We start from the raw sequence: 40,589 nt of genomic DNA, 5'->3' as shown, positions 1-40,589 counted from the left end.
AAATTAGCAGACAGGTTACATAATATGCTAACATTGTCGAGCATGGATACGGTGAAACAAATGAAGATCGCCAGTGAAACGGATTATTTCTATGCGCCTTTAGCCAACCGCTTAGGATTATACGACATTAAAACAGAGCTGGAAAATCTGAGTCTAAAATACAGGTCTCCAAAAGAGTATCTACAAATAGAAGATCTTATCAACCAGTATATCCAGAAACGTCAGCCACAAATCAAACACTTAACGGATGACATCAAAAAAATCCTCCGGAAGGGAAAAGTCACAGCTTCGGTAAATACCCGGATAAGAACACCCTATTCCGTCTGGAGAAAAATGGAAAGCAAGAAAGCTGCATTCAGGGAACTGGAGCATATTTACCTAGTAGAGATCATCTTTCCAAGTAATCCCGATAGCCGGTTATCTGAAAAAAACCAGATATTACAGATCTATTCTTTACTAACGGATGTTTACAAAGAGCGTCCGGCCAGTATGATGAATTATATTGACTCTCCCAAGGACAATGGGTATCAGTGCCTACATTGTAAAGTCATGGGTGAAGACGGGAACTGGGTAGAGATCCATATCGCTTCGGAAAACATGCAGTTGAACAACCGTATCGGATGCGTTACCGGACGGGCGAATGGCGTGGATATATGGGTCAAAAAATTCCGGGAAATACTGAAAGACATTGCCTATCATGGAAAAAATAGCGGATTTCTGGAAGATATTGTATCCACCTTTTATCAGGATAATATCATTGTTTTTTCACCCAGGGGGGATGAAATCATTCTTCCCAAAAATTCCACTGCATTGGATTTTGCCTATGAGATTCATACAAACATTGGCAATCATGCAAAATATGCCCGTATCAACGCAAAACTCTCTTCCGTAAAAACTGTCCTTAAACGAGGTGACAGGGTGGAAATAGGAACAGACAAGTCCACTTATCCGCACAAAGACTGGCTGGATGTGGTAAGTACTTATAAAGCAAAGAAAAGTATATTATCGGCTTTAAGGAAAGCAGCTGTGGAATACACTCCCCTGCCCTATATTCTCTGTGAACATTGTTGCCCGTTACCGGGAGAAGAGGTTATCGGCTTTAAAAAAGAAACCGACCAGATAGAAGTGCACAAGCGTAACTGTCCCCTTGCAATATCTCTTTCTGCTAAGGCCGGCGACTCTATTGTCGACGTGGTACTACCCATCAACAAAAGTACTTATTATCCCGCCGTCATACTTATCACTGCAATTGACCGGAATGAACTTTTATTCGACCTTTCGCAAGTAATTTCAAAGGAACTGGGATTATATATTTCATCCATGCATTCTTCGGCAAAGGATGAAATTGTTTCCTCCACTATTCACCTGTCTGTTGCATCCTATGATGAACTTTACTCCGCCATGAACAGGCTTGAGCAGATTGAAGGGGTTGAAAGTGTAAAAAGGAAAATCCTGTTTGGCTGATCTTTAACAACTCTCCAGTGAAACTTCCGAATAATTATGACTGAATTGATGTATTCGTATGAATAATCAGACTGTTTTGAGTTGTATCCATTCCATAACTTATCACCTGCTTTTATTATGAAACAATTGCTACCTGTTAAAGTTGGTATGATCATACCAACTTTAACAGGTAGCCCTGTCCTAACAAATTTCATTTTCCGGAATCACATTACTGAATCGCCGGATCGATGAACAGCTCGTATGTCCCGGAATAGGCGAAACTGATCGTGCGGCCGTCCCTTGTCGCTCCGTTATAGGTGATGGTTATCGTGCCGTCGCCCGTTGCCACCGTGACATCCAAACCCATGCTCAGTTTATCGAACCATCCGGGTGCCGAGACAGTAGAGTCGAAGATCCTGCCGTTTACCAGGTCCGTGCCGCTACCCACGAGAAATGTTCCCGCTACGGGCGACAGCTTTTTGTCGGCAAAGTAAACTGAGAAAGCGAAAGTCGCCTGGCTCAGATCAGCCATCGTTACGATGGCGTGGTGTTGGACAAAATGCCCCCCACCCAACGGGGCCTTACCGCAGCTGACTTTTATCGTCTCGAAGTTATAGACAGTTGCTCCGTTAATAGTTAATGTCCCCTGTATGGGATTTAAAACTGTTACCACACAATAATCCTCTATGGTTGAATCGTCGGCAGATGCAGCATAAATCCGGGCTGTCCCTTTGGTTACAGCAGTGACTTTACCTGTAGCATCGACTGTAGCAACATTTGTATTGTTGCTGCGCCATTCAATATTATTATTGGTGGCATCGGCAGGCAGGATGGTGACAACAAGGGTTTCGCTCTCCCCTTTGGTAAGGGTCATTTCATTCTTGTTCAGCGATACATCTGTTACACGTTTAGGTATTTCACCTGTTTGTGTTTTACCTGACTGACTGACGGTAATTTTAACCGTTTGCCCATTACAGGTAATGGTAATTGTTGCAGTACGTTTCGTTCCCGTATCATTCGGATCAAGAATAATACTGATTGTATGATTTCCGACATCGCCGTAGTCGGGAGTAATGGATATCCAGTCCGGGGTTCCGGAACCGGTTTGCGTAACAGACGAAGTCCATGTACCGGTAGTTGTAAAAGTTACACTATTATTACCTGATGTTTGGTCGGCATACACCGTTTGTGTCAACTGGTTCTCATCAGATACGACAATGTCTTTACTATCATCCTTATCATCATCTTTATCACTACAACCTGCCAATATGCATGCTGCTATTAACATAAAAAAGAGTTTTTTCATTTCTTATATATTTTTTAGGTTTTGGGAATGAACAGATCTCTCCAACGAATCTCTTACTACCTGTACTAAGGCACATACGAGCTTGAAACCAGATGTAAAACCCGCTTTTAATTTTTTGTAATGATATGGAAAGGTGCTTAAAACGACAAGGGTGAAAATTTACCATTTTCACCCCTAAAAACGACCACAGGAGTCGGATTTTATTGTGTAATTGTATTAGTTTTCAATATTGACGATGCCCTTTTTTATTGCTGTAACTACAATCTGTACGACCGTCTTCACGCCTAATTTTTCTTTTATCCGGTCTTTATAGGATTCGACCGTGTTCACCTCGATTCCCAGTCGGGAGGCTAATTCTTTTGTAGAATAACCCTGTACCAGATATTTGATCACCTCAATCTCCCGGGGAGTCAAATCATATATCCTGCCTTTTCCGGCATTTTCCTCAGAGCCGAAAACTTCCAAGATGTGGAAAAGAGGTATGGTGTCTCCAAGATAGACCCCTTTACCGTTATTGACCGACATAATAGTATTCACCAGTTCCTCCGGGGTAAGGTCTTTGGGTAGGTATGCCGCCGGGCAGGTTTGTAACGCATTCATTAAATACCTGGTTCCTTTATAATGGGTCAAAAAAATGATCCTGACATCCGGATATTGTTCTTTTATTACCCGGGCTAATTCTATCCCATCCATATCCTTCTCGAGACTTATATCAAGTAGTATGATGTCCGGCATATCCTTCGCAAGATGTTCGAGCGCTTCACGGGAATTCCCGGCCTGCGCTGTTACCTTAATATTCCCATGTTCGCGTAATATCAGCTTAAGGCCTTCCAGATGAATGAGCGAGTCATCCACCAGAAGTAATTTTATGATGTCCTTATTCTTCATATTTTTTAAGCGTAAAAGTAAATATCGTCTGTTTATTCTCAATACTCTCTACATATATTTCGCCTCCCTGCAGATGTACAAATTCCCGGGTGACAATCAGGCCTAGACCTGTCCCCTGCTCATTACCAGTCCCTTTTGTACGAATTTTAGCATTGAGCAGAAAAAGCCGTTCCAGGTCTTCTTGCCTGATACCAATGCCATGGTCAGAAACAGAGATTTCGACCATCTCATTTTTCTCTTTTGCAGATATGATGATATCTGATCCCGGATAGGAAAAATGAATAGCATTAGAAATCAGGTTACGGAGTATGGTCGAAGATAAGTTCGTATCCGCCCATACATCAATATCTCCGGGAATCCGGTTAATAATATGGATACCTTTTTTGTTCGCTGTCACAGATGAAAAATCTATATTCGAATCAGTCAAAGCGGATAAATTTGTTTTTTGCAGGTTAGGATGCAACAGATCCATCTGAGAAACAACCCAAAGTAAAAGATTCTCAAGTAATGTGCCCGCCTGGTCCGCCGATTCATATATTGTACGGATAATACGCTGTTTATCTTCTTCGTTCAGGCTGTCATATTGCTCATACAAAGAACGGGTGGTCAAATTTAAAGCTTTTAGCGGATTACGCAGGTCATGTGAAATGATCCCAAAAAACTTGTTCTTGGAGTCGTTCATTGCCCTGAGCTCATCTTCGGAAGCAACAAGTTTCCTGTTTGTTTCCTGCAATTCCCGAGTACGTTGTTCGACGATGGTCTCAAGCCTCATATTATCTTTCCGCAGGCGGTATTCCCGTATCCTGACAATCAATATGATGGCTCCCGACATCAGTAGCAGGTATATAAAAACAGCCCACCACCGGAAATACCATGGAGCAATAATACGTATCCTGAGTTCCGACCCGGCATCGTGCCATTGCCCGAAACGGTCAGATGCTTCAACGATGAATGAGTAGCGACCGAAAGGAATATTCGTGTATTTAGCGGTCAGGTCAGGAAGATCGGTATATATCCAATTCCGGTCGAACCCTTCCAGTTGATACCGGTATTTGATCAAATTTCCATACTCATAATCAGTCGTAGTAAAAGAAACCGCAAAAGAATTATCCCGGTGCTTCAATTCAATATCTTTTCTTTCATTCAGGTCGAAATAGCGGAGTAAGCCGTTAACAGTGAAATGAGATAGTACAACAGGCTTGGATACTACGGGCTCAGTCAAACGGGTCGGATCAAATATATTGAATCCGTATTTTCCGCCAAAAGCCAATGACCCATTATCCAGTTTGGTACCTGCCTTACCAAACTCATTCCCCTGCATTCCAGGAAAATCCTGTATCATGCATATTGATCCGGAGGACGGGGACATGTATAATAATCCCTTATTGGTACTGCACCAGATATTCCCGGAATTATCCTCCTGAATGTTCATGACCTGTAATCCGGTAAATCCGTCGACCCTAGCCATATTATCTTCTGCCTGATCATACCTGTCTAGTCCTTTACGGGTACCTATCCAGATGTTACGGCGACTATCCTCGAAAATACAATTGATATAGTTATCCGACAGGCTTTTTTCGTCCCATTCATGACGAATATAATGTTTCAACCTGTCAGTCCGGGGATCAAGTACGCTGATCCCATTCTGCGTTGTTCCTATCCATATTTTACCGGAAGCATCCTGCATGATACAACTTGTCAGTCTTGAAGTCAGGGTTCTGTCGTCCGGTTGGCTCAGGTCAATAAAGCGTTCTGTTTCTTGTTCCAGCAAACAAATACCATTGGTGGTAGACACCCAAAGGTTCGATTTTCCATCCTCGCAGACAGAATAGATATTATTTCCCGTAAGACTGAACCTGTCCTTCGGATCATGTGTAAAAACGGCAATTTCGTCTGTTTGAGGATTAATCGCCGCAAGGCCACCATTGGTAGATATCCACAATTTACCGTCCCTTGCCGGGTATATATTGCTGATTCTCGTCCCGGGAATCCCCTCTGTTTCAGGATAACCGAAAGAATACTTTTTCACTTTTTCCCGGTTTTCGAACTTTATTATACCCTGTGCACAACCAACATATACAGTCTCTCCGAAAGGAACAATAGTTCCGACCATAGTAAGATCCGTCCCATCCAAAGAAAGGGTTTTCTTTCCCGGATCATAAAATAACAGGCCTTTATCCGTTCCTATCCATACTATTCCCGTGGTATCCTCATAAAGTGACAATATGCTGCAACTGTCTGTTTCAGCTACAGTATGCACCTTGTGATATCCAATGCCAACATTTCTGAGTTTGTTTTTCGTTCCTACCCAGAGAGAATGCCCTCCAGGACTTCCGGAAAGAATGGTCCAACCGCCATCAAACCCGGCCAGTATTTCAAAGCGATCTGTAAGCAGGTCGTGGCGGACGATTATATCACCCAACGACAGCAATACAACGTCATCCTGCATGATGTAGTCGGTAACGGTGAATTGCAGCGGTAGATCAACGAAACGGACGTCACAGAATCCAAAGTACCCCTCGAATATATCACGGTTAGGATATACAGCGGGAAGCTTTCCGGCATATCTGACGTACGTCCCGCTTTTTATGTCGTAATATCCGTAATAGTATGTGCCACCTATGACGATGCGCTCCCTGACCGGATCGTATGTAAGCCTGGCAATCTCCTTCCCCGGGAGGTGCCCGGGCATATAGTGCTTCGGATCGAATTTTCCCCGTTCCCGGTTGAAAAGATTTAAGCCGAATGCCTCCCATGTAGCGCACCAGAAGTTACCATCATTGTCTTCCAGAAAACCCGAATACCAGTTCGCACCGAAAGGGTTTCCCTCGAATATACGGGGATAGGAATTATCAGCCGCTTTGCTCCACAGGGCATACCTTTTAAATCGGTTTCGCTTTTTATCATAAACATTGAATCCGACGTGCGCCCATAACCCTATATAAATATTCCCGTTCTTATCTTCATAAAGCGATGAAACTCTATTTTCATTCGTTTTGTTGAACGACAAACCGCCTTGCTGGAAACTGTTAAAACTACTAAATATGGTTTGTTCTGTTGCTCCTTTATCAGGAGATGTGATATACTTATGCCTGAAATACTGTTGCAAGGTCTCTTTTTCCCTTTTGAAAGTTTCCTCGTTAAGGTCATTGGTCAGCAGTCTGTAGGTAAGATTTCCGAATTCTTCGGCCGCCAGGGACATAGTATCTACGCCGTTGCCTGCCGTTCCTACCCAGATCAGGCCATCGCGATCCTGTAACAATGCCGTAACATTATTGGAAGCCAATCCCGTCCGTAACCCCTCTATATGCCGGTAATGGCGCATGATATTCAGGTCGTCGGAATAATAAGCAATTCCATTATCCGTACCTATCCAGATACCACCGTCATGATCCATGTACAAGCAATGGATTTCATCAGAAGGCAGGGAAAAAGAGTTGACCGGATGGTGGCGGAATACGGTTTCCTCCCATGTATGCAGGTTGAGAACCTTTATACCGGTTTTTCCTCCTATCCAGAGATTCCCGTTCTGATCACAGGTTCCTGCACGAACAGCAATACCGGTATTTTTTATGTATTCTATCATTCCCGATTTTGGATCATACGCAAGCAATTGCCCGTTATTATTAGCAAAATAGACTGTTCCGTTATTTTCGACAGCAAAACTCGTTTCAGCAGTGGTTACTTCGGGAGCAAACTCCACCTCCTTAATCAAAAGATGACCATTACTATCATGTCGTATAATCTTCGTTGCAGTATTCCGCCCGCTGGCCCAAAGATTTTCTCCCGAATCTCCTGTGATATAATCATAAAAATAATCCCCTTCAAATTCCCGCGCTATTACATTGAAATATGTCCAGGTATCGGTCCGGATATCCAGCCTGCTCAAATAACCCTCTTTCGATTTTACCCACAGGTAACCGTCATTATCGGCATAAAGCGCCATGATATGATTATCGCCGGGAAGGTTATTACCGGTCGATTGCTGCTGGTAGCGGATAAAACTATTGGCGTTCCGGTCATAACGATTCAGCCCGTTACGTGTCCCGACCCATATATTACCGTATGTGTCTTCCGCTAGACAGGAGACAAAATTATCGCTTATAGTATGCTCTGATTCTTTCTGATTCCGGTAAACAGCGAATTCCCGGTTATCGAAACGTGTCAGTCCGTCTGCCGTGGCAAACCACATGATGTGGTATTTATCCTGAATCACATCCAGAACAAAATCTGAACTCAAACCGTTTTTTGTCGAAATGGTTTTAAAAAAAGTATAATAATCTGTTTTACTGACGGAGGATGTTTCACTGTAACCATCTGCAGACAGTCCGGATGTTCCAATCAATATAATGAATAATCCCAGTCGTATTTTATCTGAATTGATTCTCATTGAATTTTTTTCACCATGATCATCTCACAATTTTCTCACATAAGCAGATAAAGCAATTTTAAAATCCCAATTTACAATTATAGTTTTTCCGGATAAAAGTAGTAAATATTTGAAAAAAGAAAATAGTAAGCACTCAGTGCTATTTATTATTTTCTTAAGTTGCATTGATCAAATTGATTACTTTCATAAAATACACCATTAAATTATTTGTATTACTTAATAGTTTCAAAGCCCTGTCTTTCCAAATTGAATAACAGGCTTGGCATAAGTCTTTATACCATTCTTTGCTTAATGATATTATTACCTGAACTCTTGGGTAGTTATTTTCCCATTATAAAAGTGTGTGGATAGATTCATCGGGATTCCCAGGTATTTCTTCCACCTTGCCAAGTTGATATATTTTTGGTGTAGAAATATTTTTTTGACAATGACCAGTAAATTATCATTTTTTGCTGATCGATAAATATAGAATCAGATTTATTGCTGTATCTTTGACAATAATATTAACCACAGAAACACAAACAGACCTTTATCAATTTAAACTCTTTCCCTTTTAGAATCATAACTTAGATCAAGTAGATTTTTTTCTCGAAGTCAATGATTTTCATAATATTAAAGCATCATACATATCTTATTTATTGATAATTAATATTTTAACTAAATAAATCAACGAATCAGTGCAGCCAGTAACTCGCATTATCATTAAGATTACAGCAAGTTGCATGATGCCATATTATCTGCACTACTGTTCATTATAAACTTCAAATATATTTATGAAACATTTTCATCAGCATATATTATTGATATTTTGTTTTTTAACCTCTTCATTAGCGGCACAACAACGTGTTGTGTATGATTTATTCATCAATGACACGATAGTTAACTACACAGGAAAGCAAAAACGGGCTTTAGCCATTAACGGGCAAATTCCTGCTCCTACCCTACAATTTACAGAGGGGGATACGGCAGTGATACATATCCACAACCGGATGAAAGAAGAAACCTCTTTGCATTGGCACGGAATATTGTTACCCAATCAGTTTGACGGGGTTTCACATCTTACATCTGCACCTATCATGCCCGGCACATCAGTAACCTACGAATTTCCTATCGTACTAAACGGAACCTATTGGTATCATTCCCATACCGGTGTACAGGAGCAAGCCGGGCTTTACGGCGCATTCGTTATCCGGAAAAGAAAGAATGACAGATACTTTCGACAAGAAGACCATCTGCCGGAATTTACCATTTTACTGAGTGACTGGACAGACATGAATGCTAAAGAAGTAAACAGGAAACTGCATACCGGTAATGATTGGTTCAAAATCAGGAAAAAAAGTGTGCAAAGTTACGGGGAGGCCATTGGCAAAGGACATTTGGGCACTAAACTGATGAATGAGTTGAAACGCATGGATGCAATGGATGTAAGCGATGTCTATTATGAAAAATTCCTGACAAACGGACAGGAACAAATAAACATTCCCGATTTACAACCCGGCTCACGTATCAGGTTGAGAATTATTAACGGTGGAGCATCTACCTATTTCTGGCTCAGGTATCAGGGTGGTAAGATCACTGTCATTGCCAATGACGGAATGGATGTCGTTCCAGTCGATGTTGACAGGATAATCATTGCCGCATCTGAAACCTATGACATTGTAGTCACCGTTCCCGAATATGGCTCGGCTGAATTACAGGCAACAGCCGAAGACCGGAGCGGATCGACTTCCATATGGATAGGAAATGGAGAGAAACACCCCATCACCCCTCTACCCAGACTCAATTATTTTGCTGGTATGAAAATGATGAACGGTATGATGAAAATGAACGGCGATATTACCAATATGGGAATGGAAATGGAACTCCAAAAAATGGATATGAATGAAGTGATGTACCCCGAAATATCCTCCCCGTCCCATAATCATTCATCAGGGGCATCCGGAATGGATATGTCATCTCCAGGCACAATGAATTTGCATTCCCGACATAAGAATGATTCCATCCCGGAAAGTCATGAGCATACAATGAACCAAAATGAGCATTCCGAACACTCAATGAATATGAGCCAGAACAATTTAACTCCTGTAACTTTAAACTATGATATGCTTCGTTCTCCTCACAAAACTACCCTACCACCAGGTTCTTTCCGTGAATTAAGATTCGAATTGACAGGAAATATGGACAGGTATGTATGGACACTAAATAACAAAACAGTTTCCGAGAGCGACAAGATAGTCATACGGGAAGGTGAGAATCTCCGCATTGTGCTTTATAATAATTCTATGATGCGCCATCCGATGCACCTGCATGGTCATTTTTTCCGTGTATTGAACAGCCACGGCGATCATTCACCGCTCAAGTTCGGAGTAGACATCATGCCGGGAGAAACCGACACTATCGAATTCCATGCCGGAGAAAAAAGCCGGGGCGACTGGTTCTTCCATTGCCACATCCTTTACCACATGATGAGTGGAATGGGACGAATTTTCAGTTATGAAGACTCGCCTCCCAACCCTCAGATACATCACCCTGAAAAAGCGATTAAACATCTTTATCACGAAGACAGGATGTATTATTTTACAGCTGAAAATGAGTTTCTTTTTAACGGAAACATCGGTAACGCCGAATACTTCAACACCCGATGGAGCTTTCAGGGAGAGTGGCAGCTGGGATACGAGTCCGGCAAAGGCTACGAAGCCGGACTCCGTGCAGGCCGTTATATCGGACGAATGCAATGGCTGATGCCCTTTGTAGGAGTCGAGTGGAAAAATCATAAAGATCCTTCATCTGAAGAGAATATTTTCGGGCAAAGATTAAAGAAGAACAACCACTTTACCGGTATAGCGGGAGTTCGTTACACCCTCCCTATGCTGATTGTGGCCGAGGCCCGTATAGATTTCCAGGGTAAAGCATGCTTTCAACTGGAACGGGAAGATATTCCGTTAACAAGTAGACTAAGAATGAGTTTGATGGGTAATACCGATAAGGAATATAATATTGGCCTTAATTATATTATAACGTCCTGGTTCGGGATCTCAGCTTCATACAATAGCGAAATGAAATGGGGAGCAGGTGTAAAATTAATTTATTGAGATAAATACAAGAAGTAAGACATTGGAATATAAATAATGGGTAACAATATAGAAACAAACGAAACTCTTTTACCAGTTTTATTGTTCCATTGGTTCAACTACCCATCACCTATTTTATTAATCTAACAAACCTAATTTACGTGCATATTCCATTGCCTCGATGATGTTGTCGGCATTCATTTTTTGCATGATATTTTGACGATGTTTATTGACTGTATGGATACTTACAGATAATTTATCTGAAATCTCTTTACTGAGCATGCCCGATTTTATTAAAAGTAATATTTCTTTCTCCCTGGGTGTAAATTCCACAAGTTCTTTTTCCTCAAACTTATTTAAAGGCAGTGTTTCTCCTGTGATAAAATTCACAACCTGAAGCTTGGTGCTGACCCATGGCGCAGCATTAGGCGATATATCAGCAATACCCAGTACAAGCCACGGATTACCGTTTTCATCCAGTTCCAATATCTGGCACTGGTAGATAATTCTGACATATTCCCCTTCCGCTTTTTTCCCCCGGAATTCAGATATATACTTAAAATTTTTCCGCTCCTCTACAGGCTGGTTGAGTGTAAATTCCATCAGCTTTATCTGAGGTTCGTTCAGCACCTGATAGTCTTCAGGATGGATACGTGCTGCCAGAAAATCATCTCCTTCGGAATGAGAGCGAAGGAGTCCGTCCAGATCGGCCTTAAAAAACTGCTGGATATTATCTGACATATAGAGATATTTTTTCTGGTATTCTAGCACAAAAACATAGCTGTTATTCACTTTAGCAAGCAACTCTATGTGCTTTTTATGTGATTCCCATATTTTTTGTTTTTCCGCTGTATCCATCTGATTACATATAAAAATAGCTAAAAATAGTAATTACCTGATTGAACAGGTGACACTAATTTTGTATAAAAATAATAAAGAAAAGCAGATATGTTGAAATTTGGAGGATATTTAAATATTTTAATAGCTATCGCACATCTTATTGCGGGGCTATTTTGGCCGGAAAAAGCATTTGAAGTAACAGGCGCCGGCGAGAAAATGAGCGCAGCTGCACAAATTCATCCTTTACTACCTTATTTGTTCACGATCCTTATAGTAATAGTCTTTAGCGTTTTCGGATTATACGGGCTTTCAGCAGACAACAAGTTTAGGAAACTGCCGCTATTAAAACCTGCTGTTTTTACAATTGCAGGACTTTATTTGTTCCGGGCTATTGCCGGACTTATTTTTATTATCATAGATCAACCGGAATACTTGATCCTAGAGATCTGCTATTTATTAATTGCTGTATTCATCGGGCTTTTATTCCTGGTTGGCGGAATAAAGAAATGGAAAACTAAAGGAACAGCACAAACAAGAATGAGCTAATTATCAGCATTATGAATTAATAAAATTTAAAAAACAATCACATGAAATGTCCTTAAACATAGCGGTATACCCACCGTCATAAACAAAATTGGACATTACATCTAACCATTTAAAATAATTTTATACAGATGAAAAAAGTAATTATTATTGGGGGGATTTATAACATTATTTTTGCCCTTTTCCATTGTAGTATGTGGAAAATATTTGAATGGGGCAGCGAATTGAAAAAATTATCAATTACAAACAGTGGAATAGTACAGATCTTAAACATCCAAACTATTTACTATTTTATTTTTACGGCTGTGATTTGTTTTGCCTTTCCGAACGAACTTCAATCGACAAAACTGGGGAAATATTTTTTAGCCGGTACAGCAACTTTTTGGCTTATCCGTACCATACAGCAGTTTATTTTCTACTGGACGGGTAATGCGGCAATGTTTGTAATGCCCGCTGTTTTTTTGTCAGGAGCTATCATATTCCTGATACCGGTATTTTATAAAAAAAGAAGTATTACTTCCAAATAACCCGTTTAGGTTAGTAAAAACAGGCAAAGAAAAGCCACTAAAACCGGAAGATAAGTTTTTATCCCTGATGAAATATTCATGGAAAATAATTGCCTGATATATAAAATAATTGTAACTTTGAATGAAGTAACTAACCTATTGAAAAATATCATGAAAAGAGAAGTTGTTGAAACAGTAACCGGCTCTCCCGCCATCGACGGAGCTGGAGTTCATCTTGTCAGGGTGCTAGGCCCGAATACGGTCTATAAGTTCGATCCGTTCCTGATGCTTGACGCATTTGATTCAAAGAATCCGGCAGACTATATCAAGGGATTTCCCCTGCATCCGCACCGGGGAATTGAGACATTTACCTACCTGATGAAAGGTCGCATAAACCACCGGGACAGTCTGGGGAATAAAGGGACCATACATAATGGGGAAAGTCAATGGATGACCGGAGGAAGTGGTATCCTGCATGAGGAGATGCCACAGCCTACAGAGCATTTACTTGGCCTTCAACTTTGGATTAACCTGCCGGCAAAAGACAAAATGACCGATCCCAAATATTTCGACATTACCAACGATATGATACGCGAATTCGATGAGAATGGAGCGAAAATAAGAGTGGTTGCCGGAAAATATAAAGACCATTATGGAGCAAAGGGCCACCATCTTCCTGCAACTGTACTGGATATTACGGTCGACCCGGATAACGAATTTATTATGGACACAAATCCGAATGATACATTATTCGTTTATATTGTCAGTGGAAATGGTTCATTTGGGAGTAAGGACAAGATAATACCACAAAAAACCGCCGTATTGTTTGATAAAGGGGATGAATTTTCAGTTAAAACCCATGATCAGGAAATAAGGTTCATCCTTGCCACAGCGCCACCGCTTGGTGAACCCATAGCATGGGGAGGGCCTATCGTAATGAATACACATGAAGAATTACGTAACGCCTTCCGTGAACTCGATAATGATACCTTTATCAAACATCAACCCTCAGGAATTTAGCCTCACCTTTTCTGATAAATTGTATCACCATAAATATCTGATGACCATCAACAGATTATGGAAACATGCTTATTAAATATCTCATAAAATCGCTTTGATGGAGAATGTGAAAAATAAGTATAGGTCCCTATCTTCGGGACAAACAATAAATTTCAGGCAATGAAAGAAAAACAAATATAGAACACATCTTTTCACTGTCAAAGTTTAAAAGACAATTGCACAAAGAGAATCCGCATGGTACACGATTACAGCATCTAACAGATAGCTACCAATAACCGGGAGCCCTTGCTTCCAATAAAAAGGGATAATACCCTATCAATAAAATAAAAGGCAAAATATTTATTTCCGATATGTATCTTTCATATTAGCAAGAAAAATAAAAACACTTTTTCACATAAGATATACCTTTGTAGAATATACCAACAAAAATGGACATTCAAGAAAGGAGTAGAATAGAATACCGGTCACGGATCAATCGTGTGATGGATCATATCGACCGGAATCTCGATCAATCTTTGGATTTAAAAACCATAGCCGGAATCGCTAATTTTTCACCATTCCACTTTCACAGGATATTTACTTTTCTGATTGGAGAAACCCCCATTGACTATATCCAACGCTTACGGGTAGAGAAAGCCGCATGGAAGCTTCGGGAAAGCGACCCTCAATCTGTAACAGAAATAGCCTATGCATGCGGATTTGGTAGTGTCTCACTTTTCAGCAGGACATTCAAAAAGTATTTTGGAATAGCACCAAGCCTGTTCGGTAAACTGGAAAAACCCATTTATTCCCAGGGAGGAAACCTATTTAGCAAGAACGGACAAATGCTCCGCAAGAATTTGAAAAACGGTACGCAGGGAAATATCGATTTTTGTATCGTTAAATCAAATCAATTTTATTTTATGAAAACAAATGTAGAAGTGAAAGAAATGCCGGAGATGAAAGCCATCTATTGTCGCCACATCGGCCCGTTCCACCTGATTGGCCAAGCATATGAGAAGGTTTTCAAATGGGCTGCTCCCCGCGGATTGTTTATTCCCAATGTCTCCAAAAGCGCCACGGTAACCCACGATGACCCTTCTGTTACGGAAATTGAGAAAGTACGTCAGAGCGCCTGTATCATTGTGAATGAAGATGTAAAAGTCGATGGCGAGATCGGAAAACTTGTTATTCCCGGAGGTAAATATGCCGTAGGACATTTCGAATTAGGTTTTGACGAGTTCGAAAAAGCATGGAATACCATGTGCCAATGGTTTACGGAAAGCGGATACCAGCAAGGAGACGGCTGCACGTATGAATTGTACCACAATGACTACACCACTCATCCGGAGATGAAACATATTGTAGATATATGTATTCCGGTGAAACAGCTGTAAAAATCCAAAACCTGGGAGAAAGAAAAACCTTCCTCCCAGGTTCTTATACCTTCTGAAGAAAAGATAATTCCCTGTTTCAGTAAAAAGATGCCTATTTTGGATAACAATATCCGGAATAGGCATCTTATATTTGTATAATGAATCCAATGAGTGAGATACAATATTGTCAAAGTTGTGGAATGCCGCTACGCTTTGATGTGGAAGCCTATCTGGGAACAAATGCCGATCATTCTCCCAGTAATGAGTATTGTTACTATTGCCTCAAAGATGGGAGATATACGGTAGATATTCCTATGAAAGAAATGGTCAATATCTGGGTAAAATTTACCGGTAAATACAATGAATATTCCGATACCGGTTACACACCAAAAGAATTAAATACATTGCTGAATAAACGGCTTCCGACATTGAAGCGCTGGCGACAAAAAGAAGAGACCAAACATATCCATTATTACGCCATTGATAGGATCAAAACCCATATCGACCAGAATTTGTTCAGGGATATTGATTCCAGACAATTAGCAGCAATGGTCAATCTCTCATTTTTTCATTTTCGAAGAGTTTTCAAGGATATCACCGGGGAGAATATCGGCGTATATATTCAACGCTTACGTTTGGAATACATTGCTCATCTGCTTATTGCAACCGGGCAATCTATCAAAGAAATACTGTCGCAAACCAATTACCAGACTAAATCCAGCCTGTCAAAAGCATTCAGAATGCACTTTGGAGTATCTATGTCCTCCTACCGGAAAAAGTATCAATCAACAAATCACGCACTTATACCGGGAATTTTACCTGAAGTACTGGTCAAACGGATCAATACGATGCAGATACTTAGTATTGAGGTCAATGAAACTTTCCGTAACGAATATGCTTACAAGACAATATGGAAACAACTCATCCATTACAGAGATCACCATTTACAATACGGGAATTGTCATTTTGTCAGCATCAGTCAGGATAATCCTATAATTACTCCGGTAAAACAATGCCGGTTTTATATCGGTATTATCCTTAACGAATATACCAAGCCTCAGGATAAATTATCCGTACGGGAAATACCCGGAGGTATGTATGCTGTGTTCAGGCATAAAGGAGATTATACACAATTACCCGAACTGTATAAGACCATTTATGAGCAGTGGCTTCCACAAAGCCTGTATTTTCAGAAATACCCGTTATCTTTTGAAATTTATCTAAATACACCCCAGGAAACAAGTAAAGATAATTTATTGACAGATATCTATATACCTATCAACAAGCAAAATTAAATAACATGATAGAATTACCCGAAGCAGTTACATTAGCTAAGCAAGCCAACGATGTATTGAGTGGAAAAACGATTACCCAGGTATTCAATGCAACCAAGCCGCATAAATTCACTTTTTACAATAGTGACCCATTGGGATACAATGGATTGTTAACAGGAAAAACATTTATTTCTACTAAAGGATACGGTATGTTCGTCGATTTCTTTCTTTCAGATGGAACGATACTGAACATCGGCGATGGGACAAATACCCGTTATTATCAACCGGATGATAAAATTCCGGACAACTATCAACTGTTATTAACTTTTGATGATCATTCTTTCCTTGTTTTTACAGTCGCTATGTATGGGTTCATCGGAGTTTATCCCGACGGCATCATCGATAACAAATACCATCGGATAAGTTCGACAAGTATATCTCCGTTGGATGAGCGCTACACTGAAAAAGAATTTGACAAATTATTTACCGAAGCAAAAAAAACACTAACAGCGAAAGCATTACTGGCAACCGAACAACGCATCCCCGGAGTGGGTAACGGCGTCACCCAGGATATCTTATTTAATGCCCGTATCCATCCAAAACAAAAAGTATCCGTCCTATCTGATGCAAGAAAAAAAATACTATTCAACTCCCTGAAAGATGTCTTGCAGGAAATGACTCTTAAAGGTGGACGTGATACACAAACCGATCTTTTCGGGAATAATGGAAACTATCAAACTATCCTGTCTGCAAAAACATGGAAGAATCCATGCCCACGTTGCGACAGTAAAATTGAAAAAGAAGCCTACCTTGGAGGAACGGTTTACTATTGTCCGGAATGCCAAAAAATTGAATGATCCTCCAATGAATAAAACAAACATGTTCCTATTGTTCTCCCAACAACATGCATAGATACTTAAAAACTAAGTGATCAACGGCGGTTTATTGGAGGGAAACGATAAAAATGAATCTTAATGCTAACAATTAATGCTGAATATTTTAAGATTCTTTAATGTATTATTTTTTTATCCTATATATTTGCGGGAAATATCAGTGTATTTGAAACAATGGATAAAATTGCAGTTTTCCCCGGATCGTTTGATCCGTTTACATTAGGACACGAATCAATAGTACTACGAGCAGTTAACTTATTCGATAAAATTATTATCGGAATAGGTTCCAATAATAATAAGACCGCTTTTTTTACAGCCCAGCAGCGTCTGGACATGATCCAGGATTTGTTTGCAGGTAATAGTAAAGTAGAAGCTCAGTATTATGAAGATTTAACTACTGAATTTTGTAAAAGGGTAGGTGCAAAATATATGCTTCGTGGATTGAGGACATCTTCTGATTTTGAATATGAAAAAGTCATTGCCCAGGTCAATCAGGCCATGTTGCCGGAAGTAGAATCGGTTTTTATGCTGACTCTTCCGGAGCATACAGCCATTAATTCATCTGTAGTACGTGAAATACTACGTTATGGTGGTGATATCTCCAAATTTGTCCCTAAAAACATCAATATTCAAAAATACATAAAAAACTCCTTATAGAATGTCATTGATTTCTGATTATCAGCTTGATATAAAAAAAGCCCATCAGCGTCTTTCAGAAGTTATTTCCCATACCCCGTTACAGTTAAACCAGAATCTGTCCAATCAGTATGATGCAAAGATTTACCTGAAACGTGAAGATTTGCAGGAAGTACGTTCCTATAAATTGCGTGGGGCATACCATATGATCAGCCAATTACCTGAAGATGTGCAACAGCGTGGGGTTGTTTGTGCCAGCGCAGGAAATCATGCACAGGGATTTGCATACAGTTGCCGGAAACTGAACATACGTGGAGTTGTATTTATGCCTAAAGTAACGCCTCGTCAAAAAATACAGCAAACCAAACATTTTGGACAGGAGAATATAATTGTCCGGCTTATCGGAGATACATTCGATGATTGTGCTGAAGCTGCCAAGAAGTATGCATCCGAACATCAGATGACATTTATCCCTCCGTTTGACGATACCCGGATCATCGAGGGACAAGGGACCATTGCGGTTGAGCTATTGGAGGATTTGAAAAACATAGATTATCTATTCATTCCTATTGGAGGTGGCGGACTCTGTGCCGGTGTCGGGGCATATATAAGGGATCACTCTCCAAAAACCAAAATTATAGGTGTAGAACCGGAAGGCGCACCATCCATGCAGGCTGCCATTCAGGCAGGAAAGCCTGTAACGCTGGACCATATAGAACGTTTTATTGATGGTGTAGCCGTAAAACGGGTAGGCGATTTAACATTTGACATCTGCCGTTCGGTAATTGATGATATCTGCCTTATTCCGGAAGGTAAAGTATGTTCTACCATCCTGAAACTGTACAATGAAAATGCCATTGTAGTTGAACCGGCCGGAGCTATTTCCATTTCCGCACTAGATAATTATGCGGATCAGATAAAAGGAAAAAATGTTGTCTGTATCATCAGTGGAGGAAACAATGATATCGACCGGATGCAGGAAATCAAAGAAAGATCATTGCAATTTGAACGGTTAAAACATTATTTCCTGATTCATTTTGCTCAACGTCCCGGCGCCTTAAAAGATTTTGTTAATAAAGTACTAGGGCCCAATGATGATATCATTCGCTTTGAGTATATGAAGAAAACCGATAAAGAAGGCGGGCCTGCCTTAGTCGGCATTGAACTGAACTCTGCGCATGATTATGATACGCTTATCCAGCGGATGCAAGATTGCCAGTTTGATTTTACCATTTTAAACAAAAACGATACCCTATTTGCTTATATAGTGTAATAATATCAAGACTTAAATGCGGTATAAAAAGACATACATTCTATTATTCATTTTGATCTCCTGTGTCTTTTCATTAAAGGCACAAAAAGTTGAAATTTCCGGAAATTCACCCGAATATGCAGGACAGGTATTGAAATTTCATTCGGCAGATAATTATATCAATAACTGGGAAGTAACCCTGGGTGAATGTACTGTTGCTCCTAATGGTGATTTTAGGGTTGAACTGAATGTTACAACAACCCGCCTGGTATATCTTTACCTTGGGATCTTTAAAGCCCGGTTTATCGTGGAGCCGGGGCATTCATATATAGTATCCCTTCCTCCCCGTACCGATAAAGAACCGGCTGAAGAAGAAAGTCCTTTCTTTGAAGAGGTGACGGTATATCTTTACATAGAATCAACAAAAGATAAAAACGGGAATATCATTCCGAAAGAGGAAGAATTGAATATGCGTATCATACTTTTCGACGAAGCGTATAATCCTTTGTATGATCAAATGGCTATGGATGGTATGAGGAAAAAGGTGATCAAGGTGGATTCCACTATCCAGGCTTTTACGACGAAGCACATGCATACGGAAAATTCCTATTATAAGGATTATGTAAAGTACCGTTCAGGAATGTTGTATTATGCGACACAACAAATAGGGGTAAAATATATTTCAAAAACTTTTTTTTCAGATCAGCCTTTGCTATACGATAATGAAGCATATATGGATCTTTTTAATATTACTTATAATAATTACTTCATGTATTTCGGACGTACCGAAGAAGGAAAAGTGATATATGATGTGGTAAATACAGGGAAAGATTTTTCCGGACTAAAACAATTGCTACAAAAAGATGGTACAGTTCCCGGCGATAGCTTATGCGAACTGGTAATACTAAAAAATATTTATGATGAATTTTATTCTGATCGTTTTTCCAGACCGGCATTGTTAACTATACTAGAGTCATTGATCGACCAAACCCGGATAGAAGAACACAAAAAAATCGGGAACCAATTACGTTCGAAAATAACCAGGCTGTTGCGGGGATTTGCACCGCCTGATTTTTCGTTATATAATCAGGACAGTACACTTGTTTCCCTGGATACTTATAAAGGGAAATATATCTATTTGATGTTTTGCACCACACAAAACTATGCCTGTTTTAATCAGTATGAGTTGTTGAAAGAATTGTATAAAACACATGGAAAATGGTTGCAAATTGTCGTGATCTCAGCCGATGATCATTTTGAAAACATGCGTAATTTTCGTCAAAAAAATGATTATCAATGGGATTTCCTGTATATTGGCAATCAACCTGATATTCTGAAAGAATATGATGTACGGATATATCCGACTTATTACCTGATTGGTCCCGACGGAAAACTGGTAATGTCCCCGGCTCCGGATGCTTCACAAAATATTGAATGGGTCTTTTACCTCGAGTTAAACAATAAAGGATTATGGAACGAGTACATCCAAAAAGGATGGATTGAAGATAAAAAACGGACAGACAGTAGATTCGAACTGAATCTGGATCGTCCAAATTGAATAATGTTTTTTGGATACTTTATTGTATTTTTGCATTTTATAATTATCGACCATTGGTCATAACAATTTTATATCATTTAGTCTTGTTCGGAACAGTATCTATATTTGGAAACATGGTAAGCACATTTGATTATGCACAATCAAATGCTTTTTCAGAAAATAAGACACAGATTGCCGAAAGACTGGAAGAGTTATATCGTTTACGGATACAAAATTTAGAACATTATATCACTATTTTACTGATTGCCCTTTTTGTTCTTATCGTGGTTGCGGTCGTACTATTCCTGATGTACCACAAAAATAAAGAGTCTCACATCATGCTGATGCAAAAAAACCAGGAAATAGAGCGTCAACAGAGAGCAAATGAAGAGATCATGCATATCCTGGAACAGAAAAGACTGGAAATAGAAAAGCAAACAGATGAATTGGATGAGACCACCACTGAATTAAAGTGGCAAACAGAGAATGCCTTACGTTTATATGATGAAGTGGAGTCTCAAAGAAAAGAAATGACCGACAGCATCATATATGCCAAAAGGATACAGACTGCATTGCTTCCCGATATTACTGTCATAAACGAGATTTTGAATGATTATTTCGTTTTGTTCAAGCCTCGCGATATCGTTAGTGGTGATTTTTATTGGGTAGCGGCAAAAAAGGGAAAAACGATTGTTGTTGTGGCCGATTGTACCGGTCATGGAGTCCCAGGTGCTTTCATGAGTATTCTGGGTATCTCATTTTTAAATGAGATCGTAAAAAAACATGATTTAAGTGTTGATAATATATTGAATCATTTACGGGAACAAGTGATCAGAGCCCTGAAACAGAAAAATGTTTCTGTGAAAGATGGCATGGATATGGCTTTATGTGCCATCGATTGGGAAAACTCCCGGGTCGAATATGCCGGAGCCAATATACCTTTATTCATTTTAAGAAAGCCGCAGGATGACGATTCGGAAGAATTGATCGAAGTTCCCGCAGACAGGATGCCTATTGGCCTGTACGAAAGTAATCCCAAACCATTTACCAAACAGATCGTTCCTATTTTTCAGGGAGATTCTTTATATATGTTTTCAGATGGATATTGTGATCAGTTTGGAGGCCCGGAATTAAAAAAATTCAAAAAGAAAAACCTTAAGAAATTATTTCTTGACATCCATACACTCAACATGACTGAGCAAAAGATAATCCTTGAAAAGAATCTGAATGATTGGAAAGGAGACCTTCCTCAAGTGGACGATATCCTGATGTTGGGAATTAAAATATAACATTTTTAGCCTGAATGAACAGGCTTACACAAAAAACAAATTTTATGATTATTCTAAGATCCGGATCGATCACTCTTTCTGATATGAATAGGCTGCTATTCGATGGGGAAAAAGTGACGATAGATCCAACCTCCATGAAAAACGTACATGACTGTTATTCTTTTTTAAAAGATTTCGCCCGTGATAAGGTGATATATGGGATCAATACAGGATTCGGACCAATGGCTCAATACCGGGTGGATGATCAGCATCTACACCAATTACAGTATAACTTAATCCGTAGTCATTCTTCAGGAACAGGAAAAATATTACCAGCTATTGATATTAAGGCTGCAATGCTGGCACGGGTAGCTTCATTTCTTCGGGCCTATTCGGGTATACACCCATCTGTAATTGAATTACTGACCGAAATGGTAAACCGGGATATTTACCCTGTAATCTATGAACACGGTGGAGTCGGAGCAAGCGGTGATTTGGTGCAACTGGCACATCTGGCATTATCCCTTATCGGCGAAGGAGAAGTATTGTTCGAGGGAAAAATAATGCCTACCGGAGAAGCTTTTTCCCGGCAAGGATTAGAACCTGTAAAAATGCATATCCGGGAAGGATTGTCATTGATCAATGGTACATCGGTAATGACAGGTATAGGTATTGTCAATCTATTTAATGCTCAAAAAGTATTGGATTGGTCTCTCTGGGCTTCATCTGTAATATGTGAAATTGTCGGTTCGTTTGATGACCATTTCTCCTCTGAGCTAAACCATGCAAAAGATCATGAAGGACAGAAAGTTGTTGCCGGGAAAATGCGGCAAATGACGCAAGAAAGTAAGCGTTTACGAAAGCGGGATGAGTATTTCTATCATGGAAAAGAATTACAGGACGTTTTTACAGATAAAGTCCAGGAATATTATTCCCTGCGTTGTGTTCCACAAATCTTGGGACCGGTATATGATACCTTACAGAATATTTCCGCAGTACTGGTTTCGGAATTGAATTCGGCAAATGATAATCCCGTTATTGATGTGAAGCATCAGAATGTGTATCATGGAGGAAATTTCCATGGTGATTATGTCGCTTTTGAAATGGATAAACTTAAAATCGCTATTACAAAGCTTACCATGCTGGCTGAAAGACAATTGAATTATCTGATGCATGACCGGATCAACAATTTACTACCTCCCTTCCTCAATCTTGGGAAACCAGGATTGAACTACGGCATGCAGGCGGTTCAGTTTACGGCCACATCTACCACAGCAGAATGCCAGACATTATCAAATCCTATGTATATTCATAGCATTCCCAATAACAACGATAATCAAGATATAGTCAGTATGGGAACCAATGCTGCTGTCATGGCGCGTACGGTCATTGAGAATGCTTTTCAGGTATTGGCTATTGAAATTATGGCAATTATACAGGCTGTGACATATCTGGATATCGAATCACAATTGTCTCCTTTTTCACGGGATATCATCTCCCGGCTAAAGGAAGTTTCACCTGCATTTGTAGAAGATACCCCTAAATATCCGGGAATAAAGAGCCTGACTGATTTTCTAAAGAATACGCGGTTATAATAAAGGTATTAGAATAGGAGTCCCACAGAAAGGGATAGTGTATTGTTCCGGGATTTTTTATCGTCTTTGATGATATTATCCAAAGACCAGTTGTATTTGAATGATAGCTGTATTTTCCAGACATCAAATCCGGCACCGGCAGAAATACCGTAATCCCAATCCTTTATCTGAGAGACATACATATCATCATCTTTTTTTACGGCTTCATTCTTGGTATATTTTCTGATGGCATATGCTCCATATGGGCCTGCTATTACAAAAGGTTTTACATCTGCCATATGCAGGCGATACATAAAATTAAGCGGAACTTCTACATAATCAATTTTATATTCCAGACTGCTTTTACGAAAAATACATCCTTTTTTTGAATACAATACTTCCGGCTGAAAAACAAATCCTTTAGGCCAGACAACCTGGACTACAGCACCTGCCTGTATTCCTGTTATGATACTCAAACCAGAATCATCCGTATTTCTAATGGTAGTTAAATTCTCCCCAATCTTTAAACCGTAATTAATTACAACAAGATCGGCTTGTGTATACTTCCCTCTTTGAATAGCACATGAAGTCTGTTCATTCCGCCTGCGTTTCCTTCCATAAGCGTCATTTTCTGAACACAAGAAGAAACAAAATACAATAACAATGCTCAATGTGATTTTTTTCACTACCTACAGGTTTACTCGAAACAATCATTTATTAAATGAATATACGTTAAATCCGTAAAATAGTTTCAACAACCTATTGCACAAAAAGTGTAAATTTTAAAAATTGAATCCGATACGAATGATTGGTCCGTCTCCATATATATCATATAAATCGGAATTCAGATTCCATAATAAGGTTAAGTTCATACTCGAACGGGTACCCATTGGAAAACGGAATCCCCCTCCTACCAGGAAATTATTCAATAACTTCCGTCCTTCCGCTCCATATTCAAAAAATCTCTTTTCATAACTCAATGCTTCATATTCTGCATGTACCAATATCCTAAAGTTTAATCCTAATGGTATCCAATCATTTACATTATTTACAATAACATAATTAGTGAACAATCTTCCTCCAAAAATATGTGTTTCAAAACGTTCATTAAAGTAATAGCTTTTTATATTCAAATATTCATATATTGCACCTAACCCGGCAGCCCACCGCGGTGTAATATAATATCCGACTATAGGAGATACTTCAATATCCGTATAACTTCCAATTGAAAGGCCTAGATTTCCACCAAAAAACAATCGTTCCCGAAATGTCTGTCCATGAGCATTGCCGGGAAGAAGAAAATTAATGCAAAATAAAAAAATGACAAATAAATACTTTATTTTCATACTCTAACCGATTAAGATGGTTCAAAACTTGTCAAATCAAGATATCATGTCTACAAACATACAAAAAATATTCCGGGAGGAAATGAATTCACAGCCGGAATATTGATATTATTGCTCCTACAAGAATAGTTAAATGTGGATGGCTTCCCCATAAGCAGCAGAAGCGGCTTCCATTATGGCTTCGGACATTGTCGGGTGAGGATGAATGGATTTGATCAGTTCATGCCCGGTTACTTCAAGATTACGGGCAACCACAATCTCTGCAAGCATTTCAGTTACATTTTCCCCGATCATATGAGCCCCCAATAATTCATTATATTCTTCATCGAAGATCAATTTAACAAAACCTTCTTTTGACCCTGATGATGCTGCCTTTCCTGATGCCGTATAAGGAAACTTACCAATTTTGATTTTATATCCGGCTTCAATGGCCGCTTTTTCTGTCATCCCTACAGAAGCGACCTCCGGAGCGGTATAGGTACAACCAGGAATGTTTTTATAATTGACCGGATCAGGATTAAGGCCTGCAATATGCTCGACACATGTAATAGCCTCCGCAGATGCGACATGGGCCAATGCCGGAGTGGCAATAATATCCCCGATGGCAAATATTCCGGGAATATTGGTCTGGTAAAAATCATCTACCTTTATGCGGCCTTTTTCCGTTTCAATTTTCAATTCTTCCAGGCCTATATTCTCTATATTGGCAGTGATGCCAACAGCAGATAATACAATGTCTACCTCATATGTTTCTTCTCCTTTTGATGTTTTGATATTTACTTTACAACCCTCGCCTGAGGTATCAACAGATTCAACCGTTGATGCGGTCATTACTTTCATTCCTGCCTTTTTGAAGGACCGTTCCAGTTGTTTGGCCACTTCTTCATCTTCAAGAGGCACAATCTGTGACATAAATTCTACTAAGGTAACCTGAGTTCCTATGGATTGATAGAAAAAGGCCAATTCACTTCCAATAGCTCCTGATCCCACAACCAGCATGGTTCTAGGCTGCTGAGGAAGCGCTAATGCCTGGCGGTAGCCAATTACTTTTACCCCGTCTTGTGGAAGGTTAGGCAGCACCCTGGACCGGGCTCCGGTTGCAAGTATAATATTTTTAGCTTCAATGGATGATGCTTTCCCATCAGTATCCGTTACCTGAACAGTATTATTTCCTGATAGCTTCCCGGTTCCCCAGATAACATCTACTTTATTTTTCTTCAACAAAAATTGCACCCCTTTGCTCATTCCTTCGGCTATACCACGACTACGGCTTACTATTGCCGGATAATCAGGCTTGGCTGCACCTTCTAAGGAGATACCATAATCGGTCGCATGGGTAAAATAACGGTATACCTGCGCACTTTTTAAAAGGGACTTGGTGGGTATACAACCCCAATTGAGACAAATCCCACCTAAATGCTCCCGTTCAATAACAGCTGTTTTCATTCCCAATTGGGCTGCCCTGATAGCAGCAACATATCCTCCCGGGCCACTGCCGACAACAACTAAATCGTAATTCATTTATTTATATTTGATTAATGTTATTTTTATTACAGATAATAATGTCCAAAGTTAGTGAAAAAATCGACTTGTATATACAACTTGCGTTTTATAATATATCCAAATATAGTTATTTTCAAATAACTAAACTTCATACAAAAAAAGCAGACAATAAGTCTGCTCTTTATAAAAATGATCTATTCAAGATTATTTTACATACTCGGCTTTAGCCAGAAAATCGTAACTTTGTTTTACATCTTCCTGGGGAGTTCCGATATAACGTTCTACTTCTACATAGAAATCTTTCCATCCATTAGCATAGAATTGCTCGTAAATAGATTTGAAATCCATAGTTCCACTAGCTCCGATGGCTTGTTCGTCTTTAATATGTAGAACTTGTATTCTTTTGGGATATTTTTTCAAATAATCAACAGGATTATATCCTCCTTTTTGTGTCCAATACACATCATTTTCAAAAATCACGTGATCAGGACTGGTGTTTTCCACCAATAAATCATAAACAGGAACATCATCTATTTTGCTCTTAAATTCGAAATCATGGTTATGATATCCGAACTTGATGCTGGCAGCAGCAGCGATTAAACCTATTTCGTTAAAATACTCGGCATAACGTTTTACATTGTCCATTGTAGCACCTTCGCCGCCAAGAGGAGATGAAGGCATGATCATATATTTCATCCCTGCGGCATTATGAGCTTCTACGGCCACGTTCCACCAGTTCATATCTGCATCACGGTTGTCACTCAAATTTCTGCCTAAATGGGCACCGGTAACTTTCATTACTAAATCATCCACCATTTTTTTGAAGGCAGCCGGATCCAGACCATAGATTTTACCATTATTGTATCCTGCAGTTTCAAGGCTGGTATATCCCATTTTTGCAACAATTTCAAGCACTTTTTGAATGTCCAGCTCCTTTACGTCATCACGTAAAGAATAGAGCTGTAAGCCGATGTTCTTTTTGGAAACACTGCTACCTCCACAACTTGAAAGGATGCTGCCACCTACTAATCCTCCGGCAACCATCATGGATGCCTGTTTCAGAAAATCACGTCTATTTGCCATTGTTTTTAGGGTATTTTAGTATTGTATAAAATTTATTTCACAAAAATAAAGATGTTTCTTACAAATACAAAGCAATCAATCAATAATTCTGCTTAAAATCGCTCACATTGAGAGAAAAAGAAATTCGATTCTATCATGGCATTCTCATCGCTATCCGATCCATGAACTGCATTTTCCTGTAAGCTTTGGGCATATTTTTTCCGGATAGTCCCTTCAGCCGCATTTTCCGGATTAGTGGCTCCAATAAGCTGACGGTATTCTTCCACTGCATTTTCATGTTGTAAAATAGCAACAACAACAGGGCCTGAGGTCATAAATTGAACCAGACTGGAGAAAAACGGACGTTCTTTATGGATTCCGTAAAAAGATTCAGCCTGTGAGGTGGTCATTTGCACATATTTCATGGCAATGATTTTAAAACCGGCTTTCTGAATATCTGCTAATATTGCGCCTATGTACCCCTTTTTCACTGCACACGGCTTAATGATCGTAAAAGTGTAATTACCTGACATTTGAATTTATAATAAATATTTGATTTACATGATATTTTTCCCTTCTTCAACCATAATAAAATTAAAAGGTATTTTTAGGTATGCCTGTATATAAGTACCTAATTCCTTCAAATCATCATCCTGAAATTCATAATACCAGTTTACAACAATCTGATTGTCTTCACTTTTTATTGAATCAAGCGAAGTCAGGATATCTACAACACAACGAATGGAAGAAGTATCAATATATTCGAAAAATAAATCGACCTTGGTTTCTTTTAGTGGTTGCTTGGAATAAGTATCCACCCAGTCAAAACAAGCTTTATATAATTTCCTTGCATTCTGAGGTATAGAACGCCCCGCTATACCAATATACCCATCCTCCAGGATAAATAATGGCGATTTTGTTGTTTTCTCAATACGTATACTTTCCATACTATGTAAAATTTACACCTGCAAAAGCACAAATAGCTATTGCATTATCTTCAGTTTCATCCCGGGTTGTATCTTGGATCTTGACAGATTGTTCCACTGCATGATGTCCTTATCAGAAATTCCGGAATACTGCTGGGCAATTCCCCAAAGCGTATCACCATCTTTAACGGTATAATACGAAACATTTCCAGAAACAGCCTGAGCGGTTTGGGCTGTCTGTTTTTCGGATGTAGAAGCTGTCTTTGGAGCTGCTGCCTTATTGGTATATATGATTAAATTTTTTCCTGCTATAATTTTTGTACCTGAAATATTATTCCAATCCTTTAAACTCACTGTACTTACACCGTATTTCATGGCTATAGATCCAAGAGATTCGCCATTTCTTATCTTATGTACCACCCTGTCTTTCCCTGCTGTATTTACATAAGACCGGCCGGCCGGATCAATAGCCCTGAACGTATTACTCAGGTATTTGTCAGCTTTATGCCGGCAAATAGTATCTTCCATATCTATGAACCTGGTAGCATATGAAGCAGGTAAACGTAGAATACACGGGGCATTATTACCGGGCAATATTTCTCTACGGTACTGGGGATTAAGATCCCGTAATAATTGTATGGGAATATCCAATATTTCAGAAACCTGTGCCAGGTTTATGTTTTTGTTGATCATGATCGTATCCGATACCGGAGGAACATCGATAAACTTAGGGTTCAGGTTATGTTCCTTATAATAATTCATGGCATAAGTTGCTCCGATATAAGCAGGTACATATCCTCTTGTTTCTCTCGGAAGATAGGGATAAATATCCCAATAGGTTCTTTTTCCTCCCGAACGCCTGATGGCTTTATTTACATTACCCGGTCCGCAATTATAAGCTGCAATAACCAGCACCCAGTCATTATACACACTGTACAAATCTTTTAAGAATTTAGCTGCTGCATGAGTAGAAAGATATGGATCTCTTCGTTCGTCAACAAAGCTATTCACCTGTAATTTGTACATCCTTCCTGTACCCAGCATAAACTGCCACATTCCTGTTGCTCCTACACGGGAAACAGCACGCGGATTAAGTGCCGATTCGATCACGGCCAGATATTTTAACTCCAATGGTAACCCATAATAATCCAGGATTTCTTCGAACATTGGAAAATAATATTCTTTTAATCCCAGCATTACTTCCAATTTATCCCTCTTTTTTATGGTATATACATGGATATAGTTCCGGACAATATTATTGTACGTGAGATGCACCAATGAGGGGATACGGCTCAACCGCTCAATATAAATCGAATCATGAAATTCTTTTGCATAAGATATCTCATCTTCAGCAAATTCAGAGATGGTGGAATCGCTTCCGATAGATTCCTGAACATACCAGATCTGCATTAAACTATCCAGGTTCCTGTCAAAATTCGAATAAAAAAGCTCAGCCGGTATAGAATCATTTGAATTAAGCTGATTGGCTGATAATGAAATTGGTAAGGCTAAAAAAAGCGCCCAAAATATTTTTGTTAAATTCCGTAACATATTCAGACTGAATTAAAATCTAAAACACAAATTTACACCAATTTTTTTTGAATTCACACTATTTTCCAAAAAACATGGTTGTATTCTTAACGAAAGATTATCGTCAATATTGTAATCAAACAAATGTGCGTCTACATTCGCATCGATTACATTCATAAAATAAGTAATGACCACGGCTAATATAGCCCAATCCCGGTTCTTTCTGAAACGATCTTTCTGGTTGGTGATATAACGGCCTTTTTCAGCTTCAGAATAATTAGGATTAGGATATGTTAAGGTTTGATGATAATCAGTAAAAGGATCGCCATCATTAAAATCAATGTATGCCCTTCTCCATTGTTGGAAGTCATTCTGATACCGCACAAAAAAATAGGTGGCAGTACCAATAGCCCCATATACGATGGGTACCTTCCATACTTTTCTGTTATATATCTGTCCTAATCCGGGAAGCACAGCCGACATAATCGCGGCCTTTGCAGGTATGGGTTTTCTGGATTGTGCTATTGAATCCAGTGGATAAGTTGTGGCCAAAACTTCCGTGTCGGAAACGATGGATAGATCTGATTCCGGGATAAAATGTACAGATAAAGAATCTTGTGGTGGCTGGGCAATAGTATCAACCAATTCTTGTGCAGATAAAATTCCGTTAAGAAATAAACAGATAAAAAATAACAATCCTATTTTTAACCCTACGGTATCTTGCATCCTGTGTGATCTATCGCATTAAGCACAATTATATATTCTGCCCTGATATTTTCTCTGCCATTTGTAAAATATGCTGCAGCTCGTCATCTGTACGGAAAGTGATTACAATACGGCCTGCACCGGAAGCATCTCTTTTCAGGTCAACTTTTGTACTGAAATATTTACTCAATTGGTCTTTTAAGAATTGTTGGTCATTATCTTCAGGTATGACCACCGGTGGTCTGGGATCTTCATAGATTACTTCGCCTTCGTCGCCTGAATTTTCTGTAACGGATCCGGATGTATCCTGTTCCGTTTGGTTCATTTGGCGGACCGCATTTTCTATTTGCCTTACAGACATCTCATTTTCAATGATATCGTGCAATAATTGCAGTTGCATATCCGTATCATCAATATTCACCAATGCACGAGCATGTCCCATGGATAGTTGTCGTTGCCTGATAGCAAGCTGCACTTCTGCAGGCAATTTTAATAAACGTAAGTAATTGGTAACCGTTGAACGTTTTTTGCCAACTCGCTCACTCACATTTTCCTGAGTCAACTGACATTCATCTATCAAACGTTGGTAACTGATGGCTACTTCTATGGCATCCAGATCTTCACGCTGAATATTCTCAACCAATGCCAGTTCCAACATGCTGTTATCATCAGCATGGCGGACATATGCCGGAATTTCCGTTAATCCTGCTAATTGCGCTGCACGAAAACGTCTTTCCCCGGAAATAATCTGGAATTTTCCACCATCAATTTCACGAACAGTGATGGGTTGTATGATACCTAATTGTTTAATTTATACAGCCAGTTCTTCCAGCGCATCCTGATCAAAATGAGTACGCGGCTGAAAGGGATTGACTTCTATCTTCTGGATATCAATTTTATCTGTTGCATTGACCTGACCTTCCTGGATTTCCGTTTCCGACTGTTTGATCAAAGCCCCTAACCCTCTTCCTAATGCACTCTTTTTTGCCATTATGATACTTATTATTTATTGTTGTTATTTTTCTGCAACAATTCTTTGGCCAAATTCAGATAATTTACAGCACCTGTGGAATTTGCATCATATAAAATGACAGGTTTTCCATAACTGGGCGATTCGCTTAATTTCACATTCCGCTGGACTATTGTCTTGAATACCATTTGTTGAAAATGACGGGTTACTTCTTCTACCACCTGATTACTCAACCTGAGCCGTGCATCATACATGGTGAGTAAAAATCCCTCTATTTCCAAGCCGGTGTTTAATTTCGATTGTATTAATTTGATCGTATTCAGCAATTTGCCAAGCCCTTCAAGTGCAAAATATTCGCATTGAACGGGAATTATTACCGAATTGGCAGCTGTGAGGGCATTCATCGTGATCAAACCCAAGGAAGGAGAACAATCGATAAATATATAGTCATAATCATTAAGAATCTGTTGAATAATATTTTTTAAAATATATTCCCTATTAGGCAGATTCACCATTTCAATTTCAGCGCCCACCAAATCAATATGTGATGGTATGATCTCCAATCCGGGTATTTCCGTTTTCAAAACAGCATCCTGAGGATTGATATTATCAATCATACATTCATAAATACTGTTTTGTATATTTTGTAAATCAAAGCCTAAACCGGATGTTGCATTTGCCTGTGGATCAGCATCAATCAACAGTATTTTTTTTTCAAGGACTGCCATACTCGCAGCCAGGTTAATAGCAGTGGTGGTTTTCCCCACTCCTCCTTTTTGATTTGCTAAAGCGATTACTTTTGCCATCTTCACATTTTATTTAATGCTATCCTATGAAATGATATAAAATCAATACTTTCAGACAAATAATATCTTTTTTATATCATGAAAATATATACAAAGGTAATTTTTTTTGTATAGAGTAACAAATATTAGTAAGCTAATCGAAAAGGAATATTTCCTAGTACCGGATCAACCATCTATACCGCCGCGCTGTATCTCCAATCCTGTATATCAGGCTTAGTTCCTGACTTCCTTTGCTAAAACTACGGATCGACCCGAAATTATATTCATAGGTATACCCGATGAACAGATTTTTTGCGCGCACTCCTATCATCAGAGCAGCAACGCGTGGAGTTCTGTATGAAACAGCCATCCAGATATCGTCTTTATAAGAAACCCGGGCGGCCACCTCTGTCTGGTAAACATTGTTGGAGGTAATTTTTGTCAGAGCCGATGGGGCTATATAAAAATTCTCGCCGAGATCAAAGCTGGTTCCCAGCAACAAATAATAATGGCGATACAACACATAATCATAATCAAATTCGCCAAAATTAATGGATCGTTGAAACAGGTTTGAAGCCGTAAGCCCGACGTAATGATTTTTCTTTTTATAAAAGATACCGAGGACGGCATCAGGAACATAGGCCAAATTCCCAAATCCCTCTTTCAATAAAGGTTCCGGATCATTAAAATCCAGATGCTTCGCATCTATCCTGGTTTGGGATAATGCCAAAGACAATCCCAATGACAATTGGGACTTCTTCAAATCAATATGATAAGCATAAGTATATTGTAATCCGATGCGATTGACCAGTCCGTTACAATCATTAAAAACCAATCCACCCATTCCTACACGTCCGCTCCGCGAATGTACTTTTCCATCCCTGACAGATGTTTTTTTCCTCAGGAAACGGCCATTTGCACTTGCAGTAATGGTCTTAGGGGCGTCTTTCACGCCAATCATGTAATCACGTGCTGAAAGTTCGAATTTTAATGTCCCATCAAACCCTGCCATAGCCGGATTAACAACAAAACCATTGATGAAGTATTGGCTGTATACAGGTGTCTGCTGGGCAAATATATTCCCCAGAACACCTACTAAAAAAATGAATATACAGATAATACGTACCACTAAACTATCTTATAATTGTTACATTTCCTGTAATCGGCTTTATATCACTTCTTAAACGAATGACATAAAAATATGAATTGACAGGCAAATATTTTCCATTATATTTTCCATCCCATGGCTCCGGGTAACCTTTTTGAGAACGATAAAGAAGCATTCCCCAGTTGGCTGAATAAATCTCGACAACCACTTCCGGATATAAATCGCGCAAATGATAACGGGTAAAAGAAGCCGGGTCACCAGCCATAATCTCCCAGCGATCATTTATTCCATCGTCATTCGGGGAAAATGCATTCGGTATTTTCAGGCATGCAGTACTCCGGTATCCGATTTCTACGGTCGCTGTTACCTTACAATCCTGTGCATCGGTAACTTCCAGGACATAACTACCACTTTTAACATCCGTCAGGTTGGGCGAAGTGGCGCCCAGTTGTGGCCAATAATAAGTGTACTGGGGTGTACCACCAGAAACGATGGCACGAACTTCGCCATCAGCAATTTCCGGACAGAACGATTCAACTATATCAAACTGAACATCAATAAAATCCGGCTGCTTTAATGCAATAGTCGTATCAAGAGAACAATCATTATTATCTGTTATCCTTACTGAATATTCACCCGAATGAAGATGAGTCAATAGTGCTGTATTGGCCCCATTGGACCAGTCATATTTATAAGGAGTCAAACCTCCATTGATAAACACCTGTATACTTCCGTTTTCTCCACCGGCACAAGTCAGGTCTGTTACAGTTGCATACATACGCATCTTTTCAGGCTGGGTAATTACAAAATTATCTTTTCCGCTACAATTGAAATGATCCATGATCTCTACTTCATAATTTCCGGAAGGTATATTTAACGGATCAATATTTACTTGTTGACCTTCGGAATACCACTGATAAGTATAAGGAGGACGGCCATGTTGAATGTCAATATCAACTTTTCCTGTACTTCTGCCGTAACAATCGACCCCATAGCCATTATAATTACTGGTTACTGTGGTGCCTACCTGTAATGCGACCGGTTGGTTAATGGTAGCTATAGCCGTACCTGTACAAGCATTCATATCTGAAATAACTACCGAGTAATCACCCGGAGATAAACCATTAATATCTTTACTGGTTTGTCCGTTACTCCATACAAATGTATAGCCGGGTGTACCCCCCGTTGGATCCAGCGTAATGCTTCCGTCATTACCCGGTATACAAGTGGGATCGACAGCCTGTATGATCGACGTAATAGGACTCGGCTCCAGGATTTCATATGTAGTAGTCTTTACACAGGAACCGGCATCGGTAATAATGAGCCAATAAGTACCTGCTTCCAGGTTACTCTGATTTTGCTGAGTCGGGTTTACAATCGTCACATCCGGAGATCTCCATGCATAGGTATAGCCCGGAAGCCCTCCTTCAGGATCAATCCTTATTTCACCGTCTTTTTTTCCATTACATGTTATCGGGGATACTACAGCCCTTGGCTTTATCTCGTCAGGTTGGTGTAACGTATAGGACTTATCGACAGAACAGACCCCATCTCCGTATGTAATAGCTAAATTATAAGTTCCTGCAGGTAAATTATCCTGATTCCTGGATTCGGGATTGACCACTACCCCATCATTACTTGTCCAGAAATAGGTATGATTTCCGTAACCTCCACTCACATCAATATCAATTTTACCGATACTTTGACCATAACATGCAACTTCATATCCGCCATATTGAGGAATGGTTGCCTGAACCGACAATTCATCCGGCTCTTTAAGTGTGAATGAAACGCTTGTATCACAATAAAATACTGTTCCGTTTTCCCGCATAGCCTTATTCCTAACCAAAACGGAAAAATCACCTGCATAAAGTGATGTCTGATTAGGAGACCCGTCTTGTATACCCTTATCTTTAGGAATCCAGTCATATTCATAAGGCCCGTAGCGTTCGCCATATCCACCCGTAATACCGGATATACTGATTCTTCCCGTGGGAGTTCCATGGCATTGTACTTCATATCCATTGGCATATTGATGCACAGATGAAGTAAATACCACAGGACTTGGTTCTCTTATTGTCTGAGGCGGACATATATACAAACATCCGTCTTCGTCTTCCACACTTAAATTATAGACTCCTGCAGATAAATTATTTACCAACATGTCATTCAATGTGAAATAATTGCCGGATGTGGCCGTATCTGTTTTCAGGATAGAACCCCCATATTCCCATGTATATACCACTATCCGTTGAACACTTAATACGGGATTCATGCGTCCGTCACTGGCGCCATGGCAGGATATATTATAACGACGACCTGTCCCGTCTTCCCCGAAATTAGATTCATTCCAGGTTACGCTGGGAACCGGGCTCGGAACACGTGGCAATTCCCTCTCTATCTCCAAAAAGCAACCATTAACATCAGTTATTTTTATTTCATATAATCCGCTTCGTAATGCATGATTACTGGAATCTGTAGAGGTAAAGTATTCAGGACCTTCCCAGCTATACTGGTATCCTTTTGCCCTCGTTCCTCCTTCTACAGTAAGGACAATACTTCCGGTAGGACCTAAGCAACTGGGATTCTGAACATCGACAATTACGGTTAATTCATCAGGTTGAGTCAGTACCATGGTTTTTCTGTCGGAAGCACAACCATGGGTCCTGTCTTTTATAATTATATCATATCCTCCGGCTTCCAGCTGGTTTATTTCAGTACGCGTATCATTTCCAGCAACACTCCACTCATAACTGTAGCCATTATCTACCCACCCACCGACTACATTTTCCACATGTATCCTGCCATTATCATATCCATAACAACTGACATTATGCCCTCCGATAACAGTATCAGCATGTATATCAAACAACAATTCGGGAGCAATATAAAGCGTATAGTCTACAGTATCTCCGGAACAAAAAAGCGAATTATACCGAATGGCCGGGCTGACGGAATAAGTGACTTCCTGAACACTGGAAGATTTATTCCATAGTGAAGACTGATCAATGATTGCTCTCCTTCCCGATTGTCCGTCGGTAAAATTATATATTCCGGGGGTTACTACATTTTCAACACTTCCCAAATTGAAATCAACATCCCATATATCATATTTCAGGTCTCCGACAATTATTCCGTTGGAGGATTCCATATTCAAACCGGTACCACTTTTAAAACAGATCGAATCAAGATGATTCGTAAAATCTGCAGCCATTACCGGAGTCGGATTAACGGTCACGGTCAATACTGAATCATTTGAAACAGCGCATACTTGATCATTGCGTGTTTTTATCCTTGGCTGGAAAGTATACAGTATGTCCTCTTTGGACAGAGAGGTATTATTTATCTCCTGTGTAAATTGCCCCGTCGATGGAGGGATAGTAACATCAGGGATGGTAACATTGCCCGGTATGGATCTGTCTAAAACAGAATACCATTGTCCTTCCGGCCTATTCTTTGTTGCAACGTTAATATCAATCGTTGTCCTGTTACAAATCGTATCCTGGCTTGCAATAATGCTGACCACCGGTGTCGGTTCAACGGTAACATTCAATTCTTCCATATGAGTACCTGGAGAAGGACATACCCTATTGTTCAAATGTAAGGAAGGTTGTAATGTATACTTCACCTTCCGGGACGAATAAGACGAATTATTCAATGTTTGTCCCAGATCAGTTCCTACGATATATTCCTGTCCCGAATCAATATAACCGCTGATCGAGTCTGCAGGTAATCCTGTCACGGCTGCTGTCCATCCGTAATAAACATCAGCGCCGGAACTTATAACGGACTTCGTATAAACAGGTATCTTTGTAGAGGTATTGTTACAAATGCTGGTATCTGCTACGGCCCATAATTTAGGCTGGGGATTTACCCATACACTTACTTTAACGGTATCCAGTATACATTTTCCATAAATTGTCGGAACAATACTATATTTCAGCATCTTTACGGTATCAATACTATTGGTTAAGGTTTGGCTGACCAAACTGCTTCCTGCCGTCAAAGTTCCATCCAGATTACCTGTAATTCCTGAGGGCTTGGTCACAATCCAATTCCATTCCGTAACATTCAGGAAATCATAATTGCCGGCACCATAGTAGTTAGCCAATGTTAATTGCGCATTATCACCGCTACAGATTTCCTGATTTTGAGGTGAAACTGTAGGATCGGGCTGGGCATTGTTGGCATATTGCACGGTAACTACTGTAGTACAAGAATCTTTATTACCACTTTTATCAGCAACGATCAGTGTAACATAATTGTCTTTACCGACATGAGAACAATCAAAAGATAATTGTCCTGCTGTTATACCATCATCACCATATTTTATGCTATATGTTTCTATTCCGCAATTATCGGCACTTACCGCATCGATCTGTGATGGAAATAACGTGGCATTTCCGGTTGCATCCAGATTAATTGTGACAGGAGAACATTTGGCTTGCGGCGCAATTTTATCCTGTACCAAAACCTGTACTTCGCAAAAATCAGTATTGCCGCATTCATCGGTTACAAAAAGTAATACAGGGATATAACCCTGAACAACAACATCCAGATCGTTACAATCGAAAGTCAGGCTACTCACGGCATTACCGGCATCCGCCTTTCTACGGATGGTATATGAAAGTGTGGGACTGCAATTATCGGTACTTCCATTGTCCAGATCTTCAGCCTTTAAAACAGCTATACCGCTCTCATTCAAATAAACTGTATCTTTTTGAATACAATTCACAGTCGGTGCCTGAATATCCTGCACAGTGATTACCTGTATTGCACTGGATTGATTACCACATTCATCGGTTGCGATCCACGTACGGGTAATAGTATAGTTGTTCGGGCAATTGCCGTCGGTACGAATATCATTGACCGTGACGGTGATCTTATCCAGGGTACTGCAGTTGTCGGTGACTGTTACTACCGAAGCATCGGCGACAGGGACATTATCGCAGCTGACAGTGGTATTGACCGGGACATTACCAATAACCGGTGCAGTGTTGTCCTGAACAGTGATAACCTGTACAACAGTGGACGAGTTACCACACTCGTCAGTAGCGGTCCATGTACGGGTGATGATATAGTTGTTCGGACAGTTGCCGTCGGTACGAACATCATTGACCGTGACAGTGATCTTACCTGAAGCGCTGCAGTTATCAGTGACCGTTACTGCCGAAGGATCGGCGGCAGGCACATTATCGCAACTGACAGTGGTATTAGCCGGCACCCCCGTGATGACAGGAGCAGTGTTATCCTGGACAGTGATAACCTGTATGGCGGTGGATGAATTACCACATTCATCGGTAGCAGTCCATGTACGCGTAATGGCATAGTTGTTCGGACAGTTGCCGTCGGTACGGACATCATTGACTGTGACGGTGATCTTATCCGAAGCGCTACAGTTGTCAGTGACCGTTACTGTCGAAGGGTCGGCAGCAGGCACGTTATTACAGCTGACAGTGGCATCCCCAGGAACATCACTGATGGATGGGGCTACATTATCTTCCACGGTGATAACCTGTACAGCGGTGGATGAATTGCCACATTCATCAGTGGCTGTCCATGTACGCGTGATGGTATAATTGTTCGGGCAATTACCGTCGGCACGAACATCATTAACTGTAACGTTGATCTTATCTTGGGTACTGCAGTTGTCACTGACTGTTACTACCGAAGGGTCGGCGGCAGGCACATTATCGCAGCTAACGGTGGTGTTACCCGGGGCATTACTAATAACCGGGGCAACATTATCTTCCACAGTGATAATCTGTACGGCAGTGGAAGAGTTACCGCATTCATCAATAGCGGTCCATGTGCGCGTGATGACATAGTTGTTAGGACAATTACCATCGGTACGAACATCATTGACTGTGACGATGATCTTATCCGAAGCGCTGCAGTTGTCGGTGACAGTTACTGACGAAGCATCTGCGGCAGGGACATTATCACAGCTAATGGTAGTGTTGCCCGGGACATTGCTGATTGACGGGGCTACGTTATCTTGTACAGTGATAACCTGTACGACGGTGGATGGGTTGCCACATTCATCGGTGGCAGTCCACGTACGCGTGATGATATAGTTGTTAGGACAGTTGCCATCAGTGCGAACATCATTGACGGTGACGGTGATCTTATCCGAAGCGCTACAGTTATCGGTGACCGTTACCGCGGAAGCATCGGCGGCAGGGACATTATCACAGCTGACGGAGGTATTGACCGGCACTCCCGTGATGACAGGGGGTACATTGTCTTCTACAGTGATAACCTGCACAGCAGTGGATGAGTTACCACATTCATCGGTGGCGGTCCATGTACGCGTGATGACATAATTATTCGGACAGTTGCCGTCGGTACGGACATCATTGACTGTGACAGCGATCTTATCCGAAGCGCTGCAATTGTCGGTGACTGTTACTGCCGAAGCATCAGCAGCTGGGACATTATCGCAGCTGACAGTGGTATTAGCCGGCACCCCTGTGATGACAGGAGCTATGTTGTCCTGAACAGTGATGACCTGTACAGCGGTGGACGAGTTGCCGCATTCATCGGTAGCGGTCCACGTACGCGTAATGGCATAGTTGTTCGGGCAGTTGCCATCGGCGCGAACATCATTGACTGTGACGATGATCTTATCCGAAGCGCTGCAGTTGTCAGTAACCGTTACTGCCGAAGGGTCGGCAGCAGGCACGTTATTACAGCTGACAGTGGCATCCCCAGGCACATCACTTATGGATGGGGCTATATTATCTTCTACGGTGATAACCTGTACGGCGGTAGACGAATTGTTACATTCATCGGTGGCAGTCCATGTACGCGTGATGGTATAGTTGTTTGGACAGTTACCATCTGCACGAACATCAT

The 40,589-nt window shown here is 40.2% G+C and carries 28 protein-coding genes and 1 pseudogene; 13 read left to right on the top strand and 16 right to left on the bottom strand.

Annotated features, from left to right (window positions below):
• Nucleotides 1-1,464 (top strand): TGS domain-containing protein (locus LBQ60_06720; GenBank protein ID MDR2037599.1); only part of this gene is annotated, 1,464 nt, incomplete at its 5' end.
• A gap of 208 nt (nt 1,465-1,672) precedes the next feature.
• On the opposite strand, the gene LBQ60_06715 is transcribed toward LBQ60_06720, so the two are convergent.
• The 3 genes from LBQ60_06715 to LBQ60_06705 form a co-directional block, all read right to left on the bottom strand.
• On the bottom strand, nt 1,673-2,749 hold the full coding sequence (locus tag LBQ60_06715) for an Ig-like domain-containing protein (protein ID MDR2037598.1): 1,077 nt from the start codon (nt 2,747-2,749) through the stop codon (nt 1,673-1,675).
• 216 nt (nt 2,750-2,965) lie between these two features.
• Complete coding sequence (locus LBQ60_06710) at nt 2,966-3,637, bottom strand: response regulator transcription factor (protein ID MDR2037597.1); 672 nt, start codon at nt 3,635-3,637, stop codon at nt 2,966-2,968.
• Nucleotides 3,627-8,027: a hypothetical protein gene (locus LBQ60_06705; GenBank protein MDR2037596.1), complete on the bottom strand. Its 4,401-nt coding sequence runs from the start codon at nt 8,025-8,027 to the stop codon at nt 3,627-3,629. The genes LBQ60_06710 and LBQ60_06705 overlap by 11 nt, the downstream gene beginning before the upstream one ends.
• Nucleotides 8,028-8,800: 773 nt before the next feature.
• Between LBQ60_06705 and LBQ60_06700 the strand changes: the two genes are divergently transcribed.
• Nucleotides 8,801-11,119, top strand: coding sequence for a multicopper oxidase domain-containing protein (locus LBQ60_06700; GenBank protein MDR2037595.1), 2,319 nt, complete (start codon nt 8,801-8,803; stop codon nt 11,117-11,119).
• Between the two features lie 117 nt (nt 11,120-11,236).
• On the opposite strand, the gene LBQ60_06695 is transcribed toward LBQ60_06700, so the two are convergent.
• Nucleotides 11,237-11,956 (bottom strand): LuxR C-terminal-related transcriptional regulator, encoded by a 720-nt coding sequence (locus LBQ60_06695; GenBank protein MDR2037594.1) that lies wholly within the window; start codon nt 11,954-11,956, stop codon nt 11,237-11,239.
• 90 nt (nt 11,957-12,046) lie between these two features.
• Here LBQ60_06695 and LBQ60_06690 point away from each other — a divergent pair, with 90 nt between their 5' ends.
• The 11 genes from LBQ60_06690 to LBQ60_06640 all read left to right on the top strand — a co-directional run bounded on the left by LBQ60_06690 (nt 12,047) and on the right by LBQ60_06640 (nt 23,817).
• Nucleotides 12,047-12,484, top strand: coding sequence for a hypothetical protein (locus LBQ60_06690; GenBank protein MDR2037593.1), 438 nt, complete (start codon nt 12,047-12,049; stop codon nt 12,482-12,484).
• Nucleotides 12,485-12,612: 128 nt separating this feature from the next.
• A complete protein-coding gene (locus LBQ60_06685; GenBank protein ID MDR2037592.1) occupies nt 12,613-13,008 on the top strand; it encodes a hypothetical protein in 396 nt (131 codons plus the stop codon).
• Nucleotides 13,009-13,158: 150 nt separating this feature from the next.
• Nucleotides 13,159-14,007, top strand: coding sequence for a pirin family protein (locus LBQ60_06680; protein MDR2037591.1), 849 nt, complete (start codon nt 13,159-13,161; stop codon nt 14,005-14,007).
• A gap of 428 nt (nt 14,008-14,435) precedes the next feature.
• Nucleotides 14,436-15,383: an AraC family transcriptional regulator gene (locus tag LBQ60_06675; protein MDR2037590.1), complete on the top strand. Its 948-nt coding sequence runs from the start codon at nt 14,436-14,438 to the stop codon at nt 15,381-15,383.
• A 146-nt stretch (nt 15,384-15,529) separates the two neighbouring features.
• On the top strand, nt 15,530-16,657 hold the full coding sequence (locus LBQ60_06670; GenBank protein MDR2037589.1) for a GyrI-like domain-containing protein: 1,128 nt from the start codon (nt 15,530-15,532) through the stop codon (nt 16,655-16,657).
• 5 nt (nt 16,658-16,662) lie between these two features.
• Complete coding sequence (locus tag LBQ60_06665; GenBank protein MDR2037588.1) at nt 16,663-17,493, top strand: endonuclease VIII; 831 nt, start codon at nt 16,663-16,665, stop codon at nt 17,491-17,493.
• Nucleotides 17,494-17,703: 210 nt separating this feature from the next.
• Nucleotides 17,704-18,186, top strand: a complete 483-nt coding sequence (coaD, locus tag LBQ60_06660) for a pantetheine-phosphate adenylyltransferase (GenBank protein MDR2037587.1) — start codon at nt 17,704-17,706, stop codon at nt 18,184-18,186.
• Between the two features lies 1 nt (nt 18,187).
• Nucleotides 18,188-19,438: a threonine ammonia-lyase IlvA gene (ilvA, locus tag LBQ60_06655; protein ID MDR2037586.1), complete on the top strand. Its 1,251-nt coding sequence runs from the start codon at nt 18,188-18,190 to the stop codon at nt 19,436-19,438.
• A gap of 16 nt (nt 19,439-19,454) precedes the next feature.
• Entirely contained in the window at nt 19,455-20,975 is a 1,521-nt protein-coding gene (locus LBQ60_06650) for a peroxiredoxin family protein (protein MDR2037585.1), read from the top strand.
• A 113-nt stretch (nt 20,976-21,088) separates the two neighbouring features.
• Nucleotides 21,089-22,243 carry a serine/threonine-protein phosphatase gene (locus tag LBQ60_06645; protein ID MDR2037584.1) on the top strand — a complete coding sequence of 385 codons (1,155 nt, stop codon included), beginning with the start codon at nt 21,089-21,091 and terminating at the stop codon, nt 22,241-22,243.
• Nucleotides 22,244-22,287: 44 nt separating this feature from the next.
• Nucleotides 22,288-23,817: an aromatic amino acid ammonia-lyase gene (locus tag LBQ60_06640; GenBank protein ID MDR2037583.1), complete on the top strand. Its 1,530-nt coding sequence runs from the start codon at nt 22,288-22,290 to the stop codon at nt 23,815-23,817.
• An 8-nt stretch (nt 23,818-23,825) separates the two neighbouring features.
• Here the strand turns inward: LBQ60_06640 and LBQ60_06635 are convergent, their stop codons facing one another.
• The 12 genes and pseudogenes from LBQ60_06635 to LBQ60_06580 form a co-directional block, all read right to left on the bottom strand.
• Nucleotides 23,826-24,482, bottom strand: a complete 657-nt coding sequence (locus LBQ60_06635) for a PorT family protein (protein ID MDR2037582.1) — start codon at nt 24,480-24,482, stop codon at nt 23,826-23,828.
• A gap of 96 nt (nt 24,483-24,578) precedes the next feature.
• Nucleotides 24,579-25,142 carry a hypothetical protein gene (locus LBQ60_06630; protein ID MDR2037581.1) on the bottom strand — a complete coding sequence of 188 codons (564 nt, stop codon included), beginning with the start codon at nt 25,140-25,142 and terminating at the stop codon, nt 24,579-24,581.
• 129 nt (nt 25,143-25,271) lie between these two features.
• Nucleotides 25,272-26,663: a dihydrolipoyl dehydrogenase gene (gene lpdA / locus LBQ60_06625; protein MDR2037580.1), complete on the bottom strand. Its 1,392-nt coding sequence runs from the start codon at nt 26,661-26,663 to the stop codon at nt 25,272-25,274.
• Nucleotides 26,664-26,849: 186 nt separating this feature from the next.
• A complete protein-coding gene (locus LBQ60_06620) occupies nt 26,850-27,728 on the bottom strand; it encodes a sugar phosphate isomerase/epimerase (protein MDR2037579.1) in 879 nt (292 codons plus the stop codon).
• Nucleotides 27,729-27,820: 92 nt separating this feature from the next.
• A complete protein-coding gene (locus LBQ60_06615) occupies nt 27,821-28,240 on the bottom strand; it encodes a nucleoside-diphosphate kinase (GenBank protein MDR2037578.1) in 420 nt (139 codons plus the stop codon).
• Between the two features lie 24 nt (nt 28,241-28,264).
• Nucleotides 28,265-28,654 (bottom strand): DUF1987 domain-containing protein, encoded by a 390-nt coding sequence (locus LBQ60_06610; GenBank protein MDR2037577.1) that lies wholly within the window; start codon nt 28,652-28,654, stop codon nt 28,265-28,267.
• Nucleotides 28,655-28,690: 36 nt separating this feature from the next.
• The gene (locus tag LBQ60_06605) at nt 28,691-30,184 is read right to left on the bottom strand and encodes a transglycosylase SLT domain-containing protein (GenBank protein MDR2037576.1); all 1,494 of its coding nucleotides are present in this window, start codon (nt 30,182-30,184) and stop codon (nt 28,691-28,693) included.
• Nucleotides 30,185-30,196: 12 nt separating this feature from the next.
• The gene (locus LBQ60_06600) at nt 30,197-30,889 is read right to left on the bottom strand and encodes a DUF5683 domain-containing protein (GenBank protein ID MDR2037575.1); all 693 of its coding nucleotides are present in this window, start codon (nt 30,887-30,889) and stop codon (nt 30,197-30,199) included.
• A gap of 28 nt (nt 30,890-30,917) precedes the next feature.
• Nucleotides 30,918-31,859, bottom strand: a pseudogene (locus tag LBQ60_06595) (ParB/RepB/Spo0J family partition protein).
• Nucleotides 31,860-31,870: 11 nt separating this feature from the next.
• On the bottom strand, nt 31,871-32,644 hold the full coding sequence (locus tag LBQ60_06590; protein MDR2037574.1) for an AAA family ATPase: 774 nt from the start codon (nt 32,642-32,644) through the stop codon (nt 31,871-31,873).
• 154 nt (nt 32,645-32,798) lie between these two features.
• Nucleotides 32,799-33,752, bottom strand: coding sequence for a PorP/SprF family type IX secretion system membrane protein (locus tag LBQ60_06585; GenBank protein ID MDR2037573.1), 954 nt, complete (start codon nt 33,750-33,752; stop codon nt 32,799-32,801).
• Between the two features lie 4 nt (nt 33,753-33,756).
• The coding region (locus tag LBQ60_06580) for a gliding motility-associated C-terminal domain-containing protein (protein MDR2037572.1) at nt 33,757-40,589 on the bottom strand (6,833 nt) is incomplete at its 5' end.

Source organism: Bacteroidales bacterium, assembly GCA_031275285.1.
In the GTDB taxonomy this organism is placed as follows: Bacteria; Bacteroidota; Bacteroidia; order Bacteroidales; family UBA4181; genus JAIRLS01.
Note: the sequence above shows the minus strand (reverse complement) of the source record. Positions and strands in the feature narration are given on the sequence as shown.

Bases quoted from the DNA above. Each gene is read 5' to 3' on its own strand.
- LBQ60_06715 (MDR2037598.1), bottom strand. From the start codon at position 2,749: ATGAAAAAACTCTTTTTTATGTTAATAGCAGCATGCATATTGGCAGGT.
- LBQ60_06710 (MDR2037597.1), bottom strand. From the start codon at position 3,637: ATGAAGAATAAGGACATCATAAAATTACTTCTGGTGGATGACTCGCTC.
- LBQ60_06705 (MDR2037596.1), bottom strand. From the start codon at position 8,027: ATGAGAATCAATTCAGATAAAATACGACTGGGATTATTCATTATATTG.
- LBQ60_06700 (MDR2037595.1), top strand. From the start codon at position 8,801: ATGAAACATTTTCATCAGCATATATTATTGATATTTTGTTTTTTAACC.
- LBQ60_06695 (MDR2037594.1), bottom strand. From the start codon at position 11,956: ATGGATACAGCGGAAAAACAAAAAATATGGGAATCACATAAAAAGCAC.
- LBQ60_06690 (MDR2037593.1), top strand. From the start codon at position 12,047: ATGTTGAAATTTGGAGGATATTTAAATATTTTAATAGCTATCGCACAT.
- LBQ60_06685 (MDR2037592.1), top strand. From the start codon at position 12,613: ATGAAAAAAGTAATTATTATTGGGGGGATTTATAACATTATTTTTGCC.
- LBQ60_06680 (MDR2037591.1), top strand. From the start codon at position 13,159: ATGAAAAGAGAAGTTGTTGAAACAGTAACCGGCTCTCCCGCCATCGAC.
- LBQ60_06675 (MDR2037590.1), top strand. From the start codon at position 14,436: ATGGACATTCAAGAAAGGAGTAGAATAGAATACCGGTCACGGATCAAT.
- LBQ60_06670 (MDR2037589.1), top strand. From the start codon at position 15,530: ATGAGTGAGATACAATATTGTCAAAGTTGTGGAATGCCGCTACGCTTT.
- LBQ60_06665 (MDR2037588.1), top strand. From the start codon at position 16,663: ATGATAGAATTACCCGAAGCAGTTACATTAGCTAAGCAAGCCAACGAT.
- coaD (MDR2037587.1), top strand. From the start codon at position 17,704: ATGGATAAAATTGCAGTTTTCCCCGGATCGTTTGATCCGTTTACATTA.
- ilvA (MDR2037586.1), top strand. From the start codon at position 18,188: ATGTCATTGATTTCTGATTATCAGCTTGATATAAAAAAAGCCCATCAG.
- LBQ60_06650 (MDR2037585.1), top strand. From the start codon at position 19,455: ATGCGGTATAAAAAGACATACATTCTATTATTCATTTTGATCTCCTGT.
- LBQ60_06645 (MDR2037584.1), top strand. From the start codon at position 21,089: ATGGTAAGCACATTTGATTATGCACAATCAAATGCTTTTTCAGAAAAT.
- LBQ60_06640 (MDR2037583.1), top strand. From the start codon at position 22,288: ATGATTATTCTAAGATCCGGATCGATCACTCTTTCTGATATGAATAGG.
- LBQ60_06630 (MDR2037581.1), bottom strand. From the start codon at position 25,142: ATGAAAATAAAGTATTTATTTGTCATTTTTTTATTTTGCATTAATTTT.
- lpdA (MDR2037580.1), bottom strand. From the start codon at position 26,663: ATGAATTACGATTTAGTTGTTGTCGGCAGTGGCCCGGGAGGATATGTT.
- LBQ60_06620 (MDR2037579.1), bottom strand. From the start codon at position 27,728: ATGGCAAATAGACGTGATTTTCTGAAACAGGCATCCATGATGGTTGCC.
- LBQ60_06615 (MDR2037578.1), bottom strand. From the start codon at position 28,240: ATGTCAGGTAATTACACTTTTACGATCATTAAGCCGTGTGCAGTGAAA.
- LBQ60_06610 (MDR2037577.1), bottom strand. From the start codon at position 28,654: ATGGAAAGTATACGTATTGAGAAAACAACAAAATCGCCATTATTTATC.
- LBQ60_06605 (MDR2037576.1), bottom strand. From the start codon at position 30,184: ATGTTACGGAATTTAACAAAAATATTTTGGGCGCTTTTTTTAGCCTTA.
- LBQ60_06600 (MDR2037575.1), bottom strand. From the start codon at position 30,889: ATGCAAGATACCGTAGGGTTAAAAATAGGATTGTTATTTTTTATCTGT.
- LBQ60_06590 (MDR2037574.1), bottom strand. From the start codon at position 32,644: ATGGCAAAAGTAATCGCTTTAGCAAATCAAAAAGGAGGAGTGGGGAAA.